The sequence below is a fragment of the Variovorax robiniae genome, from assembly GCF_037889955.1.
Classification (GTDB): Bacteria; Pseudomonadota; Gammaproteobacteria; order Burkholderiales; family Burkholderiaceae_C; genus Variovorax; species Variovorax robiniae.
In genome coordinates this window covers 450245-505094 of record NZ_JBBKZS010000004.1, presented here as the reverse complement: position 1 = coordinate 505094, position 54850 = coordinate 450245, and the positions used below count along the sequence as shown (strand labels likewise).

Sequence of the window (54850 nt, the reverse complement as noted above, 5' to 3'; positions counted from 1 at the left end):
CCCTGCTCTCGGCTGACACGATCAAGATCAACAGCCAGGGCAATGGCGACCTGACCAATTCCGGCACCATCGCCGGGCGTTCGCTGGTGGACATCAAGGCCGACACCATCAATAACCTGGGCGGGCGGATCTCTGGCGGCAGCGTGGCGCTGGACGCCAAGGCGGACTTGAACATCATCGGCGGCAGCATCGATGCGCGCCAGAAGATGACGCTCGACGCGGGTCGCGACATCAACATCGAGACCACCACGCGCAGCAACGCCGCCGGTGGCGGCTCCGCCACCACGGTGGACCAGGTGGTCGGCCTCTACGTGAGCAACCCTGGCGGTTCCCTCAAGGCCACCGCACAGCGCGACTTCAACCTCGTCGGCGCAGTCGTCAGCAACGCTGGCAACGGCGGCACCGACCTGATCGCGAAGAACGACCTCAACCTCAAGACCGTCACCGAGTCGCGCACCGTCTCCGGCGTGGGCGCTGGCCATGCCATGGTGGCGACGAGTTCGAACGAACTGGGCACCACCGTCACCAGCGGCGGCACCACGACGCTCAAGGCGGATCGCGACATCTACGTGCGCCAGGCCACGGTGGACGCGGGCCAAGCGATCCTGAGCGTAAACGCCGGTCGCGACATCACCATCGAGGCGGGCCAGCGCAAGGAGTCCGGCGCCTACTCGGCCAGTTGGACGGACAAGGGCCTCGCGAGCAAGACGTCCAACATCTTCAACGGTGTGTACGACAACAGCACCAGCGTGGGCAGCAGCTTCTCGGGCGGCAGCATCGCGATGACGGGTCGCGGCACAAGCAGCGCGTCCGTCGATTTCCAGCACCAGACCACCAACGCGAGCGGCCTGCGTGAGGTTTGCGCCTTGCCTTTGCGCGCGGAGTGATTACAGTGCGCCCTTGGCCCACGCATCCGCGGGCAACACGGAGGTTGGGTATGGCCGAGGATCCGTTTGCAGACCTGAAGAAGCGGCAACGCGAGATGTGGGCATCCTTTGCCCCGACGGCTACCTTCACCACCCCGGTGGCTGCCAAGCTCGTGAACTTCGCGCAGCTGAAGCCTGGTGACGAGGTGCTCGACGTGGCCACCGGCACGGGCGTCGTGGCCATCACCGCGGCACGCGCCGGCGCGAAAGTCTCTGCACTCGACCTGACACCCGAACTCATTGAAGCTGCCCGCGAGAACGGCCAGGTCGCCGGCCATGAGGAGATCACCTGGAGCGTGGGCGACGCCGAGCAACTGCCCTACCCCGACGCGACTTTCGATGTCGTCCTGAGCCAGTTCGGCCATATGTTTGCACCACGCCCCGACGTGACGATTGCCGAGATGCGACGCGTACTCAAGCCCGGCGGCCGTGTCGCCTTCGCCACCTGGCCGCCCGAGCATTTGGTCGGTCGCATGTTCGCACTCATCGGCCGCCACTCGCCACCGCCCCCGGGGGCCGCGCCTCCACCTCAATGGGGCAATCCGGCCATCGTCACGGAACGCCTTGCACCGCATTTCGAGGCGCCTTTCTTCGGACGCGCCGCCATGTACTTCCCGGCACTGAGCATTCCGCACTTCAGGCTGTTCATGGAGCGCTCGATCGGGCCCATGCAGAAACTCGTGGAGAGCTATGCAAGCGACCCCGCGAAGCTGGCCGGCCTGCGCGGCGAATTCGAGGCACTGGTCGCACCCTATTACGTCGACAACCTCATGCAGCAGCAATTCCTGCTGACCCGCGCGCAGGCACGTTGAGCCAGCGTCTGGCAGGAGCGCCCGAGCCCTACCGCTCCACCTTCAGGAACAAATCCCGATCCGGCGCAAAGTTGCCATACAGCGGCAGCAGCGCCCCGCCAATGGCCCGCGCATCCGCCCCGATCGCCCCCGCCAGGATCTGCGGCCGCGTCACGCCCTCCCAGCTGTAGTGATCGAAGGCCTCGCCGACCTGCGCCAGCAGCGCGGCCAGCATCTCGCGGCTGAAGGAGCCGTCGATGATCACGCCGTCGAGGTCGAGCAATGCCGCCGCGCTGTCGATGGCCAGCGCAATGGCCAATGCCGACTCGCGCATCCAGGCCTGCGTGACAGACAACCACGGCGCCTGCAACGCACGCTCGTCGGCAAGGGCGCCAGGATCGAGCTTCGCCTTCACGTACATGGCCTCCAGCGTGAACAGCGACGCGACACTCAGCAACTGGCGCGGCGGCGCACCGTCCGCACCGCCGAGGCCGAGCGGCATCGAACCGACCGCGCCGGCATTGCCGGTGACGCCGTGGCGCAGGTGGCTGTCGATGACCAGCCCGCCGCCGATGAAGGTGTCGATGTAGATGTAGAGGAAGCTGCGGATGCTGCGCCCGCGCCCGGCCACCAGTTCGGCGACGCAGGCGGCGGAGGTGTCCTTGACCATTTCCACCGGCAACGCGGTCATGGCGGCGACCTTGGCCTGGATGTCGATGCTGCTCCACTTGCCGGCCCGCTCGGGCGCGACACCGAGCAATGATTGCCAGCCCCCGAGTGACAGCGGCGCCGCGATACCGATGCCGTGCAACAGTTGCGCGCGCTTGGGGCCGAGCGATTTGCGCAGTGCGGCGAGGCGGCTGCGGATCTCGTCGAACAGCGTGTCGGGGTCGGGGAACTCGTAGTCGAGCGTCAGGCGCTCGCGCACCTGCGCAGTGAAGTCGACCAGCAGCACGTCCAGGCTGCGGCGGCCGATCTTGATGCCGATGGAGAAGGCGCCGTCGGGGTTCAGCGCCATCGGGATGGAGGGCTGGCCGATCTTGCCGCGCACCGGCGCATGCTTGAGCACCAGGCCGTCGGCTTCGAGCCGCGCGATGATGATCTGCACCGTTTGCGCCGTGAGGTGTGTGACGCGTGCGATCTCGGCCTTGGGCAGCGCGCCGTGCAAGCGGATGGCCTGCAGCACCACGCGCTCGTTGAACTGGCGCATGCCGACCTGGTTGGAGCCGCGCGGGCGTAGCCTGGGGGTCGCTGCTTCCGCGGTGCGCGCTTCGGCCGGCCGCGCCGCGCTCGTGCTCGTGACAACACTCATGGCACCAAGGCGTGCGCAATCACGCCCTTCTTGAAAACAAAATTCGAATACGCCTGCATCTCCCCAGTTTGCACGATCGCAAAGGCGCGCCCGACGCGCTCGTAGAACGCAAAGCGCTCCACCGCCTCGCACTGCCCCTCCCCCGCATCGCCTCGCGCACACATCTGCCCGATCACGTCGCGCTGCAAGGCGGAGCGATAGCCTGGCGGCGTGTCGCCCACCTGCATGAAAGTCACCGGCTGCGCCACCGCCGCATCCAGCGGCAGCACCGACAGCACCGCCGCGCAGGCCTCGCGCATCCCGACGCCGGGCAGCCGGATGATCGGCTTGCCGCGGGCCAGGGAATGCGCGGTGAAGTTGGCGTCGGCCAGCACGATCTCGTCACCGTGGCCCATCTCGCACAGCACCTTCAGCAGGTCCGGCGCGAGCAATGGGTCGATGTTCTTCAGCATGGTTCGCCCGTGTCTGCTGTCAGGCCAGTGCTTGCTGCGGCAGTTCGTCGGGGCGCATGGCACCGGTCATTACGGCCACCGTGTCGCTCATGCTGATGTTCTTCGGGTTCACGATACAGGCCCGCTTGCCCAGGCGGGCGATGTGGATGCGGTCGGCGATCTCGAAGACGTGCGGCATGTTGTGGCTGATGAGGATCACGGGGAGGCCCTTCTCCCTCACCCGCCGGATGAGTTCGAGCACCATGTTGCCCTCCTTCACGCCGAGCGCCGCGGTAGGCTCGTCCAGGATCACGACGTGCCTCGCGAAGGCCGCGCTGCGCGCCACCGCCACGCATTGCCGCTGGCCGCCGGAGAGCGTCTCCACCGCCTGCGTCATCGAGCGGATGCCCACCTTGAGGTCGTTCATGCGGGCGATGCTTTCGTCGAGCATCTTCTTCTTGTCGATGATGCGCAGCAGCCTGGAGAAGAAGCCTTCCTTGATGATCTCGCGGCCGAGGAACAGGTTCTCGGAGATGGTCATGGCGGGGGCCACGGCCAGGTCCTGGTAGACCGTCTCGATGCCCTCCTTGCGGGCGTCCATCGGCGACTTGAAGTGGATCACCTTGCCGTCGAGCTTGACCTCGCCCTCGTCGGGAATCGTGGCGCCGGAGAGCGCCTTGATCAGCGAGGACTTTCCGGCGCCGTTGTCGCCGATCACGGCCATGATCTCGCCGGCACGAAGTTCGAAGTCCGCGCCGTCCAGCGCCGTGACGTTGCCGTAGCGCTTGACCAGGCCCTTGGCCTCCATGACGAGCGGGCCGTGGGAATGAACTGGAGTGGTCATGATCAGCGGGCTCCCTTGCGAGACAGTTGGTCGGTGGCGACGGCCAGGATGACCAGCACGCCGGTGATGAGCACCTGGTAGACCGAGGCCACGCCCATCAGCGTCAGGCCGTTGCGGAACACACCCACGATCACCGCGCCGAGGAGCGTGCCGAGGATGATGCCGCGACCGCCGAAGAGGCTGGTGCCGCCGAGCACCACGGCCGTGATGGCGTCGAGGTTCTCGGTCTGGCCGGCGTTGGGGTCGCCCACACCGGTGCGGGCCACCGACAGCAGCGAGGCAATGCCGTAGAAGAGGCCGGCTGTCACATAGACCATCAGCAGCACCTTGTCGGTCGCGATACCGGTCAGGCGGGTCGCTTCAGGGTTGTTGCCCACCGCGTAGACGTGCCGCCCGGGCTGCGTGTCGCGCAGGCCCCACCACATGAAGATGTACAGCACGATCATGAAGATCGTCCCGTAGTTGAGCGCCGCGCCACCCAGCGAGATGGTGTTGCCGAAGAAGGTCATCGCAGGCGGCAGGTCGGTGATGGTCTGCGCACCCGAGTAGAGCTGCGTGATCGCGAAGGCGATGTTCATCGTGCCCAGCGTCACGATGAAGGGCGGCAGCTTGATGCGCGTGACCAGCAGGCCGTTGACCAGGCCGAAGGCCATGCACGCCAGGATCCCGCACAGGATGGCCAGGTACTCGTTCATCCCGCTGGCCACTGCCAGCTTGGTCATGACGATGCCGCCCAGCGACATCACCATGCCGCAGCTCAGGTCGATGCCGGCCGTCAGGATGATGAGCGTCTGGCCGATCGCGATCGTGCCCACCACCATCACCTGCTGCAGGATCAGCGAGAAGTTCTGAACCGACAGGAATCGGTCGCTCTGGGTCGAGAAGAACACGACTGCGATCAGCAGCGCGATCAGCGGTCCGAGGGTGGCGACCGGCGGGAGCTTCATCTTGCTCCCGGTGTCAGCTTTGGGGGTGGCGGCGGCGGTGCTCATGTCATGTCCCGGCGCTTACTTGTTGCCCCAGCAAAGGTCGGTGCCGACCTTCGTGTCCTTGCTGTCGACGCCGGCCATCGGCTTGTCGGTGATCAGCGTGACGCCGGTGTCGGTGTAGCCCTTGGCCTTGGTGCCGTTCTTGGCATAGGCCACGCCGGCCTCGACGCCCATCGAGGCCATCTTCAGCGGGTATTGCTGCGAGGTGGCGGCGATGACGCCGGCCTTCACGTTCTTGATGCCGGCGCAACCGCCGTCGACCGAGACGATCACCACGCCCTTCTCCTTGCCGGCGTTCTTCAGCGCCTGGTAGGCACCGGCGGCGGCGGGCTCGTTGATGGTGTAGACGAGGTTGATGTCGGGGTTCTTCTGCAGGCAGTTCTCCATCGCGGTCTGGCCCTTGGCCTGGTCGCCGAAGCTGTCGGCCATGCAGACCACGGCCGCGTCCTTCGCCAGTTCATTGCTCTTGGCGTCCAGCGACTTCAGGCCGAAGCCGTTCATGAAGCCGTTGTGGCGCTGCGCACCGACCGGGTGGCCGGGGAACAGGTCGAGCGTGGCGATCTTGGCGGGCTTGCCGGCCATGGCGACCTTGGCGTACTTGCCGATGAGCTCGCCGGCCGTGTAGTTGTTGGTGGCGAAGAGCGCGTCGGCGGCGTCGGCCGGGTCGGTCGGGCTGTCGAGCGCAATGAACATCACGCCTTGCGCCTGCGCCTTCTTGATGGCCGGCACGATGGCCTTGGAATCGTTGGGCGTGATGAGGATGGTCTTGGCGCCGCCCGCAATCATGTTCTCGATGGCCGTCACCTGGCCGGCGTTGTCGCCGTCCTGCTTGCCGGCGGCGCTCAGCAGCTTGGCACCCTGGGCGGTGGCCGCCGCCTGGGCGCCCTCCTTCATCTTCACGAAGAACGGATTGGTGTCCGTCTTGGTGATAAGCCCGACCACCGGTTGGTCCGCCGCGACGGCGAAGCCTGCGGCGCAGAGGCCGGCGGTGATGGTGAGGGCAATGCGGATCGGGGTCTTCGGCATGAGTGTCTCCATTGGCGTTTGCGGTCGATGGGCGGCCGCGTTGGGTGGTGAGGGCCTGCGTCGCCGGGTTTGCATGCCCGGTGGCGTGGAGGGATTGTGGGCGTGCCGACTAACTAAATCAATTAGATTTATTAAGTAGTTTCCCGGATATGACGCCCGACCCGCAGGCCCTGCGCGACGATGGTCAGGGCCGGATTGAGGGCGCCCGACGAGGGGAAATGGCTGGCGTCGACCACGAACAGGTTCGGGTGGTCGTGGCTGCGGCACCAGCGGTCGAGTACGGAGTGCGCCGGGTCGTCGCCCATGCGGACCGTGCCGCACTGGTGCGAGGGCGTGTCGATGCCGAAGGGGCGGCTCAGGATGGCGCTGAAGCCGATCCGCTTCAATAGCCCTTTGGTGCGGCTCACGAAGCGGTGATGCGTGGCCATGTTGGTGCGATGCCAGTTCAGTTCCACCCCGCCGCCGGCAAGCGGGCGCACGGTGCTCTGCGGATGTGGCAGGTCCTCGGACATGACCAGCCAGTCGACGCTGTGGCGCGAGAGCATGCGGCCGGCCCAGCGCGGCATGCGTGGCATGGCCGAGCGGACCATGGGCTCCTGGATGTTGCCGAGCATCTGCACGTTGCCGAGGGGCACGCGCTCGTCGGCGGCGCCGAGGTAGAAGTCGTTCAGCGCCAGGGTCTTGGTGAAGCGCGTGTCGTTCACGGTCAGCGGCAGCATGCCCATGAGGCAGGTCGTGTTGTGGTTCATGAAGTGGCGGCCTACGCAGCCGGAGGTATTGGCCAGCCCGTTCGGATGGCGCGGCGTGGCCGAGCGCAGCAGCAACAGGGCCGAATTGATGGCACCCGCGCTGAGGACGAACAGCGGCGCACGCACCGTCTGTCGCTCTCCCTTGTGGAGGACCTCGGCGGCGACGATCCTGTGGCCCCGTTCATCGGTGACGAGGCGCGTGACTTCGCTGCCGGTCTGCAGGGTGACGTTGGGGTGGCGCAGGGCCGGGTCGACCAGGCACTTCTCCGCATCGCCCTTGGCCTGCACCGCGCAGGGGAAGGCATCGCAGGTGCCGCAGCGCAGGCAGGGGCCGCCCTCGCGCAGGTCGATGGCGGATGGCATGTGGAAGGGGTTCAGGCCGAGCGCCTGCAGCTTGAGGGCCAACTCACCGATGAGGGGTTCGTGCAGCACGGGCGGGAACGCGTAGGCGCTGCTGCGCGGCGGCTCGCTCGGGTCGACGCCGGCGTGGCCGTGCACATGAAACAGTTGCTCGGCCTCGGCATAGAAGGGTTCCAGGTCGGCATAGCGGATGGGCCACGCGGGCGAGAGGCCGTCTTCATGCTCGACGGCCTCGAAGTCCTGCTCGCGAAGGCGGAACATCGCCGTGCCGTAGAACTTCGTGTGGCCGCCGACGAAGTGGTACTGGCCCGGCGTGAACGCCCTGCCCTCGCCGTCCTGCCAGCGTTCGTGGGCGCGGTAGCGGCGCTCGACGAACACCGCCTCGGGGTCGTTGTTCTGCGGCTCGCGCGGCAGGCGCTCGCCGCGCTCGAGGATCAGGATGCGCGCGCCGGTGCCGGCCAGGCTGAGCGCCATGGCGCCGCCGCCAGCGCCGGAACCGATGATGACGATGTCGTAGTCCACGCCGCTCCTTCAGGCGAGACGAACGGGCGTCCGCCGGCCCGTGCGCGAGGCCTCCACGACGGCCAGCGCCGCGGCCAGGGAGCGCATCCCGTCCTCACCGGAGGCCGCGGGCACACCCTCCCCGCGCACCGCTGCCGCGAACTGCGCGAGCGAATGGGCATAGAGGTCGTGCGGTACGAGCGCTATCTGGCGCTCGCCCTCAGCGGTGCGCAGCAACACCTCGCCGACGGGCCGCTGCGTCATCACGTCGCGCCCGATGATCGAGCCGGCCGTACCGTGGATCTCGATGCCGGTGCCCGCATGGGCCACGTTGAAGGCATCGTGCAGTTGCGCCAGCACACCGTTGTCGAAGCGCAGCACGGCCATCACGCCGTCTTCCACCGGGCCGTCCCCTTGGCTCATGGCCACGGCCTCGACCGGCTCCGCATCGAGCAGGAAGCGCAGCGTGTCGGCATCGTGGACGGTGATGTCGAGGATCACGCCGCCGCCCGCGTCGGGCTTGTGCACGCGCCAGCCTTGCAGGTGGGCGGGCAGCTTCACCGCATGGAAGACGCGCGCGAACAGCGGCTGGCCGATCGCGCCATCGCGTATGAGTTGGCGAATGGCGATGTGCGAGGCGGCGTTGCGCAAGTGGTGGTTGGTGCCCAGCACCACGCCTGCGCCCTCGCAGGCCGCGACGATGGCCTGCGCATCGGCCAGCGTCATGGCGAGCGGCTTCTCGCACAGCACATGCCTGCCAGCGCGGGCGGCGGCGATGGCTTGCGGGGCATGCAGTTCATTGGTGGTGCTGATGTAGACCGCGTCGACGGCCGGGTTGGCGAGCAGTTCGTCGAGCGACGTGGTCGATGCGGGGATGCCGTGCGCTGTCGCGTAGGCCGCGCCGCGCTGCGCATCGCCGCTCATCACGGCCGCAACGGCGTGGCCGGGTTGCGCGCGGATCGCATCGATCATCCATTCATGGGCGATGGTGCTGGCGCCGATCAGTCCCCAGCCGAGGGTGTCTTTCATTCGAAGTCTCCTTGCGTGCCAACAGCGACACGGTGAATGAAGCGTAGGTGTGACGCCCCATCGCGCATGGCAGGGATGCCGCAGCTTCTTGCACAATTGCCGCATGTCGTCGGCCGTCCGCCGATGCAAATCACTCCACTCGCAAGCGATGCCCCTGCGCCCCCGATTCGAGCAAGTCAGCGTCGGCCGAGGCGAGTCATGGACCTTGTTCGATCGCCGCCTGCCGGCTTTTCCGTTCAACTGGCACTACCACCCGGAATACGAACTGACGCTCACGCTCAACAGCGTCGGCGAACGCTTCGTGGGCGACCACGTGGCGCGCTATGGCGATGGCGACCTGGTGCTGGTGGGCCCGAACCTGCCGCATGCATGGCAGTCGCGCAGCGCGTTGCAACCTGGGCAGCCGCACCACGCGGTCGTGGCCTGGTTCACGCGCCAATGGGCCGAGGGATTGACCCTGCCCTACCCGGAGTTGGGTGGCATCGGGCAGTTGCTGGCGGAGTCCTCTCGCGGCCTGTTCTTCGGGCCGGGCACGGCGGCGCTGGTGCGTCCGCGTTTGCTCGGCCTGATCGATGCCGCACCGGCGGCACGCTGGCTCGGCCTTGTCGAGATCCTGCTGATGCTGGCCGCCGACGCCAGCCGCGAGCCGCTCGCCCTGCAGGGTTTTGCCGGCGAAGATGCGCCGCGCGAGCGCGCTCGCCTGGACCGCGTGCTCGCCCATCTGCATGCGCACTATGCCGAGCCGATCCGGCTTGCCACCCTGGCCGAGCTGGCGGCGATGAGCGAGAGCCAGTTGCAACGCTTCTTCAAGCGCTGCACGCGCACCACGGTGAGCGGCTATCTGGCGACCCTGCGCATCGGCCACGCCTGCGCGATGTTGCTGGAGGACAACCGCCCCATCGCGCACATTGCCGAGGCGGCAGGCTTTACGCAGGCGGCGTATTTCACACGGCAGTTCCGCGCGCTGAAGGGCATGACGCCGAAGGAGTTCAGGGCGCAGTATTCGGCCTGACGGCGGCCGTCGCCCATCAACGCGTCATCGCCTGCTGTTGCGCCAGGTCCGGTACGGGTAGCCGCCTTGGGTGCACAGCACTTCGCCATAGGGGTTGTAGCGGTCGCATGCGGCGCGGGCGCCTGACATGGCCACGGGTGTCAGGCGGCGGTCCTTGCGCGGCTTGGCGTTGCTGACCGGGACGGCCCGGGCAGGTCGCGCCTTCATGCCGGGGGCTGGCGTGGCGGCCTCCTCGATGATCGGCTGGGCTGTCGCCTTCTCTTCCCACGTCGACTCGGGCTTCGGCACCGGCAGATGCGCAGCGGTCAGGACCTCGCGCTCCTCCGCATGCAGGCGCGGCGGCGGGACCGCGGCCTGCGCCACGGGCACGCCCGCTGGCGCGCGCATGTGCGGCACGCGCGCCGACGTGGACGCCCAGACCACCAGAGCCAGCACGCCCACCAGCAGCAATACGCCAAAACACAGCCACACCGTCATGGCCTGCGCGCCCGTCAAGCGCAGGGACGCACCCCCGCGTCGACCAGCGCTTGCCGCGCCCATCGACTCCGCCCGCATGGATTCCAGCAGCGACGGCGCCGTGGGCGCAAAGGCCGGCAGCTTGGCAAGGCATCCGCGACAGAACATCGCGCTGTCGCGGTTATCGGTTCCGCAGGTGGGGCAAGTGGCTGGCATTCCCTCCTCTCAACCGACCAGGGTCGGGTTGCGCCGCGCTTCATCCAGCCGACGCTGGCGAATCGGCTGCGCACAGGAAGAAGCGCGGGCTGCGCCAGGCTGCGCGCAGGTGCGGTTCACGCACATCGCGCGGGCGAAGAAGTTCATCTCGTCGCAGCGGGCCAACTGGGCGGACGCGCTTTGCGAACTTGGCGCATGCTGTGGCGCCGCCGCCTGCCTTCGCACCGCTGCGGCCTTCCGCGAGGGTCGCTCCGCCGGGGACTCGGCGATGGACTCTTCTTCCTCTTCTTCGGTAGCGGAGAAGGCAGGCTCGGGTGCCGACTCGACCATCGCATGGGTCGTGGGCTCCGGCTGCACCGTCACGGGCACCGCGGCCTGCTCCGGCAATTCGACCGGGGCGAGCGGTTGCAGCATGGCGCGCTGCGCGGGCGAGGCGGACGGAGAAGACTCGCCCAGCGGAATGCCGGCGGCGGCTGCAATGATGATCAGGAACGCACCCATGCAGCTCGACGCCAGGGGGATGCGTCGCGCCTTGATCGGCACGGGACCTTGCGCGGATGCGGATGGCGGTTCGCTCGTCGCGTAGTACGCGGGCAGCTTGCCCGTGCAGCCCTTGCAATAGCGGCGCGATGCGAGGTTGATGGTCTGGCACGCCTCGCACACGCTGCGAGGCGCCCGGCTGCCCCATCGCGCGAGATCCAGCAGATCGCCAAACGCGATGCCCGGCGTGGAAGTCCTCGACGAGGGTGATATCGCGACGGCCATCATCGTCCACGCGGTGCGCGGCCTGCGACGCAGAACTTTTCGACACGGCGGCTGAACAACATGCTGGGGCTCCTGGCTCGTCGACGATGGCAGGAAACCTGCCGCATGCAAGGTGCAGCGGTGCGGCCTTGGCACGTGTAAGACATCGGCTGATCCCGCTGTCGATGGCGATGCGGGTGACGCTACAACTTTTCGGATGGCGCTACAAGTGGAAACGTCGCTGACGCCTCAATCTCGCCGCGACCTAGGTACGCCTTCCCGATCCGAGGTGCCCAAAGCCAGGTCAGTGGCCAACGAAAGATCGGCGATCCAGGCGGCATAGGCGTCGTCCTGCTGCGACGGGTCGCCGCGCAGCAGCGCAGAGGGATGCAAGGTGACCAGCACCCGTTCCCCGCGCGGGCCTTCGTGCCACTGGCCACGCTCTTTCATCACGGCAACGGGGCGGCCCAGCAGGGCGCGGGCCGCGGTCGCGCCGAGGGCGACCAGGGCCCGCGGCTTCACCTGGGCGATCTCGCTTTCGAGCCAGTGCAGGCAGGCCGCGGCCTCCTGCTGGCTCGGCGTCTTGTGGATGCGGCGCTTGCCGCGCAACTCGAACTTGAAATGCTTGACGGCATTGCTGACCCAGATCCGGTCGCGCGGCCAGCCGAGGTCGGCGCAGGCGCGGTCGAACAGCTTGCCGGCCGGGCCGACGAAGGGATGGCCGCGCAGGTCTTCCTGGTCGCCGGGCTGCTCGCCGACGACCATCAGCGCCGCGTTCACCGGGCCTTCGCCGAACACGGACTGGGTGGCGTGTTCGCCGATCGGGCATTCGCGGCAGCGCTCGGTGGCGGCCTTGAGTTGGGCCAGCGCCTTGTCGGGATCGGCGGAGAGCTTCAGGTGTGAGGTGGACATGCGCTGCTCCTCGTGATTCGCCAGGGGCACGATGCGGCGCGCGGGCGTGGTGGCCGGCGCCTCGATCATCCGCCCGCTGCGCGAGACGGCCTCGGCCGCGAGCGGGCTGATCAGTTCGGCCTCGGGCAGGTTGCGCCAGTACCGGCGCGGCATCTCCTTCTGCATCATCGCGAGCTTGAGCCGCGCGGGGTTGAAGATGTGCCGGTAGTAGGTGAGCCACAGGGCCTCGCCGGCATCGGCCGGCGGCGCGTCCTGCTTGCGGGCGCCGGGGCCGAAGCGCAGGGTCTCGCCGTCCCACTCGATCGAACGCTCCGGCGTCAGGATGGCCCATCGCATCTGGGTGAAACGGCGCACGAAGAATGGGGCGGTGGCCTCGACGATGTGGTGCTCCGGCTCGAACCAGGCGACGTGCAGCGGCGTCGCTTCATCGCCTTGCGGACCGATGGTGCGGAAGCGGACGAAGGCGGTCATCTTGTGCATGTCGCGGCGGACGGCCTTCGCCATCTGGTCGGCTTGGACGCGGTCGGGGTCGATGGGGTCGTGGCGCAGCGCGGGCTCGTGCGTGAGGCGCCACAGCAGGCGATAGAGCAGGCCGAAGCGGGCGGGGTCGCGGTGCAGGACGACGGTTTCGCAGAGGGTGATGAAGTCGGGCGGGACCGTGGCTGTCGCGGGCGACGACCGCTCGCCCGCGAGTTGCGAGGATTGCCTGGCGATGGTTGGAGACGGTCGCTCGGCCGCAGGTCGATCAACAGCGGATTGCGCCGCGAACAAGTCTTCCGCTGCACTCGCCCGCGTGTGCCAGGCGATGGCATCGGGAGGCACGCCCTGCGCGAGCAGTGCGCGGGCCTCGCGGCGGAAGCCGGGCCAGTCGGTGTCACCGTCGAGCGTGACGGTGTGGAGCGCGGCGGCGGCATGGGCAAACATGGGCGCAATCTGCTGCCGCGCGCCGGGCCACGCTGTAGGCGCTCAGGCGGAAAAGAGCGAAGCCTGCACCGGCGCGGACTTGAGCCGTGCTGCGAGGTCGCTGGCTTCCAGCGCCCGCCCCGGCCGATGGTCGGCCAGCAGCACGAAGGGCATCACCTTGCGCATCGGCACATGCAGCCGCTTCAGGTCTTCGCAGCGCAGGCGCCGCACGCGCCGCGCCACCAACAGGCGCTCCGCGGCCTTCACGCCAAGGCCCGGCACGCGCAGCAGCATCTCTCGGGGTGCGAGGTTGAGGTCGACCGGAAAGCGATCGCGATGCGCCAGCGCCCAGGCCAGCTTGGGGTCGACGTCGAGCGACAGCATGCCGCCCTTGTCGTCGGCAGATGCCGGCACGATCTCGTCATGCGTGAAGCCATAGAAGCGCATGAGCCAGTCGGCCTGGTAGAGCCGGTGTTCGCGCACCATCGGCGGCGCGGCCAGGGGCAGATTGCGCGACGCGTCGGGGATCGGGCTGAAGGCGGAGTAGTAGACGCGCTTGAGGCGATACGCGCCGTAGAGATTCGCGCTGGTCGAGAGGATGGTGCGGTCGTCGGTGGCGTCGGCGCCGACGATCATCTGGGTGCTCTGCCCGGCCGGCGCGAACTTCGGCGCCGCCGCCCTGCCCGGCTTGGCGCCCGGCATCGAGACGACTTGCATGGCCGCGTCGTCGTACGCCGCGCCCTTCGCATCGTCGATGTGCACGCGCAGGCGTGCCATCGAGCGGCGAATGGCGGCGCCGTCCTTCTCGGGCGCCAACGCCTCCAAGCCTTGCACTGTCGGCAACTCGATGTTGATGCTGAGTCGGTCGGCATAACGCCCGGCCTTCTGCAGCAGTTCGGGCGAGGCGTCCGGAATGGTCTTCAGATGGATGTAGCCGCGAAAGTCATGATCCTCACGCAGCGCGCGCGCCACCTCGACCACCTGTTCCATCGTGTAGTCGGGGCTCTGGATGATGCCGCTCGAGAGGAACAGGCCTTCGATGCAGTTGCGGCGGTAGAAGTCGAGCGTGAGTTGGACCACCTCGTCGACCGTGAAGCGGGCGCGCTGCACGTTGCTGCTGGCGCGGTTGACGCAGTAGAGGCAGTCGTACTGGCAGAAGTTGGTGAGCAGGATCTTCAGCAGCGAGATGCAGCGGCCGTCGGGCGCGTAGCTGTGGCAGATGCCGGAGCCTTCGGTCGAGCCGATACCCCGCCCGCCGACCGAGTCGCGCTTGCTGCTGCCGCTGGAGGCACAGGAGGCGTCGTATTTGGCGGCGTCGGCGAGGATGGCGAGCTTGCGCTGAACACTGGACATATATCCAGTACATCCTACTCTTCCCTGGTGACCGAGTACAGGCCGTCGATCACGTTGTCAGCCCGGCCGCACTTTCAGCGCGGTTGCGAATTGCCGGCCAGCAGTTGCGCGATCCGCGCTACACCACCGGTGCCACTCGCCGCGCGGCCGACCAGCACGGTACCCAAGGCGCCAGCCAGCATGCGCCCGATGACCGAACGGCCGCTGGCCGCCTTCCACAGCAGCAGGGCGCCCACGCCGAGCACGATCACATGCTCGCCCGGGAAGTCCGGTCTTTGCTGGTCGTATTGCCTGACTTGGTCGAAGACCGATTCGCGTTGTGGTTGCATGAGGGCTCCTTGATTCAGCGCCCCATTGATATGCCGTACGCCACCCTCGCGATGTAGGCATGCAGGCACGACGTTCGTCGGGCAGCCGGCTTGCGATCCGGGATGCGAACGGTCACGACGAATCGGGCCAGCGTCGAGGCACGCGCCCTTCCCCGACTCCTGTTCAAAGGCTCACCTTCGCGGCCCGCCAAACCCTTCCAGTCGCACCCCCACCGCCGTCACCGCGATGATCAGCGCCCCCCAGATCGCCAGCGTGAGGAAGGGGCTGAAGCCCAGCAGGTTGAACGCCGACGAAATCAGTTGAAGCAGGATGAGCGCCATCACCAAGCCACCCACCTTGCCGAAGCCGCCGAACGGATCGACGCCACCCAGCACCGCCGCCAGGATCGTCACCAGCAGGTAGCTCTCCCCGTACGAGGCATTGGCCGAGTTGAAGCGCGCCATCATCACCAGCGCCGCGACCACGGCCAACAGGCTCGACAGCACATACACGCCGAGCAGCACCCGCCGCGTGTCCACGCCCGAATAGCGCGTCGCCTTCTCGCTCGACCCGATCATGTAGACCTTGTGGCCGAACGGGCTCTTGTTGAGCAGCACCGCCATCGGCACGCAGAGCGCCAGGAAGATCATCAGCGCCACCGGCACGCCGGCCAGCGTGCCGTTGCCCAGGAACACGATCGGCTCCGAAAAGCCGGAGATCACGTTGCCGCGCGTGAGCCCGATCGACAGGCCCTTGCACAGCGTCATCGTGCCCAGCGTCGCGAGGATCGGCGACACGCCGAGGTAGGCGATGACGTAGCCATTGATGAGGCCGACCACCAGCGCCACGCCCATCCCGGCGAGGATGGCAATCACCTGCCAGCCGCCCCACATGAAGCCCTCCGCGCCCGGCACCTGCGTGGTCAGCACCCAGCCCATCGTCAGTGCGCAGAGATTGGCGGTCGCGATGATCGAGAGGTTGAGCCCGCCCGACAGCAGCGTGACCATCATCGCCAGCGACAGGATGCCCAGTTCCGGCAACTGGAAGGCCATGGACTGCAGCGAGCCGACGCTGAAGAAGCGCTGGCCGAGCAGCAACCCGAACACCGCCAGCAAGGCCACCAGCACCAGCGACAACATCGGCACCGTGCCGCCGCGCAGGAAGCGTGCGAGCGCCATCAGTTGATCGCCTTCGTTGCGCGACGACGGCGCTCCGACCAGGCCGTCATCGACACGGCGACGAGGATCGTCAGCCCGACGAACCACTGGTTCCAGTACGAGGACACGCCGATCAGCACCAGCCCGTTCTGCAGGATCGCCAAGAGCGCCACGCCAAGGATCGCACCCATCACCGTGCCCACGCCGCCGGTGAGGCTCGCACCGCCCAGCACCACCGCGGCGAGCACATCGAGTTCCTTGCCGACCAGCACCGTCGGCGTCACCGATTGCGCGAGCTGCGCCTGCACCAGCGAGGCCACGCCCGCGACAAAACCCAGGTAGCCGTAGACCAGCACGTTGAGCCGGAACACATGGAAGCCGAGGCGCTGCGCCGCATCCTTGTTGCCGCCCATCGCATAGATCTGCCGGCCGACGTTGGTGCGGTTCAGCAGCAGCCACGCCGCGAGGAACGCCAGCACCAGCACGATGATCTGCAGGTTCAGCGCATAGGGCACGCCGCTCGCGTCCTCCTGTTCGAACCACCAGATGCCGTCGCGGAAGAACTTCGGCAGCGAGGTGATGTACTTGCCGCCGGTCGAGAAGATGAGCAGGCCGTAGAAGATGTTGAGCGTCGCGATCGACACGATGATCGAGGAGATGCGCAGCTTGGTGATGAACACCGCATTGATCACACCGCACACGACGCCCACCGCCGCCGCGATGGCGAAGAGCGGTAGCCAGCCGAGGCCGTGCTGGATGCCGATGGTCAGCGCTATGTACTGCGCAATCGACGCCGTGGCCGTGAACGAGATGTCGATGCCGCCCGAGATCAGCACCACCAGCAGGCCCGAGGCCAGGATGCCGATGAAGGCATTCGAGGTCAGCAGGTCGTAGAGGTTCTGGATGGTGAGGAAGCTGTCGGTCGCCAGCGAGAGCGCCAGCGACAGCACCAGGATGACGGCGAGCAGCCAGAACTCGTGGCTGCGTCTGAAGCGCTGGAGCGCGGAGGTTCCGGATGACTTAGGCATCGACCATCGCCTGCAATTCCTCTTCGCTTGATTCGTGCGGCACGCGCTCGCCGACGAGCTTGCCACCGCGCATCACCAGGACTCGGTGCGAGTGATAGAAGACCTCCGGGATCTCGTCGGAGATCAGCAGGATCGCGACGCCCTTCGCCGCCAGCGCGCGCACCACTTCATAGATGCCGTCCTTGGCCGCGATGTCGACGCCGACGGTCGGGCTGTCGAGGATCAGCAGCTTGGGCGCGGTCGCCATCCACTTGGCAAGCACCACGCGCTGCTGGTTGCCGCCGGACAGCGTACGCACCGCGTTGTCCGCGTTCGGCGCCTTGATGGCCAACTCCTTGATCCAGTGCTGTGCCGTCGCCTGGCGCGTTTGCTCGGGCACCAGGCCGATGCCGTTGGTCAGCTTGTCCAGCACAGTCACCAGGATGTTCGAGGAGATCGGCTGCTCCAGCACGAGCCCCAGGTTGAGCCGGTCCTCCGAGACATAGGCGATGCCCTCCTCGATCGCCTGCGCATTGGTCTTGAGCGCGAGCGGCTTGCCGTTCAGCCGGATCTCGCCCGAAGTCGGCCGGTTCATGCCGAACAGCGACAGCGCGAACTCGGTGCGGCCGGAGCCGAGCAGTCCGGTCAGCCCGACGATCTCGCCCGCGCGGATGTCCAGGCTCACATCCTCGTACTGGCCCGTGCGCGTCAGGTGGCTCACCGACAGCACCACATCGGCGGTGGTCGAATCCGTCAGCGAGGTCTTGTAGGCGAAGGATTTGCCGGTCATCAGCGTCGCGAGCTTCTTGTCATCCATCTCACGCGCCGGGAATTCGCCGACCTTGGCGCCATCGCGCAGCACCGTCACGCGCTCGGCGATTTCCATGACTTCATCGAGCCGGTGCGAGACGAAAACGATGCAGATGCCGTGACGCTTCAAGTCGGCGACGAGCCGAATCAACGCATCGACCTCGTGCCGCGACAAGGAGGCTGTCGGCTCGTCCATGATGACCAGCTTGGCATCCGCCGCCATCGCGCGGCAGATCGCGACGAGTTGCCGATTGGCGATCGACAGGTCCTCGACCCGCTCGTCCGGGTCCAGCGACGCGCCGATGCGCGCCATCGCAGCCGCGGCCGTCGCGCGCAGCCGCTTCCAGTTCACCACCTGCGGCCGCCCCAGGTGGCTCGCAATGGAGATGTTCTCCGCCACCGTAAGGTTGGGGAACAGCGACAGGTCCTGGTAGATCACCTGGATGCCGCAGGCGGTGGAGTGCACCGGATCGAGGTGCGGATACTCCCGCCCCTCGATCACGATGCGCCCGCCCGGCTCCGGCGCCAGCACGCCGGAGATGATCTTGATCAGCGTCGACTTGCCCGAGCCGTTCTCACCGACCAGGCAATGCACCTCGCCGGCGGCCAGCGAGAGGTCGACGTCGCGCAATGCGACGACGCCGCCGAAGCGCTTGGAGATCCCTTGCAGTTCGAGGAAGTTGGCCAAGCAATCCTCAGAGACCGCCAGCGATCAAACCGCCGATCGTCTCGTTGTTGATCCGCATGATCTTGTCGACCTTGATCAGCTTGCCCGGCACGTCCACCGACGCCTTGCCCAGCCCCGGGATCTCGACGCCGTCCTTGATCGGCTTGCCATCGAGCACCAGCCGCGCGACCGCAACCATCGCGTAGCCGGCATCCGTCGGGTTCCACAGGAAGCCTTCGCGGATGATCCCGTCGGCGATCAGGTCCTTGGCCTGCGAAGGCAGCACCGTGCCGACCACCGCGATCTTCTTGCCCAGGCGCTTCTCGCGCACCGCGTTGCCCGCACCAATCGGCCCGTTGGAGCCGAAGCCCAGGATGCCCTTGAGGTTGGGATACGCCTTGATCACGTCCAGCGTGGTCTTGTACGAAGTGTCGATCTCGTCCGCGCCAGGGAAGCGGTCCGCGGCCAGCTTCATCTTCGGGTAGTTCTTCTTCTGGTAGGCAATGGCCGCATCGGCCCACTTGTTGTGCAGCGGCGTGGTCAACGTGCCGACGTACACCACGTATTCGCCCTCTTCGCCCATGTCCTTGGCGATGCGCTGCATCTGCACCTCGCCGAACTTGACCGAGTCGATCAGCTCCACGTTCCAGTCGCGCCCCTCCTGCTCCGGCCCTTCATGCGTGATGACCTTGATGCCCGCGGCCTGCGCCCGCTTGAGCACCGGCTCGCACACCTTTACGTCGAGCGGCACCAGGCCGATGACGGTCACCTTCTTGGCGATCTGGTCCTCCAGCAGCTTGACCTGCTGCGCCGGGTCGACATTGGCCGGGCCGACCATGGTGGCATCGATGCTGAAGTCCTTGGCGCCCTTCACGATGCCCTTCTCGACCGCGTTGAACCACGGGATGCCCGCGATCTTGACCACGGTCACCATCGACGGATTCGCCGCGAAGGCGAGTCGGCTGGCGAGCCCCGATGCGCCGGCCATGGCCGCGCTTCCCAATGTCTTGAGAGTCTTGCGTCTGTTCACTGGTTGTCTCCATGTTGTCCCGCGTTTTTGGCGAGCCTTGATTGCCCTCCCAGGGTGAGAACGCGAAGCTGCACAAATGCTAGTACCGGCGCTTGCAATTGACAACGGGGCTGCGGCGCGGCTTACCCTGATATCGACGAATGGGCTGTGCAATCGCGTCATGCGTTCTCGTGCGATTTGCAGTTCAATCCCGCGTTCCACTCACCCACGATGGAGACGACATGAAGCCGAAGACCACTGAAGAATATGTGCAGATCGACGAGGTGGAATGGCAGCCCTTCCCGGACGCCTTCTCCACTGGCGGCATTCGCTGGAAGCTGTTGAACGTGTCGCCCGGCTCGGGCGCCTGGACGGCGATCTTCGACTGCCCCGCGGGCTCGTCCTTCGCGCCGCACATCCATGCCGGCCCGGGCGAATACCTGCTGACCAAGGGCAGGATGGACGTGCGAGGCGGCAAGGCCGCGGGCGGGGCCACCGCCGTCGCGCCGGGCTACGGATTCGAGTCCTCGGGCGCGCGGCACGACAAGACGAACTTCCCGGAAGACAGCGAGTTCTACATGACCTTCCTTGGCCCGCTGACCTTCATCAAGCCGGACGGCAGTCCGATCGCGGTGATCGGCTGGGAAGAAGCCCAGGGTGCATGGGGTTGAAAACCTGACTTGGCAAGTCAGCTTGTCGGGGCGGCCGGGTCGAGCAAGCCAGCAGACTTCAGGTCGCTCCACAGCGCAGCCGGCACCGTGGCATCCGCATCGGCCGCGTTGGCTTCGATCTCCTCCGGCTTCACGCCACCAAGCACGACGGTGACCACGGCCGGATGCGCCATCGCGAACTGCAGTGCCGCGCGGCGGATCGAGGTGCCGTGCGCCGCGCAGATCTTCTCGATCTTGCGCACGCGCTCCATGATGTCTTCCGGCGCAGGCCCGTATTCGAAGTGCGCGCCCGGCACCGCGCCGGTGGCCAGGATGCCGGAGTTGAAGACGCCCGCCAGCATCACGCCCATGTTCTTCTGCTGCGCCAGCGGCAGGAACTCGGCCAGGCCGTTCTGGATGAGCAGCGAGTAGCGCCCCGCCAGCATCGCCACGTCGAAGTCGCCGGCCTTGGCGAACTTCACGCTCACGTCGGACTCGTTGATGCCGAAGCCGATGGCCGCCACCACCTTCTCGCTGCGCAGCTTGTCGAGCGCCTTGTAGGCACCGTCCATCGCCTCCTTGAAGTAGCGCTCGGCATCGACTCGGCCATGCGTCCACACGTCGCAGTCGTGGATCAGCAGCACGTCGATGCGGCTCAGCCCGGTGCGCAGCAGCGATTGCTCGACCGAGCGCATCGTGCCGTCGTAGCTGTAGTCGAAGCGCGGCGCATGCGGGTAGCCGCCGGCAAAGCCGGGCGAGTACACGTCGGGGTTCTTGGGCGGCGGCTTGGTGAAGGCATCCATCACGCGGCCGATCTTGGTCGAGACGATGACCTGGTCGCGCGGCACATGCCGCAGGCCGGCGCCGATGCGGGATTCGGCCAGCCCGTTGCCGTAGTGCGGCGAACTGTCGAACACCTTGACGCCGCTGGCATAGGCCCGCTCGATGGTGGCGATCGACGTCTTCTCGTCGAGCAGTTCGTAGAGGTCGCCCATGGGCGCGGTGCCCAGTCCGATGGCGGAGAACGCCAGGTTCGTGCCGTTGCGCGTCTGGAAGTTGCGTGACTTCATTGCGAATGTCTCCTCGTTGGATGCCGCGCGAGCTTAGCGCGGCTCGCCGTTTCTTGCGCGGCGCGTAGGTAGCGAGCTACCACCCGCATCGGGCCACCGCGCCGAATAATCGTCTCGCCCCACAACACGAAGAGACACGACCATGCATCCCACAAAGAAGCGACTCGCTCGGCGCGTTGCCGCCTTCGGCCTGCCGATCCTGCTCGGCGCCATCGCGCCGCCCTCCCTCGCCAACCAGGCCCTCGCCACCAAGTACAGCTGCCTCGCCTGCCACGCCGTGGCGACCAAACTCGTCGGCCCCGCCTACAAGGATGTCGCCGCCAAGTACAAGGACGACAAGGACGCCGTCGCCACGCTGGTCAAGAGCATCCGCAACGGCGGCAGCGGCCGCTGGGGCGACCTGGCGATGCCGCCGCAACCGCAGGTGCCGGAAGCCGATGCGAAGAAGCTGGCGGAATGGATCCTGGGCGGCGCAAAGTGACGCCCGGGGAGTACTTTCCCTTGTAGGTAGCCAGCTAAAACCCGGCGCCCGAAAGCGGGTGCAACACTGCGCAGCACAGGGCCGGATCGAGCCCGTCGAACGATGAAACAGGAGACATGACATGCGTGTGATCCCCATCGCACCGTCGGGCCTTGCCGGCGCCGATGCGTGCAGCGACGAAGACAACGGCCAGGTTCCCAAGCTCGACCTGCCCCTGGTGCGGCGCGAGTTCCTGAAGGGCTCCGGCATCCTCATGGGCACCATCGCCGCCGGCTCCGTGCTGGCCGCGCTGGCCCCCTCGCCCGTCTGGGCGCTGGAGCTGAAGCAGCTCAGCGAAAGCGAGGGCCAGACGCTGATGGCCATGGGCCGCGTGCTCTACCCGCACAAGAAGCTGCCCGACGCCGTCTACGCGCTGCTGGCCAAGGACCTCGACGGCAAGGCCGACGCGCTGCCGGTCGTGAAAGCCGGTATCGCGAGCCTCGACCAGGCCACCGGCGGCAGCTTCATGAAGGCCCCTGCCGCGAAGAAACTGGCCGCCGTCAAGGCCATCGAAGGCACACCCTTCTTCAACACCGTGCGCGGCCAATGCGTGACCTCGCTGTACGACAACGACATGGCCTTCGCGGCACTCGGCTACCCCGGCTCGGCCTGGGAAAAGGGCGGCTACATCACACGCGGCTTCCAGGACCTGAAGTGGCTCCCGGCGCCGCCGCAAGCCGCCAGCCCTCCGCCGTTCCTCGGCTGAAGCCCTCGCCAGCCACGTACGCGTACACAGCAAGCAGGAGACAGACAAATGGCGAAGTTCGACAACACGGACGACTCGGTGGTCGTCATCATCGGCTCGGGCGCCGGCGGCGGCACACTGGCCAACGAGCTGGCCCAGAAGGGCATCAAGGTCGTGGTGCTGGAGGCCGGCGCAACCCAGTCCAGCGCCAGCTTCATCAACGACGAATGGAAGTCCTTCGGCCAGCTCGCCTGGCTGGACAACCGCACCACCTCCGGCAACTGGCGCGTGGCCAAGGACTTTCCGAACCTGCCGGCCTGGACCTGCAAGACCGTTGGCGGCACCACCACCCACTGGGCCGGTGCGTCGCTGCGCCTGGAGGAACACGAGTTCAAGGCGCGCAGCACCTACGGCGAGATCAAGGGCGCCAACCTGATGGACTGGCCGGTCACTCTCAAGGAACTGGAGCCCTTCTATGCCCGCGCCGAAGACAAGATGGGCGTGACCCGCACCAACGGCATCCCCGGCCTGCCGGGCAACAACAACTTCAAGGTGATGTACGCCGGCGCCACCAAGCTCGGCTACAAGCAGGTGCACACCGGCAACATGGCGATCAACAGCCAGCCGCGCGACGGCCGCGGCCGCTGCATGCAACTGGGCTTCTGCTTCCAGGGCTGCAAGAGCGGCGCCAAGTGGAGCACGCTCTACACCGAGCTGCCCAAGGCCGAGAAGACCGGCAACATGGACCTGCGCCCGGAAAGCCACGTCACCCGCATCGAGCACAACGACGCCGGCAAGGTCACGGGCGTCGTCTACTTCGACAAGGACGGCAAGGAGCAGCGGCAGAAGGCGCGCGTGGTCTGCGTGGCGGCCAACACGATCGAGACGGCGCGGCTGTTGCTCCTGTCCGCGTCCAACACTTACAAGGACGGCCTGGCCAACAGCTCCGGCCAGGTCGGACGCAACTACATGCGGCACCTGACCGGATCGGTCTACGGCCTGTTCAAGCAGCCGGTGAACATGTACCGCGGCACGACCATGGCCGGCATCATCCGCGACGAAGCCCACAACAATCCGAAGCGCGGCTTTGTCGGCGGCTACGAGATGGAGACGCTGGCCCTGGGCGTGCCCTTCATGGCCGCCTTCCTGGACCCGGGCGGCTGGGGCAGCGGCTTCACCGAGTACATGGAGAACTACACCAACATCGCCGGCATGTGGATCGTCGGCGAGGACATGCCGCGCGAGAGCAACCGCATCACGCTGCATGCCACGCTCAAGGACAAGTGGGGCAGCCCCATACCCAACGTGCACTTCGACGACCACGAAAACGACCTCGCGATGCGCGAGCATGCCTTCCGCCAGGGCCAGCGCGTCTACGCGGCGGCTGGCGCGATCAAGTCGTTCCGTACACCGCCCTACCCGAGCACGCACAACCTCGGCAGCTGCCGCATGGGCGCCGACCCGAAGACCAGCGTCTGCAACGCGCATGGCCAGACGCACGACATCCCCAACCTGTTCATCAGCGACGGCAGCCAGTTCACCACCGGCGGCGCGGAGAACCCGACGCTGACCATCGTGACGCTGGCGATCCGGCAAGCGGAGTACATTGCCAGTGCGATGACTGCCCGCACCGTCTGAGCGTTGCGGCCCCACCCAAGGAGGCAAGCCATGTGTGAGTTCTTCGTCAAGGCCGACCCGATCCAGTACGAGCAACGATCCCGCACCGTGCGCATCCACGGCGTGCTGACCAGCCTGCGCCTGGAAAACATGATGTGGGACACCCTGGCCGAAATGGCCGAGGAGGAAGGCCGCACCACCAACGCCCTGATCGCCCTCTTCCACGACGAGATCATGGCGCACCGCGGGGAGGTGCCCAACTTCGCATCCTTCCTGCGCGTGACCTGCATGCGTTATCTTCGGCGGCGGCTGATGGCTGCAGAGCAGGCACCGCGTACCATCGCCACCCCTCCCAAGCTGACACCCATCCACCCTTTGGCAGTAGCGCACGCACGATGAGCTTCGACACTGAAAACCACCCGGGCGTGTGCGCCCAACCCTCCGCGGCTTCGCAAGGTTTCGTCTTCAACCACAGCATGCTGCGCGTGAAGGACCCGGCCGTCGCGCTGGACTTCTACACCCGCATCTTCGGCATGCGCGTGCTGCGCAAGCTCGACTTCCCGGAGATGAAGTTCTCGCTGTACTTCCTGCACCGCCCCGTCGCGAACAACCCGCCGCCGGAGGACATCGGCGAGCGCACCGCCTGGACCTTCAGCCAGACCGGTATCCTCGAGTTCACCCACAACTGGGGCACCGAAAGCGACCCGGACTTCAAGTACCACGACGGCAACGCACAGCCGCAGGGCTTCGGCCACATCTGCTTCTCGGTGCCGGACCTGGACGCCGCGATCCAATGGTTCGACGACAACCAGGTGCCCTACGTCAAGCGCCCCGAGCAGGGCAAGATGAAAGATGTGGCCTTCATCAAGGACCCGGACGGCTACTGGATCGAGATCGTCGACCCCTCGCGGCTGAAGAACCTGGGCCGCTGAACACGCGGCAGTTGTGCTGATCGCCGGGCCACGGTAGAAACGAAGCCTCCATGGCTTCGCTCCTGCTTGGCATCGACATCGGCACCTTCAGCAGCAAGGCCGCGCTGGTCACGCTCGCGGGCGAGGTGCTGAGGACGGCGGTGGTGCCGCATGGCATCGCTACACCCGCGCCGGGCCATGTGGAGCAGGATGCCGATGGCGTCTGGTGGCATGACCTCGTTGCGCTGTGCCGGCAATTGCTCGATGGCTCGCCCTATAGCGGCAAGGATGTCGCCGCCGTCGCGGTGAGCGCCATCGGGCCGTGTCTCCTTCCACTCGACGAAGCCGGCCGCCCGCTGCGACCCGGCATCCTCTACGGCGTGGACGTTCGCGCGGCCCAGCAGATCGATGAGCTGGACGCGCTGATCGGCCGCGACCGGATCCGCGACTTCTCGCTGATGAGCCTGACCAGCCAGGCCATCGGCCCGAAGATCCGATGGCTGCGTCAGCGCGAGCCGGAGGTGTGGCGCCAGACGCGACGACTTACCACGGCCAGCGCCTACCTCGTCTGGCGGCTGACCGGCGAGCACCGCATCGACCGCCACACCGCCAGCCATTTCATGCCGCTGTACGACCCGCGCACAGCTGGATGGAGCGACCGGTACGCGGAGCACGTCGCGCCCACCTCGATGCTGCCCGCGCCAGGATGGAGCGATGAAGTCGCGGGCGCCATCACGCAGGCCGCGGCCGAGGCGACCGGCCTCGCGCCCGGCACGCCCGTGGCCGTCGGCGCGGTCGATGCACTGAGCGAGGCGATCAGCGTCGGCGTGGTGCAGCCCGGCGACCTCATGGTGATGTACGGCAGCACCACCTTCTTCATCCTCGTGCAGGACGCGCCGACACCAGACGAGCGCGTCTGGACCGTCGCCGGCGCGTATCCCGCTCAATTCAATCTCGCAGCCGGTATGAGCACCACCGGCAGCCTCACACGCTGGTTCCAGGACCAGTTCGCACGCGACCTGCCCGAGGGCGATGCGTCGATGCTGTTCGAGGCGGCAGCGCGCGTGGCGCCAGGCGCGGGCGGCCTGGTCTTCCTGCCCTACTTCAGCGGCGAACGCACACCGATCAACGACCCGCAGGCGCGCGGCGTGATCGCCGGCCTGAGCCTGGCCCACACGCGCGAGCAACTCTTCCGGGCCATCCTCGAAGGCGTGGCCTGCGGCGTGCGTCACAACGTCGAGACACTGGCGCAACTCGGTGCGCAAGCGCGCCGCGTGGTCGCCGTCGGCGGCGGCGCACAGACCGACACGTGGCTGCAGATCGTCTCCGACGTCTCCGGCCTGCGGCAGGAGGTGCCGACCCTCACGCTCGGCGCCTGCTACGGCGACGCCTTCCTCGCGGGCTTTGCGGCCGGCCTGTTGCGGCGCGAGCAGATCACCGAATGGGTGAAGCCCGGGCGCATCATCGAGCCCGCCACCGCGCTGCGCCCGACCTATGACGCGCTGTACCGCGACTACCTCGACCTGTACCAGGACTCGCGCCGCGTGGTGCATCGGCTGGCGGCTCGGCAAGGGTCATGACGCAAACAAGAAGGAGCAACGAACATGAAGAACAAGCTCGGCGTCCATGCGCTGGTCTGGGTCGGCGGCTGGAGCCATGAGGAATGCGAGCGCGCGATGGCGCAGACCGCGGAGATCGGCTTCGACCTGATCGAGATCCCTGCGCTCGACCCCTCGTCCATCGACAGCGCTTTCACGCGCAAGATGCTCGACAAATACAAGCTCGGCACCACGATGTCGCTCGGCCTGGACGATTCCACCGACATCTCCAGCGGCGATCCGGAGAAGCAGAAGCGCGGCGAGGCAAGGCTGATGCAGGTGCTGGACGTGGCGCGCGACATCGGCGCCACGCATGTCTGCGGCATCCTCTACTCCGCCTTCCAGAAGTACTTCGACCCGCCGACACAGGCCGGCATCGCGGGCTCCATCGACGTGATGCGGCGCATCGGCGAGCACGCGGCGAAGGACGGCATCACCATCGGCCTGGAGGTCGTCAACCGCTACGAGAGCAACGTGCTCAACACCGCCGCGCAGGCGGTCGATTACGCGAAGCGCGTGGGCCTGCCCAACGTCCGCGTGCATCTCGACACGTACCACATGAACATCGAGGAAGCCGATCTCGAATCGGCGCTGATCGACACCGGCGCGATGATGGGCTACTTCCACATCGGCGAGTCGGGCCGCGGCTACCTGGGCGCCGGCAACATCGACTTCGACCGCGTGTTCCGCGGGCTGGCCAAGGCCGGCTACGAGGGGCCGATCACCTTCGAATCCTTCTCATCGGCCGTGGTCAACAAGCAGCTGCAAGGCATCCTGGGCATCTGGCGCAACCTGTGGGAAGACGGCGCGGACCTGGCGCGGCATGCGAAAGGCTTCATCGAGCATGGGATGAAGGCGGCGCACGAAGCGCATGCGCGGTCTGCGCTCACATGACGCAGTGCCTTTCCGCGTCCCCGGTGGCATAGTCGCAAGCACCCATGATGAGCTCCGAATTCGACCTCCCGCTCCTTCTGTTCGTGATCTCGGTTGCGATCCTGTGGCTCGCCGGATGGTTCGGGTCGACCGTGCTCCGGCGCAATCGAAGAGCCGATGGTGAATCGCAGGAAGACCTTGGTGTGATCCTCGGCGCCACGCTGGCCCTGGCCGGCCTGATCATCGGCTTCACTTTCTCGATGGCGGTCAGCCGGTACGACCAACGCAAGAACTTCGAGGAAGCGGAAGCCAACGCCATCGGCACCGAATACGTGCGCGCCGACTTTCTCCCCGCCGCCGAGGCCGCCCGCGTCCGCGCACTGCTGAACGCCTACCTGGACCAGCGCGTCCTGTTCTACACCACGCGCGACCGGAAGGAACTCCAGCAGGTCAACGACCGAACGGCCGCACTGCAGCAGGAGCTGTGGGACGCCGTCAAGACACCGGCGCTGGCCCAGCCCAATCCCATCCAGGCACTGGTGGTCAATGGCATGAACGACGTGCTCAACTCCCAGGGCTACACGCAGGCGGCCTGGTGGAACCGGATACCGCAAGCGGCCTGGTGGCTGATGTTGGGCATCGCGATCTGCTGCAACATGCTGATCGGCTACGGGATGCGCAGCTCCGCCCGCCGCCCCTTGCTGCTGCTGGTGATGCCCTTCGTCCTGTCGCTCGCCTTCCTGCTGATCGCGGACATCGACACGCCGCGGGCGGGATTCGTCCATGTGGTGCCGCAGAACCTGTTGGCCCTGAAGCCGTCGATGAAGGGGCCATAGGGAGATTCTGATCAAATCCCCCGCGGTCCTCGGGGGATTTGATCAGAGCCTCCTTGCGCGCTTCAGCGGTCGTTGATGCAGGCGAGAGCCACCGCATAGGCACCGAGCACGAGCTGGCCGGTATCCAGCGGCTTCACATCCGCCTCGAACGCCGCTGGCCGCGTCACAGCCTCCTCGAAGCTCGCCTCGTCGAGCACGATCCCGAACGGCGCCTTGCCCCGATGCGCCACGCTCACGGTCTGCACTTGCGCCGTCATGTTCGCCAGCCACAGCAGCGTCGCCCCCTCGGCGCGATAGGCCAGGCAGCGCACGCGCGCATCGTCCGAGGACTTTGCCTCCACCAGCGCCGCGCCGGCCCCACGCGTGAGCCCCGCGACCACGTGATAAGCCGGATACACCGCACCGCCTTGCCCCGGCGAATCGAAGCAAGGCACCTTCGATTCGCTTGCGCGATGAATGATGCCCAGCGGCCCCGTCGGCGCGCCGAAGCAGAGCGTCTCGATGCCGGTCGCGGCGAGGCTCGCCACGTAGCCCAGGGACCATGCCGCACCGAACAGGCCGCGCTGCCGCGGATCGGCATTGACGAGGCACAGCCGTTCGTTGCCGGGGTTGGGCGTGAAGGTCTTGCCATGCGGGTTGTCGCGGCAGCCGATGGCGCTGGGGCCGATGCGGTAGGCCGTGTCGCCGATGAAGCTGCGCGCGGTCTGCACCTGGAAGGGCAGCGCCTCCAGCGTTTCCATCACCGAGCGGTCGTCGGCCGCATGCACGATCGGGCAGGTGCCGTTGTGCGCAAAGTCGAGCAGCTTGGCGGGGGGCCGCTTGCGGTTGAGTTCGGTGAAGAAGGAGAACATGCCGCCGCCCAGGCGCACGTCCGGAAAGGCCGCGCGTGCGGCGCGGTACAAGTCCGCCAGCGGCGGCGCGGGCGGTCGCTTGCCACCGGGCAGCACCGACTTGAGATCGCCCACCGGGCAGACCGCCACGGCCGACAGCTTGAGCCCCGCCTCGCGCACCCATGAAGCGACGTTCGTCAGCTCGGCGTCGAAGGCATAGAGGCTTTCGACGACGATCTCCAGTTCGCATTCCGCACCGGTCTCCTCGCAGAGTCGCCGGTAGCCTTGGAGTTGCTTGTAGCCATGCCCTTCGCGCCGGTCGAAGTGGCAGATGAGCAAGCGCGGCGCGGCCCGCTTGAGCAGGTCGATGGAAGCCAGGGCGGCATCGATCTCCTGTGCCGGCATGCCGAGCCCGATGGCCGGCAGGCGGGCATCGGTGGCCTTTCCGAGCGTGATCTCGATCGACTTGCCTGTGTCGCCGCCGCCGGCCTTCGGCGCCTCGCCCACCAGCGTCAGGCTGACCGACTGCCGCACCGCCTCCCCCGCCTTCAGCTTGTAGGGCCAGGGCCGCGACAACGGCCGCACATAGGTCTTGAACGAGGCATCGGTCCAGTTGCGATGGTCCTCCATCTCGAAGGTGTCGCCTTCCATGCGCACCACCGCCTTCAGCCCCGGCAGCACCTGGTGCGTGAGTGACCGCAGGTTGAGGAAGGGCTGCACCGGATCGACCAGCGCGGGAAAGGTCGAGGACTCGACCTTCCCATCCGTGTGCTCGACCTCCAACGCCTCGCCGGCCACGCCCTTCAGCGGATGCAGCACGACGAAGCCGGTGCGCGCGGTGAGGAACTCGGTGGCCGGCGTGGCCGTGCCGCTGAAGATCAGGCTGCCGTCGCCATGCCCTTCGATACGCACCTCATAGCGCAGCGACTGCTTGCCGCGCTGGCAGTCGGCGCGGTAGGTCACGGTGAAGCTGTCGGCGCGCTGCTCGATGGCGAGGTCGGCCAGCGCCGGCACGTAGGTGCCCCAGTTCTCGTCACGCACCAGGAAGGCCAGCCCGCGCAGCACCTCGACACCGGCCACGTGCAGGTAGCGCAGGTTGCCGTTGTCCAGTTCAACCGTGAGCGGCCCGGCATGCAGCATGCGCCCCACGCCATCGGCTTGCTCGGTGCCGCAGAGCTTGATCGCCCGGGAAACCCGCGCCGCGCGCGAGGGACTGCCAGCCTTCATTGTTTCGCCTTTCAGTCAATCTGACGAAGGCGGAACATTGCCATTTATTGCGCGAGGAATCCACCATCCACGGGCAGGGTATGCCCGGTGATCAGGCGCGCCTTGTTCGACGCGAGGAACACGATCGCCTCCGCCACGTCGACCGGCTCGGCCAGGCATCGCATCGGCGTCATGTCGAGCACGCGGTTGAGCAGTTCGGCATTGCTGAACAGCCCGACCGTGAGCTCGGTGCGCACCCAAGTCGGCGCCACCGCGTTGACGCGAATGCCCTTGGCAGCCCATTCGACAGCGAGCGCTCGCGTCATGTTGACGATGGCACCCTTGGTCGCCTGGTAGGACACGTTGGGATAGAGCCCGCCGCCCGAGAGCCCCATGATCGACGACACGTTGACGATGGCGCCGCCACCCGCCGGCAGCATGCGCCGCGCCGCCGCACGGCTGCACAGGAACACGGCGGTGAGGTTCACGTCCAGCACCGCCTGCCAGTGCGCCACAGGCATCTCGACGGTCGGATGGCGCAGCGCGATGCCCGCGTTGTTGACGAGGACGTCGGTGCGCCCGAAGCGCGCCATCACCTTGTCGAAGGCGGCTTCCACGCCCGACTCGTGCGTGATGTCGACGTTCTCCGCCAAGTGCTCGATGCCGCGCGCGGTCAGTGCTTCATGCGCCGTGGCCAGCGCCTTCTCGTCGCGGTCGAAAACGACCGGCGTGGCGCCCTCCTCTACCAGCGCCTGCACGGTGGCCCATCCGATTCCCTTGGCACCGCCCGTGACGATGGCGATGCGTGACGTGGTGGCGGAAGCAGTCATGGTGTGTCGTCTCTAGCAAGAATCATTGAAGGACCTGGTCGGCACGAAGCAGCAACTCGGAGGGGACGGCCAGGTTCAGCGATTTCGCGGTCCGGGCGTTGATGACGAGTTCGAATTTCGTCGGCTGCTGCACCGGCAAGTCGCCCGGCTTCGCGCCCTTGAAGATCTTGTCGACATAGCCTGCGGCACGCCGGAAGAGGTCGAGGTAGTCGGTCCCGTACGACAACAGACCACCCGCGTCGACGAACAAGCGGACGTCGAAGACGCTCGGGAGCTGGCTGCCGACGATGAAGTCTGTGATCTGTTTCGCGTTGGCGAAGTTGACCGGGTTGCCGTTGACGGTGATGGCATCGGCACGCTGCGCTTTCACCGCCGCGAAGGCCGCGACATAGTCATCCCGCCCGCGCACCTCGACGGACACGAGTTCCATGCCGATCGCGGCCGCTGCCGCCTTGTTGTCCGGCATGGCCGTCACCTCGATCCTGCTCGACGGATCCCACAGCATGGCCAGGCGCGAGACCTTCGGCGCCAACTGCAGGAGCAACTCGAAGCGCTTGCCCGACAGTTGCGGCGCGACATTGGTGAAGCCCGTGACATTGCCACCGGGGCGCGCCAGGCTTTCGACGAGTCCCATCTTTTCGGGATAGGCGGACAAGGCCATCACGATCGGGATCGAAGTCGTGGCACTCCTGGCGGCCAGGCTGGCCTGCGTGCTCGACGTGACGATCACGTCCACCTTTGAATCGACCAGATCGGCGGCCAATGCGGAGAATCGGTCGGGCTGCCCTTGCGCGAACCGCTCCTCGATGAGCAGGTCGCGCCCTTCGACATAGCCCAACTCGCGCATCGACTGCCTGAACGCGTCCCATGCCGTGCCGCCGGTGCTGGCCAGCGTGCCGACGCGGAATACCTTCACACGTTGCTGCGCCCGGGCCATGAAAGCCAGCGCAAAGACGCCTGCCGCCACACCGCCGATGAACGCTCGCCGATCCGCCATGACACATGCACCTCGATCACCCAGGTGCGGGCCAGTTTACGCCCCTACCCATCGCATTGCCGCAGGCCCGGTGGCATCATCCGACGCATGAACTCCCAGCCCTGCGCCCGCGATGTCGTGGCCTTCTGGCGCGAGGCCGGCGCGCGGCGCTGGTTCGCCAAGGACGCGGCTTTCGATGCCGAGTTCAAGGCGCGCTTCGAGGCCACGCATCACGCCGCCGCCACCGGCGCGCTCGACCATTGGGCCGACGATGCCGAAGGCGCGCTGGCCCTGCTGATCCTGCTGGACCAGTTGCCGCGCAACGCCTGGCGAGGCAGCGGCCACATGTTCGCGACCGACGGAAAGGCCCAGGCGATCGCCCGTGCGGCGGTCGATGCCGGCCTTGACCAGCAGATCGACGACGAGGAGTTGCGAGCGTTCTTCTACATGCCGCTCATGCACTCGGAGTCGCTGGACGACCAGCACCGGTGCGTCGCGCTCTGCGCCGCGCTCAGCACGGACCAGGCGCGCTACGCCTTGCACCATCGCGAGATCATCGAGCGCTTCGGCCGCTTTCCACATCGCAACGCCGCGCTGGGGCGCAGCACCACGGCGGACGAGCAACAGTTTCTCGATGGCGGCGGGTTTTCAGGCTGAGGCCGATCAACCATGTCCTTCCTCTGGCCCCAATACCTCTGGCTGCTGCCGGCGCTGGCATTGATGCCGCTGGCCTACCTGTGGCTGCTGCGGCGGCGGAACAAGACGGCCCTGCGCTACAGCAGCCTGGGCATCGTGCGCCCGGCGGCGGCCGGCCGCAACTGGCGCCGACACCTGCCGCCTGCGCTGCTGCTGCTGGCCTTCGGAGGGATGCTGCTCGCTGCGGCACGGCCGGTCTCGCGGGTGCCGCTGCCCTGGGCGCGGTCCACCATCATCCTGGCCATCGACGTGTCGCTCAGCATGCGCGTCGCCGACGTCAAGCCGACCCGCATGGAGGCTGCGCAGGAAGCGGCCAAGCTGTTCCTGAAAGAACTGCCCAAGGACATCGAGGTCGCGCTCGTCACCTTCGCTGGCAGCAGCCAGGTTGCGCAGCGTGCCACATTGGACCGGGAGGCGCTGGTCGCGGGCATCGACGCCTTCCAGATGCAGATGGGAACGGCCGTTGGCAATGCCATCGTGCTGAGCCTGGCGGAGCTGTTTCCGGAGCACGGCATCGACCTGGCCGACCTGAGCTACGGCGGCGGCTACAGCAACGGCAAGCCGCAGGGCCGCAGCCTGGACGCGCAAGCGAAGAAGCCGCCACCCCAGTTCAAGCCGGTGGCGCCCGGCTCGTACAACTCGGCCGCGATCATCCTCCTGAGCGATGGCCGTCGGACCACCGGGGTCGATACGCTGGAGGCGGCGAAGATGGCGGCCGACCGCGGCGTGCGGGTCTATGCGGTCGGGCTGGGCACGGTGGATGGCGAGGCCGGCGCCCCCGAGGGCATGGCCATCTACCTCAAGCTGGACGAGGCGACGCTGCGCGAAGTGGCGCGCATGACGGGCGGCGAGTACTTCCATGCCGGGACGGCGGAGGCGCTGCGCAGCGTCTATGAAAACCTCGGGACGCGGGTGCAGGTGGTGACGCGTGAGACTGAACTGGCCGGGGTGCTCGCGCTGGCCTCGGCGGTGTTTGCGATTGCGGCGGGGCTGCTGTCGCTGCTGTGGTTCCGGCGGATCGCCTGAACTACGCCATCGCCAGCGCCCGCTCCGCCACGTAGTCCCCGATCGCCAGCGACGAAGTCAAGCCTGGCGACTCCATCCCGAACAGATTCACCAGCCCCTGGATGCCGTGCTGCGTCGCATCCTGGATGACAAAGTCCGTCGCGGTGTTGTGCAGCGAGGAGCCGGGGCCGGCCAGGCGGGGGCGAATGCCGGTGTAGCCGGGCTGCAGGTCGCCGTCCCGCAAGCCAGGGTAGTAGCGCCGGATCGAATCGTAGAAGGCCGACTCACGCGAGGCGTCGAAGCGGTAGTCCACGCCGTCGCGCCAGCTCAGGTCCGGGCCGAACTTGCATTGCCCGCCCAGGTCCAGGGTCACATGCGCGCGCAATGCGCCGTCGCGGCCGGTCGGGTACACGAGGTGGTTGAAAGGCGACTTGCGCGCGAGGCTGAAATAGTGGCCGATGGCGTAGTAGATCGGCGGCACCTGCGCGGCTGGCATGCCCTCGATGGCCTGGGCCACGCGCTGCGCGCCCAGGCCCGCGGCGTTGATGACGGTGCGGCAATGGATCTGCATCGCGTCCGGGCCGCCCACTTGCAGCACCACGCCGTCGTCATCCGCTGAGCCGCCTGTCACCGGACTTTGCAGCGCCAGCGTGGCACGATGGTTCTCCGCGTCCCCGAGGTAGCTGAGCATCAGCGCATGGCTGTCGACGATTCCGGTGGATGGCGAATGCAAGGCACCGACGCAGCACACCTCCGGCTCCATTGCGCGGGCCTCGTTGGCATCCAGCAGGCGCAGGTCGGTCACGCCATGCGCCGCGCCGAGCTCGATGTACTTGCGCAGGTCCGCCAGTTCGGATTCCTGCGTGGCGACGATCAGCTTCCCGATCCGCTTGTGCTCGATACCGCGCTCCGCGCAGTAGGCATAGAGCGCTTCCTTCCCCGCGACGCACAGGCGCCCCTTGAGCGCGCCGGGCGCATAGGAGATGCCGGCATGGATCACCTCGGAATTGCGCGCACTGGTCTGCGTGCCGATGGCATTCTCGCTCTCCAGGATCACCACTTCGCGGCCCGCCATCGCCAGGGCACGCGCGATGGCGAGCCCGACCACACCTGCGCCGATGACGGCGCAATCGATCTTTTCCATGGCCTCAATCCAGCTTGATGCTGGCCTCGCGGATCAGGCCGCCCCACTTGGCATGCTCGGCCTTGATCAGCGCGGCGAACTGCTCCGGCGTGCCGGTGGCGGGAATGCTTCCTTCGCTGGACAGCCGCTCCTGCACATCCTTGCGACCCACGATGGACACCACCTCCTTGTTGAGCAGCGTGACAGCGTCCGCAGGCATCTTTGCCGGGCCGACGAGGCCGAGCCAAGTCACGGCCTCGAAGCCCGCAAATCCCTGCTCCGCGACGGTCGGCACTTTCGGCAGCGCTGGCAGCCGCTGCGCCGAGGTCACGGCCAGCGCGCGCACCTTGCCCGCCTGCACCTGCGTCATCACCGAGACGCTGTTGCCGAAGTAGGCCGGGATCTGTCCGCCGAGCAGGTCGGTCATGGCCGGGCCGGCGCCCTTGTACGGCACCTGCAGGACCTGGATGCCGGCACGGCGCGCCAGCATCTCACCCGCGAGATGGCCCACAGTGCCGCTGCCGGCTTGCCCGATGCTCAGGGTCCCGGGCTTGTCCTTCGCGGCCTTGACCAGGTCGGCCAGCGTCTTGTACGGCGAGTCGTCGCGCACCACCAGCACCACGGGCTGCACGGCGATCTCGACGATGGGCGTGAAGTCCTTCAGCGGATCGAACGGCATCTTCGAATACAACGCCGGGTTGATGGCCAGGTTGGAGGCCTGGCCCATGCCGAGGGTGTAGCCGTCCGCCGGGGACTTGGCGACCGCATCCAGCCCGATGTTGCCGGCCGCACCCGGCTTGTTGTCGACCACCACGACCCACTTGTGCAGCGAGGTGAACTTCTCTGCAACCAAGCGAGAGGTGGTGTCGGTGCCCCCGCCCGGCGGGAAGGGGACGATGAGCTTGATCGGCTTGCTGGGGTACGCCCCTTCGGCGGCCCAGGCTGCGGCGGGCGCGATGGCGGCGGCTGCGAGCGCCAGCGAAGTCGACAGGAGGAGATTGCGTCTGTGCATGGGAATGCCTCGATGTTCTGGAAGGAGTGAAGGTTCAGATCGGCAGGCCCTTGGCCCTGAGGGTCGCGTCGAAGCGCTCGGGGTCGGACTTGCCGGCCGCGTTGTCGGCGCGGATCGTGGCTTCCTTGACCAGATGGGCGCGGGAACGCGAGAGCACGTCGGCGGCTTCCATGGCAGGAATGGCAATCACGCCATCCGCATCGCCCACGATGAGGTCACCGGGCAGCACGGCCAAGCCGGCGCAAGCGATCGGCACGTTGATCTCGCCTGGACCGTCCTTGCTCGGTCCACGGTGCGTGTGGCCGCGCGCGAAGATCGGCATGCCCTCCTCCGCCCATTCGCACAGGTCGCGCACGGCGCCGTCGATGACCAGGCCGCCGAGCTTCTTCGCCACGCAAGTCGTTCGGATCAGGCCGCCGACCAGCGCCTGCGACACGTCGCCGCCACCGTCGATGACGAGCACGTCGCCAGGCTGAACCATCATCAGCGCCTTGTGGATCATGAGGTTGTCGCCGGGGCGCACGCGCACCGTGACGGCCGGGCCGCACAGCACGGTGTCGAGGCGGGCGTGGTACTGGCGCAGGCCCACGGTGCCGATGTTGCGGCTCATCGCGTCACCGATGGCGGCGACGGGAATCGCGCGGAAGGCTTCGACGATGTCGGCCGCGGGGCCTTCGGCGCGGGGGTTGATGCGATAGCCGACGGGCCATTGCACAGGCGCAGAGGTTGTGGGGTTGGTGGTCATGCGGTGACTTCCGAAGTGATGGATGTGTTGGAACGAAGCACCTGCGGATTGACGCAGGCGGACGGGTCGGTCGGTTGGCCTTGCAGCCAGCCAAGGACGTTGCGTGCGGCGCCGCTTGCCATGCCGGCCAGCGCGGCGGGCGTGGAGCCGCCCACATGCGGCGTGAGCACCACGTTGGGCAACGCAGCGAGCGGGCTGCCTGCGGGCAAGGGCTCCTGCGCCATGGTGTCGAGCCCGGCGGCATGAAGCTGGCCGTTCTGCAGCGCGTCGATCAGCGCGGGCTCATCGACGACCTCGCCGCGCGCCGTGTTCACCAGGATGGCGCCGCGCGGCATCGCAGCGAACTGCGACGTGCCCAGCATGTTGCGCGTGTGCTTGTTCAACGGAACATGCAGGCTCAGCACATCCGACAGCGACAGCAACGCCTCCAGCGAAGGCAGCATGCGAACGCCGGCCACCGGGCTTGCGCCGGCCTTGAGCGCAGGGTCGAAGGCCACGACCTCCATGCCCAGCGCCAGGCAGACCGTGGCCACGCGCTGGCCGATCTGCCCGAAGCCCACCAGGCCCAGCGTCCTGCCCCGCAGTTCGACGCCATCCTGCGCGCGGGACCAGCGGCCTTCATGCAACTCGCGGTCCATCCAGCCGATGCGACGCGCCGCCGCGAACATCAGGCCGAGCGTCATCTCCGCCACCGACTGCGCATTGGCGCCCGGCGTCACGTACACCGGAATGCCGCGCTCGGTAGCCGCCTCCACATCGATGTTGCTCACGCCAACACCGTGCTTGGAGATCACCCTCAACGTCGGGCAGGCGGCAATCGCCTTGGCCGACAACTTCACCGTGCGCGAGATCACCGCATCGATCGGCTCGGTGGCCATCAGGTGCTCGACCTCTTCAACGCTGTCGGCATTCTTCAGGTAGATCACCCGCGCGCCGGCCTCGGCGAGCAGGTCCACGCCTGCCTTCGCCAGCTTGGGTGCGGTGACAAGCACGGTCGTTGTCGTTTGTTTGCGCATCAATCCGTCTCCGTTGTTGATGGACTGGATTCTGGAAAAGCACATTCATTCCGTCTATTCGATAATGTTCATTCTTTGATTCCTTGGATTTATCGATGGACATCAACCTCCGCGACCTGAAGTACTTCGAGACCGTGGCCGAGCTTGGCCACCTGGGCCAGGCCGCCGACAAGCTCGGCCGCACGCAGCCCGCGCTGACCAAGTGCGTGCAGCGCCTGGAGGAGGCCTTCGGCAGCGCCCTGTTCGAGCGCAAGGGGCGCGGCATCCAGCTCACGCCCGTAGGCGAGGTCCTGCTGGCGCGAGCCAGGCTGTTGCGCAGCGCGACGGAAGAGGCGTTGCGCGAGGTCGGCGATTTCGCCAGGGGCAACGCCGGCCACGTCCGCATCGGCAGCGGGCCGATCGCCGCCGATCACGTGCTGCCGGAGATCTGCAACCTGCTGCTGGCCGAGGCGCCGGGCACCACCATCGACATCACTATCGCGCCGAGCATGGCCCTGCGCGAGCGCCTGCGCGAAGGCACCATCGACCTGCTCATCGGCCTGATGCCGGAGCAGGACGATGCCTTTGTCACGCACTCGATCGTCGAGGACGTGGTGGTGGTCGCGACCAGCCCGAAGCACCCGGTGTTCGACCTGCCCAAGGTGACGATGAAGGCGTTGCTGCAATGGAACTGGGTGCTGCCGGTGGAGTCGATTCCGAGCCGGCAATGGCTGGACGCGGTGTTCCAGTCGCACGGCCTTTCAAAGCCGACCGTGCAGATCAACGCCAACTCGATTCCGCTGCTGCCGCGCCTGATCGCGCGCACTGATCTGCTGAGCTTTCTCTCACGCCATTCGCTGGGCAGCGGGAGCCGACGCAATGCCTTGCGCGAGGTGCCGCTGAAGGAGACCACGTTGCGGCGGAAGCTGGGCGTCACCTATCGCAAGGAGGGCTACCTGTCGCCGGCGGCGCAGCGACTGGTGACGCTGCTTCGCGCACGTGGCGAGCGGCTGTTCACGTCGGCGCTGGCTCAGTAGGTCGTATCCTTGCTCCGCGGCAACCACACCTCGATCGCGCCCGGCGTGCTCTTCAACGAAGGTGGCAGCTTGATCACCTTCCAGGTCTGCCCGTCTGGCAACGGCGCGGCCAGTTGCAGCACGTCGGTGCAAGCCCGCGCGCTGTCGTCCTGCACGATCATGGTCGGTACCGGATGACCTCGAGGCGGTGAACGCCCCTGCCTTTGCGAGGTGCTGATCAAGTCCTCGGTCGGCGGCACCGAGGCGCCCAGTTCACGCCAGCGTCGCCGCCAATCGCGCACCTGCTCGCGCATGGCCGGGCCGTAGATCTGCACGTAGACCACGGTGCCGGCGCAAGCGGCGCTGTTGATCGCGGGCGGCACGGGCGTTGTGGAAGGTATCTGCGGATCGGGTGTCTTCGCGGTGTCGCCGGGCGGCGGTGGCGGCAATGGCAGCGGCAACGGCTGCGGCGGATGCCCCGGCGCGCCGCGCTGCGTCGCGGGCCGCGTGGCAATGGCCACCCGAGGCGGCTCGCCGGTCAGCATGTCGTGCACCCACACCACCATCGGCCAGGGCGTCGGCAAGGTACCGCTGCAGTTCTGCGACGGTGGCGTCAAGCCGGTGTAATCGCGTGCCCAGTAGCGCGGCGCGCAGGCAGGCAGCTGTGCCGGCTGCAGGCAGTCGATGCCGTTGCCCGGATCCAGCAGCCGCACGCAGGCCGGCGTGCGCTCCTCCGCGGGCTCGCGCGTGCAGGCCGCCTTGGCATCGTCGACGATGCGCACCGAGAGGCGGAACTTGGCCATGAAGTTCTCGCCGCCTTCACGGCACAACAGGTCGCCGGTGCGCAGCAGTTCCGCCGCCAGCAATGCGGGCGCATCGCCGCTGGAGCCTGCGCCCTTGAGCCGCGCCCACAGTTGCGACAGGTCCTTGAAGGCCGCGTTCTCCGCTTTCTCCGCGTCGGCCGCCTGGGCGCGCCAGCTGTCGATGCCCTGCCATGCCGCCACGCCGATGGTCGCGGCCGTGCCCAGGCCCACGGTGGCGGTCACCGCACCGGCACGGATCACGCGCGCCTGCAACCGGCTCATCGTCGCCACCACCGTGTTGGCGGCCGCGGCGGGCGTCACGGCGCCGGTCTCGCCACGCGGGCCCGTCGCGGCCTGCGCCGCCTGGCCGTCGTCGGGCATGAACAGGCCCGGCGCACCGTCGGCCACCATGTCGAGCAATTCGCCATCCAGCCGCGTGCCGATCTGGGCGCCCAGGCGGAAGTAGCTCTCCCATTGCGCCTCGTCGAAGAACTGGTCGGTGGTCGGCTGCTGCGGGAACAGCGGGTTGGCCGCCTTGAAGTTGACCAGGTCCACCGGCAGCGCGGCCGACACGTTCGGCTTGACCAGGATGATCTGCCCCGTCGCGCCACTCGTGTAGCGAACCTGCGCCAGCGCCAGGCAGGCCTGGCTGGAGGGCGACGCGAGATCGTTGAGCGAGCCGAAGGCATCGAGCTGCGGCAAGGTGGCGCCGGGCCGCGGCTTCATGAAGGTGATCTCGGCATTGAGGTCGATGCGGGCGCGGCGGATAAGGATTTCGAGGTCGCAGAAGCGATAGTCAGGATCAGCGCCGCAGTCCGCGATCACGATCAGCGCGGCCTCCTGCCGCAGCAAGGCATAGGCGCCGGTGTTCTCGAAATGCCCGCCGTCGCTCAGGTACCAGTTGGCCGAGCTGCTGCCCGGAAAGGCGCCGAAGCATTCGAGCAGCAGGAAGCGCGTCTTGGTCAGCAGCCGGGTGCCGTGCACCGCCGCGCCACGTTGCAGGATGCCGGCGTCGGCGCTGTTCCACCAGTAGCCCAGGCGCAGTCCCGCGAACACGGTGAGCGCGGCAATGCCCCGCTTGGACAGGCGGCCCAGGCCGGGCGCAAAGGCGGCCCCCGAGATCGCCGTCCATGCGCCCAGCGTCATCGCGCCATCGCCATGCGCCTTGGCCCATTCGGAGCCGCCGGCCTGCATCCAGCCGAGCGGGCCGATGGTCATCGGCAGGCTCTTGCGGTCGCGGTTGAACAGCTTCTGCTTGGGGTCGTGCGTCTGGTTGATGCAGACGTTGGCCAGGTGCACCGGGCCACCATGCCGATGCGGCGCGTATTGGAGTTGCGAGATGTCGTCCAGCCCATCCACCTCGCCCACCGGCACCTGCGGCGGCATCAGGCCAGAGACGTGGTCGGTCGGGCTCGCGCCCAGTCGCCTTGCATTGGCCGCGCCGAGGTAGCCGCGCACGATGCGCGCCTTGTAGAACATGTGCAGCGACGAGATATTGAGGAACGCGAAGTTCGAGCCCGTCAACGATGCGTACGCGCCGAGCACGATGAACATCGCCAGAAGCCAGGCCCAGCCGCGCCAGAACTCCAAGCCCTCCGGCTGGAACACCTGCAGCAGCGTCGCCGCATACACCACGCCGATCCACCACGCCGCCAGGCAGAAGGCCAGCACCAGGCCGAGCACGCTGGCCAGCGCGGCCAGCACGTCCTTCTCCAGGCCGGGGGCCTCACGCTTCTGCGACAGCAGCACCGGCAGCACCGCACGCAGGATGGCGGCCACCACCAGCAGCGTCGCACCATAGGAGGCCCGCATCTGCTGGTTCTCCGCGGCCAGCCACCAGGCCGAGCGGTCGAGCAGTCCCAGCACGCCAATCAGCAAGGTGGTGTTGAGCACCGCGGCCAGTGCATCGGTCAACTCGTTGCGCTGTTGCGCGGCGGTGCGATGGCGGCTGCGGTACATCACCCAGGTCAGCGCGATGACCCAGCACAGCGCAAAGCCCACGAAGGCGGCCGACAGCCAGTTCGGCCCGCCGGCATAGGTCACCAGCATCGGGCCGAGCGTGGAGGCGCCGATGCTCAGCACGCACCACATGCCCACCTGAACGAGCAGGAACTTGACCGAAGGCTTGTCGCGCACCGACCAGTACGCACACGACAGCACGATCGACGCGATGAAAGGCCCCACCGCCGCGAACCACAAGGTGGGCAACTGCGTGGCCGCCTTCACCAGCATGCCGATGGCGGCCTGCGCCGTGGTGGGCTGCGTGTTGTTGAGATCGACCGCGCGGAACACCGCATCCCACATCAGGAGGTTGCTCGCGGCCAGCGCCATGCCGACCAGGCAGGCGGCAATCGCGATCTCGATGTGGGTGCCCAGCAGGTTGCGCAGGTACAGCGCCGCGGCGAAGAGCGTGTCGCGCATACCGCCCGGTATGAGATAGCGGCCATTGGCGCGCAGCCACCAGCCGAAGCGCGAGCGGTCCACGTCGGCGAAGGCGCGCTCGATGTCGCGCACCTCGTCGGGCGACTTGGCATCCGTGCAGAGGCGGCCCAGCGTCGCGCCGATGTAGCCGCCGCCAGAGACGGTCGACACCATGTCGAACTTCAGCAACTGCCGGTGTGCGGCCAGGGACTTGATCAGCCCCAGGCAAAAAGTAGCGCTGCGGATGCCACCACCCGACAGCGCCAAACCCCAGGCGCGATGACCATCGTCCGCGCCATTCAATGCTTCGCGCCGTGTCTTGACAAGCTCACGCAGCGTCTCGTCCATCCGGTTACCTCGGTGTGGAGCCTTGACTATTCCATCGCCGGACGGACGCGGCAATTTGGCGGACGGCCTATGACGCAACGTCAACGAAGCTTGCAGACATAGTGCTTAGGTGCTCTACGCCTGTGCCGGCGAGCGTTGCAATATCGGCCACGCGGCAGATTCACAAAAGGAGGCTCCCCGTGCTGACTGACACCCAACTCGCGCAGATCATGGTCCACGCTTCGCAGAAGAAGCGCGCCCTGTACCTGGCCCCGCTGAACGCGGCGATGACCGAGTTCGGGATCAACACGCTGCGACGATCGGCCGCTTTCATCGCGCAGTTGGCGCACGAGTCGGGCGAGTTCAACTTCATGGAGGAGATCTGGGGCCCGACGGCCGCCCAGAAGCGCTATGAGCCGCCCAGCAGCCTGGCCAAGACACTCGGCAACACCCAGCCCGGCGACGGCAAGCGCTTCAAGGGGCGTGGCCCGATCCAGTTGACCGGCCGCGCCAACTACCAGACCTTCGGCGGCCTGCTCGGCCTCGACTTGGTCGGCCACCCGGAGCTGGCCGCCGCGCCGGAAGTCGGCTTCAGGACGGCGGGACTGTTCTGGAAGCGCAAGGGCCTCAACGAACTCGCCGACGCGGATAACTTCACCGAGATCACGCGCCGCATCAACGGCGGCCAGAATGGCGCGGCCGAGCGCGTGCGCTTCTACGAGCGGGCCAGGCTGGTGCTGGCGCCCGACTTCCCGGCCGCAAGCGGCAAGCCCGCCCAAGCAGCCAAGGCCAGGGCCGCCGCCAAGTCCGCCGGCAAGAGTGCGGAGCCGAAGGACGCATTGCTGCGTGGCGCCGAGGCGATCCAGAAAGAGCCACCGCCTCCCGCCTTCGTGCCGCCTCCTGCCGATACGCTTGCGGTGCGGCCCGACACGCTCGACTTCCGCGACCTCATGTACACGCCCTCGCTCATCGAGGTGCCGACGCACATCCCGCTGGGCGACTACCTCGATCACGAGGTGCCGATCCTCGACCAGGGCACCGAGGGCGCATGCACCGGCTTCGGCCTGGCAACTGTTGCCAACTACCTGCTGATCCGCAGGCGCGTCATTCCCGACAAGGTGCCCGTGAGCCCGCGCATGCTCTACGACCTTGCGCGCCGCTATGACGAATGGCCCGGTGAGGACTACAGCGGATCGAGTGCGCGCGGCGCGATGAAAGGCTGGCACAAGCACGGCATCTGCGCCGAGACGTTGTACCCCTTCAAGGCCGGCAAGGTCGACCGCAAGGGCATGACCAAGGAGCGCGTGGCCGACAGTGTGCGGCGCCCGCTGGGCGCCTACTTCCGCGTCAACCACAAGGATCTGGTCGCCATGCACGCAGCCATCGCCGAGGTCGGCGTGCTGTATGCCACGTCCACCGTGCACCAGGGCTGGAACAACGTGGGCAGCGATGGCTTCATCGAGCAGTCGGAGCAGATCACCGGCGGCCATGCCTTCGCCATCGTCGCGTATGACGACCAGGGCTTCTGGTTGCAGAACTCATGGGGCACGGGATGGGGCCTGCGCGGCTTCGGGCGCGTGAGCTATGACGACTGGCTCGCCAACGGCACCGACGTGTGGGTGGCCCGCCTCGGCGCGCCAGTGACGCTGCGCGCCAAGCAGTCGGCCGCCACCGCGCACGCGGCCACCGCCGAGCAGAGCGTGGCCTACTCCTTCGCCGACCTGCGGCCGCACATCGTGAGCGTGGGCAACAACGGCGCATTGAAGGCGGGCGGCGACTACGGCTCCAACCCCGATGAACTCGCCCACGTGTTCGAGCAGGACATACCGGCGATGACCGCAAGCTGGAAGAAGTTGCGCGTGCTGCTCTACGCCCATGGCGGATTGGTGAACGAGCAATCGGCCGTGCAACGCCTTGCGGAGTACCGGCCCGAGCTGCTCAAGGCCGAGGTCTATCCGCTGGCCTTCATCTGGCGCACCGACTACTGGACCACCTTCTCCAACATCCTCAAGGACGCGGTCAGCCGCCGCCGACCCGAAGGCGCGCTGGACGCCACCAAGGACTTCATGCTGGACCGCCTCGACGACGCGCTGGAGCCGCTGGCCCGCGCCCTCAGCGGCAAGGCCGCATGGAGCGAGATGAAGCAGAACGCCTTGCTCGCGGCGAACGCGGGCTGCGCCTCGGTGCTGGTCGCCGACCACCTGAAGAAGCTGGCGAAGGCGGCGGAGAAGAACGGCCAGGCCTTGGAGATCCACCTGGTCGGCCACAGCGCCGGCTCGATCGTGCATGCACCTGTTGTCAAGCTGCTGACTGCACGCGGCCTGCCCATCGAAACCTGCACCCTCTGGGCGCCCGCCTGCACCGTCGACCTGTTCAAGCAGTACTACGTGCCGGCCATGCAATCGAAGATGCTGCGCAAGCTCGCCGTTTATGCGCTCAAGGACAAGACCGAGCGCGACGACGACTGCGCGAAGATCTACAACAAGTCCCTGCTCTACCTCGTCTCCAACGCCTGCGAGGACAAGGTGCGCATCCCGCTGTTCCGAGACGGCGTGCCGATCCTCGGCATGGAGAAGGCCTTCGACACGGAACTGCGGAAGATCTTCAACACCCACGGCGCCGAACTCGTGCTCACGCCCAACACGGAGCCCGATGGTTCATTGAATGCATCGGAGGCGATGCACCACGGCGACTTCGATGACGACCGCAAGACCGTCATGTCAACCTTCAGGCGCATTGCGGCGGGTGCGGGCAAGGCGCAAGCCAAGGCCGCGGAGAAGCTGCCCGCCACAGCAGCGCCGATCCACACCACCGCGGCCAAGCCGATGTTCCCGCACACGGAGTCATCGCTGCGGGATCGACGGCAGCAGATTGATGAGCGGACGCGGCAGCGGGGGTAGCGTCTGTACATGAGGACGACGAGCAGCGATCAGGTTGCGCGCTCCCTCAACTCCCGCCGCAGGATCTTCCCCGAAGGCGACTTCGGGATCGCATCTACAAACTCCACCGACCGCACCTTGGCATAGGGCTCCACATGCCCGGCCACATGCGCTATCAACGCTTCATCGCTGACATCGCCCCGCTTCACCACGAAGGCCTTGGGCGACTCGCCCGTTTCCTCGTCCGGAATGCCGATCACCGCCGCATCCGCCACCGCAGGATGCGTCAACAGCACCGACTCCAGTTGCGCCGGCGCCACTTGGTGCGCATTCACCTTGATCAGTTCCTTCAGCCGGTCGACGATGAATAGCTGGCCATCGCCATCGATGACCACCACGTCGCCCGTGTGCAGCCAACCGTCGGCATCGATGGTGGCATCGGTGGCCTGCACGTTGCCGAAATATCCGCGCATGACGGTCGGCCCACGCACCACCAGTTCACCGCGCTGGTTCGGGCCCAGCTCCGCGCCGGTGCTCGTGTCGAGCAGGCGCGCCTCCATGTTCGGCAGCAGGCGGCCGACCGCACCGGGCTTGCCGGGGTCGCCATCGCGTCGGCGCCCGCTCACGGCCAGCGTGCATTCCGACATGCCATAACCCTGCCGCACCTCGACGCCCATGCGTGCGCTGGCCTCGTTCTGCAGCGCCTCGCCGAGCGGCGCTGCGCCGCTGTTGATGAACTCCACCGACGACAGGTCATGCTTCGCCACCAGCGGATGCTTGGCCAGCGCGAGCACGATCGGCGGCACCACCATGAGCGAGGTCACGCGATGCCGCTCGATGAGTTGCAGGAACTGCTCCAGGTCGAAACGCGGCATCGTCACGCAGGTGCTGCCGCGCAGCACCGTCATGCAGACGAAGGCCAGCAGCCCGTAGCAATGGAAGAAGGGCAGCACCGCCAGCGACTTGTCGTCCGTGCGCTCGCCAAACAGGGTTTCCAGTTGCGCCATCATCGCGACCAAGTTCCGGTGCGTCAGCATCACGCCCTTGGCGCGGCCGGTGGTGCCGCTCGAATAGGGCAAGGCGACCAGGTCGCGGGCCGGGTCGATCTCGACCTTGAAGGTGCCCGCCTCCTCGGCCACCAGCGCAGCGAAGGGCGTCGCGCCCTCGGCCTCGCCGAACACGAACACCTCCTCCACGCCGGCCGCCTTGGCTGCTGCAAGCGCGACGCCGATGAAGGGCGGGATGGTCAGCAGGTAGCGCGCCTTGCTGTCGCCGAGTTGCTCGGCCAGCGTCTCGGCCGTGCACAGCGGGCTGGCCGTGGTCACCACGCCACCCGCCATCGCGACGCCATGAAAGGCCACGACGTACTCCGGCAGGTTCGGGCAGAAGATGCCGAAGACATCGCCCTTGCCCAGTCCCCTCCGCAACAAAGCGCCGGCCACGCGTCGCGCCATGCCGAACACCTGGCCGTGCGTCAGCGTGCGACCCGTGGGGCCATCGATGAAGGCGGTCTTGTCCGCATGGGCCGCGAGGTCCGCGAAGACATGGTCGCCGACAGAGTGGTCGGGAATCTCGATATCGGGCCAGGGGCTGCGAAAGATCATGTCGACCTCCTCGGCGCTGGGCGCGCCGGGGTGGGACTTTACTGCCGGCGCTCGTTCTGGATAGAACTTTCTTCTACCTCATTCAAGGGATGAGTCGGTTCCGTGCCATCCCGAACACCGTCACATCCGCGCGCCCATTCACCAATCCCTTGCCCTTGCAAACTGCCCATCAGTTCCATTGACACGCCATCAGGCTTGGGCTTTCATGCCACCACACCTGAAGGACAAGCGAATGAACTTCCGACCCGGTTCCGTGGCCCCAATTGCCTCTCTTGCGCTAGCCGCCCTGTTCACCGCGCCGACGGCCCAGGCCCAGGACGACGCCGAGGAACTGGCGAAGAAGCTGTCCAATCCGGTCGCCGCCATGATCAGCGTGCCGTTCCAGTACAACTACGACCACCGCTACGGCACGGACGATTCCGGACACAAGAACGTTCTGAACGTGCAGCCAGTGGTGCCGATCGAGCTCAACGCCGAGTGGAACGTGATCAGCCGCACCATCGTGCCGATCGTGAGCCAGACCAACATCCAGCCGGGTACCAGCCAGACGGGCCTGGGCGACATCACGCAGAGCCTGTTCTTCTCGCCCAAGGCGCCCGGCCCGGGCGGCCTGATCTGGGGCGTTGGCCCGGCCTTCTACCTGCCCACCGGCACCGACTCCGCCCTCAGCGCGCGCAAGTGGGGCGCCGGCCCGACCTTCGTGCTGCTGAAGCAAGACGGCCCCTGGACCTACGGCATGCTGGCCAACCACATCTGGGCCGGAGGAGTCGACGCCAACCGGCCCGCCATCAGCAACACCTTCCTCCAGCCCTTCCTGTCGTACACGACCAAGGACGCCTGGACCTACGGCATCAACACCGAGTCGACCTACGACTGGAAGAACAAGCAGTGGTCGGTGCCGCTCAACCTCACCGTGGGCAAGTTGATCAAGGTGGGCAAGCAGCCGATCAGCCTGACCGGCGGCCTGCGCTACTGGGCCGAGAGCCCCGACTCAGGGCCGAAGGACCTGGGCTTCCGCTTTGTCGTGACCTTCCTGTTTCCGAAATAGCCTGCTTCAGCGCCCCGCCATCTTGCGAGCGTCGACGATGCGGTCATACGTTTCGCCATCGATGAGCCCCAACGACAGCGCAGCTTCGCGTGGCGTGATGCCCTTCGCGACAGCCTCTGCGGTGATCGACGCGACCTTGTCATAGCCGAGGACCGGATTCAGCGCCGTGGCGAGCAGCAGGCTGTTTGCCACGTTGGCCGCCAGCCTCGCCTCTTCGACCTCGACGCCCTGGACCAGCCCCGTCGCAAATACGCGCGATGCATCCGCCAGCACGCGGATCGACTGCAGCAGGTTGGCGATCAGCACCGGCTTGGCCACGTTCAATTCGAAGTTGCCCGATGCATTGGCCATCGTGACGACGGCATGGTTGCCCACCACCTGCATGCAGGCCTGCGCCAGCACCTCGGCAATGGTCGGGTTGCGCTTGCCCGGCATGATCGAACTCGTCAGGCCATCGTCCGGGATCTTCAGTTCGCCCAGGCCGCAGCGCGGGCCGGAGCCGAGCCAGCGCACGTCGTTCGCGATCTTGATCAGCGAAGTCGCGATCACGTTCAGGGCGCCAGATGCTTCGACCAATGCGTCATGCGCCGCCATGCCTTCGAACTTCGACGGGTTCGGCGTGAAGGCATGGCCTGTCAGCGCGCGCAGTTCCTCGCAGAAGAGCGCATCGAATCCGGGTGGCGCGTTCAGCCCGGTGCCGGCCGCCGTGCCGCCCTGCGGCAGGGACAGGAGGCGTGGCATCGCGGCGTCGATCCTGTCGATGCCATGGGCGACTTGGCGGGCAAACGTGTCGAACACCCGGCCCATCGTCATCGGCACGGCGTCCATCAGGTGCGTGCGGGCGATCTTCAGCACGTCCTCGAACGCCTCGGCCTTCTCCTGCAAGCTGTCGCGCAGCAAGGCGAGAGAAGGCTTCAGGCGTTGCGCGAGCTCCAGCACCGTCACGATGTGCATCACCGTCGGGAAGCTGTCGTTGGACGATTGCGATGCGTTGACATGGTCGTTGGGATGCACCGGCGACTTGGTGCCGAGCGGCTGCCCCAGCAATTCGTTGGCGCGGTTCGCGATGACCTCGTTGGCATTCATGTTGGTCTGCGTGCCCGAACCGGTCTGCCAGATGGTGAGCGGGAAGTGCGCATCGAAGCCCCCGTCGCGCAGCTCACCGGCGGCTGAAATGATCGCATCCGCCAACGCCGCATCGAGCGCCCCGCAACGCATGTTGGCTCGCGCCGCCGCCATCTTCTGCAGCCCGAAGGCATGGATCAGACTAGCCGGAAAGCGCTCCTCGCCGATGTCGAACACGCCGAGCGCGCGTTGAGTCTGCGCGCCCCAGTAGCGGTCGGCGGGTATTTCCACCGGACCGAAGGCATCGCGCTCGATGCGGGTCGAACTCATGGTGTCAATCCAGCGTGATGTTGGCTTTTGCAGCCACCGTCTTCCAGCGCGCGACCTCGCTCTCGGTGTGTTTGCCCAACGCCACACCCGTGTATTGATCGGCCGGCAGCAACTGGATCGCCTGCTCCTGCATCTTGTCGGTGAAGGCCTTGTCGGTCATCACCTTCAGATAGGCGGCCTGCACCTTGTCGAGCACGGGCTGCGGCGTGCCCTTGGGCGCATAGATGCCGTACCAGGTCGCGGCCTCGAAGCCGGGCAACACCGTTTCAGCCAGCGTCGGCACATCCTTCAACTGCGGCAGGCGCACCTTCGAGGTCACCGCCAAGGGACGCACCTTGCCCTCCTTGATCTGCGGCAGCGCTGTGTTGGTCTGGTCGAACATGCCGTCGACCTGGCCGCCGATCACGTCGATGAGCGCCGGACCCGCGCCCTTGTACGGCACCTGCGAAACCTTGATGCCGGCCGACGCTGCGAACAGCGCCGCGATCAGGTGCGAGGTGGAACCGACGCCGGCGTTGCTGATGAAGAGCTTGTCCGGATGCGTCTTGCCGAAGTCGACCAGCGCCTTCACGTCCTTGGCCGGATGTTCCTTGCGCACCATCAGCACCAGCGGCGTGTCGGGGAAGCGGAACACCGGCGCGAAGTCCTTCACCGGGTCATAGTTGAGCTTCTTGTAGATGGCCGGGGCCGCGCCCATGTAGCCCATGTGCCCGACCAGCATGCTGTAGCCGTCCGGCGTGGCACGTGCCGCCTTGGCCGCACCCACCGTGCCGCCCGCGCCCGGCGCGTTGTCGATGATGATCGGCTGGCCGATCTCGCGCGACACACGCTCGGCGATGCTGCGCGCCATCGCATCGGTCGGGCCGCCGGCGGCGAAGGGAACGATCCAGGTGACCGGCTTTGCGGGCCAGGCCTGGGCCAGCGCATTGCCGGCTGCGAGTGTGAGGGCGAGTGCGGCCAGCTTCAGTTTCGAGATCATGGTGAATTCCTTGGAAAAGCGAATCAGGTTCAAGAGTGGATGGGGTGTTCAGCGAGCGGGCGCCGGCGAGCGCATGTCGATGCCGGTCGGATGCGGGTTGGTGTCGCGCATGTCTTCCGGCAGCAGGTTGCCGTCGTCGAGTTGCGCATCGGCGGCCGCGATCTCGGGATGGCGCTCGGGGTAGAGATGCCGCTCCGCGACCTTCGGGTCGAAGGTGCCCGACCACTTCGCAACCACCACCACGGCCACGCTGTTGCCGATCGTGTTGCAGGTCGAGATGGCCATCGACAGGAAGCGGTACACACCGAAGATCACCGCCAGGCCTTCCACCGGAAGGATGCCGGTCGAGGTCACAGTCGCGGCGAACACCACGAACGATCCACCCGACACCGTCGCCGCGCCCTTCGACGTCAACAGCATCAGCAGCAGGATGCCGATCTGGTGGTCGACCGTCAGCGGCACGCCGTAGGCATGCGAGATGAACATCACGCCCATCGCCATGAAGATCGAGGTGCCGTCGAGGTTGAAGGCATAGCCGGTGGGCAGCACCAAACCGACGGTCTGCTTGGCCACGCCAAGACGCTCCAGCTTGATCAGCAGGCGCGGCAAGGCGCTTTCCGACGAGGCCGTGCCGAGCACGATCAGGATCTCGTCCTTGATGTAGCGCAGGAAGCGCCAGAGGCTGAAGCCCGCGATCTTCGCGATGAGGCCGAGCACCACAAAGATGAACAGCGCGATGACCGCGTAGAAGCTCAGCACCAGTTGCGCCAGCGCCACCAGCACCGCGGAACCGTTGCTGCCCACCGAATACGCCACCGCGCCAAAGGTGCCGATGGGCGCCAGCTTCATCACCAGGTTGATGAACGAGAACAGGACTTCGGAGATGTAGTCGAGGCCGCCGTTGATCTTCTCGCGACGCTCTTCCGGAATGGCCAGGATGCCGATGCCGACCATCACCGCCAGCACCACCACTTGCAGCAATTCGCCCTTGGCAAACGCGCCGACGAAGTTGTCCGGCACGATGTGCATCATGAATTCAAGGAAGCCTTGTGGTGCCGCAGCCTTCACCACCGGCGCCGCCGCGCCGCCCGCCACCGTGGTCATGCCCTGGCCGATGCCCAGCAGGTTGCCGGCCAGCATGCCCACGCACAACGCAATCGTCGAGATCACCTCGAAGTAGACGATCGACCGCCAGCCCACGCGCCCTGCACTCTTCACGTCACCGGCCGACGCAATGCCGTGCACAATGGTCAGGAACACCAGCGGTGCGACGCCGGCCTTGATGAGCGACAGGAACATGTCGCCCAACAGCTTGAGTTGCGAGGCGAACTTCGGGAACACGAAGCCGACGACGATGCCGAGCACCAGCGACACCAGCACCTGCATGCCGAGCTTGCGGTACCAGGGGAGCTTCTTCGCCGGAGGCGGCGCGATGGGCGCGATCGGCGCAGTGGGTGCGAGAGTGGAAGTCATGTGGTCTCTCTCCTCGTTGCTTCAGGCGCCGACTTCCGCCGACAGCGCCAGCGCGCGGTCCACCATCTGCGGCGCGAGGCCGAGGTAGTTGGCCGGATCGGTGAGGCGATCGATGGTGGCGCGGTCGAAGTGCTTCGTGACCTCGGGCAAGGCAGCCAGCGCCTCGGCCAGCGTGCCGCCTTGGGTGTTGACCGTGCGGCAGGCGTCGTAGACCACGTCGTGCGCCTGCTGCCGGCCGATGTGAGGCGCCATGCCCATCATCACCGCCTCGGCCACGATCAGGCCCTTGGTGATGCCGAGGTTGTGCGCCATGCGCGCCTCGTCGACGATCAGTCCGCCGAGCGCGAACTTGGCCTGGTGCAGCGCGCCCGAGGTGAGGATGAAGCTCTCCGGGATCGCGATCCACTCCGCATGCCACGGGCCGGTCGCGCGCTCGAAGTCCTGCACCATCGCATCGACCATCAGCCCCGCATGCTGGCGCACCGCCTTCGATGCGGCCAGCATCAGCTCGCTGGAGATCGGGTTGCGCTTCTGCGGCATCGTGCTCGATGCGCCACGCCCTTTGACGAAGGGCTCGTAGACCTCGGCGAACTCGGTGGACGCCATGATCATGATGTCCAGCGCGATCTTGCCGAGCGAGCCGGTGACCAGCGCCAGCAGGTTCACCGCCTCCGCAAAGCCATCGCGCGCCACATGCCAGGTCGTGGCCGGTACGCCGAGCTTCAGCTCCTCGGCCATCGCCTTCTGCACCTCGAAGCCCCTGTCGCCCAGCGAGGCCAGCGTGCCGGCCGCGCCCGCGAACTCGACCACCGCCACCCGAGGGCGCAACTCAGCGATGCGTTGCTGATGCCGGTCGAACATCGCCAGCCAGATCGCGACCTTGTAGCCGAAGGTCACGGGCAAGGCCTGCTGCAAGTGCGTGCGACCGGCCATCGGCGTATCGCGGTGCTTTTTCGCGAGGGATGCCAGGATGCCGCGCAATTCGCGGATGTCCGAGCCGATGCTGTCCAACGCATCACGCACCTGCAGCGCGACGGCCGTGTCCATGATGTCCTGCGTGGTCGCGCCCCAGTGCACATAGCGGCCCGACTCGCCGCACATCGCCACCAACTGATGCACCAGCGGCAGGATCGGGTAGCCCACGATGTCCGTCTCTTCGCGCATGTGATCGAAGTCGATGCGCTCGATCTTCGACTCACGTGCGATGACTTCCGCCGCTTCCGCCGGGATCACGCCGCAGCGCGCCTCGGCACGGGCCAGCGCCACCTCGGCATCGATGTAGCGCTGGATCAGCGCGCCGTCGGAGAAAATCTGGCGCATCTTCTGCGTGCCGAAGGCATCGCGGAACAGGATCGAATCAACGACCGTACTGGCCATGGGAAACGAAGGATTCTTGGACATGGAGCCTCTTGAAGTTGGAATGGGATGGACGACAATATGTTCGGACATATGAGACTTTAATATGTTCGGACATATTCACAATTCAGGGTTTACCCTTGCGCAGCCATGACCACCGCACTTGACCCCGCACCGCAGAAGGCCACCTTCGCCAATATCGCCCGCCACCTGACGGAAGCGATCACCACCGGCCACTTCGCCGTGGGCGACCTGTTGCCCACCGAGCTGGAGCTGTGCAAGCACTACGGCACCAGCCGCCACACCGTGCGCGCCGCGCTGGCGGAGTTGCAACAAGTCGGGTTGGTCTCGCGCAGGAAGAACGTCGGCACGCGCGTGGAATCGGCCAAGCCACGGACCAGCTTCCGGCCCTCGCTGGCGTCGGTGGACGACCTGGTGCAGTTCGGCGCCGAGCACTTGCGGGTGGTGCAATCCGTCGGCCATGAGACGGCGAGTGGAGATCTGGCCACGGAACTGGGTTGCGCGGACGGCACGCGCTGGATGCGCATCTCCAGCCTGCGCCTGGTCGGCGACGAGTCGGCCGCGCCCGTCGGGTGGACGGACGTCTATATCGACCCGGCTCACGCCGACATCGCGGAACTCGCCAAGGCCTCGCCGGACGCCTTGATCAGTTCATTGATCGAGGAGCGCTACGGCCGCCACATCGCGGAGATCCATCAGGACGTGCGCGCCTTCACCCTGCAGGACCGCGCCATGGCCAAGGCCCTGCAACTGGAGCCCGGCGCCACCGCGCTGAAGATCGTGCGGCGCTACTTTGACGACGACGGCGAGGTATTCGAGGTGTCGGTCACGGTGCATCCGGCCGAGCGGTTTTCGGTGTCGATGCGGCTGCAGAGGTCGACGGGTTGAAGCCCCTCAACTCCACCCACTCACCGCCAACCGCACCTTCCCACTGATCCCCGGCGCCGAGAACGCCGACCCCGTCTTCGACAGCGGCACCACGAACTGCAACTTCCCATCGACCACGTCGTCGTAGTTCGTCGGCACGGTGGCACGGCCAGCGGTGTCAGTCTGCCAGCCGTACTTCACCTTCCACGTCTTGGTCGCGTCGGCGTCGGCTGGCGGCTCGATCTCGATGATCAGCGTGTCGCGGAACAACGAGCTGCCTTCGTAGTGCCCGTCGACCCAGAACTTCCTGTTCACCTGGTAGTCCGGCACGCGCACGCCCAGCGTCATCGCGTAGGCGAGCGTGGGCCGGTCCTGCTTCACGCGTGCCTTGTTGGACAGGAACACGGTCGACAGATAGATCGACCGCTTCTCCGGCGTCGCCGGGTTGGTCAGCTCCTTGTGCGTGCGGCAGGCCGGCGAATCCTCCTCGGCGACGCGCCGGCTCAGGTACCAGCGCTTGCCGCGCGGCGCGGCCAGCAACTCGACCTGGTACAGCGCATCGACATCCGCATCCTTCGGGATGTCCGGCGGCAAGGTCACGCTGTCCACGTCGAACCACAAGTCCACCCGCACATCGCCAAAGAGAAAGCGCACCAGGTTCTGGAAGGCCTCCTCGGAGTTCACGATGCCGAAGTAGCCCGAATGCGATCGGTAGGTGTAGGCGGTGGCCACCGGCCGCTCCTTGCCGTCCTTGTCGAAGGAGCACAGCGTCGCGTTTTCCACGCGCACCAGACCGTCGCTGCCGTGACCCGCGAACATGCGTGACGCGCCCATCGCCACCTCGTAGTCGCCGCGGTTCGAGCCGACCATGCAGAACACACGATCCGGCGCGATGGCCGAGGGCGGCAGGTAGTCCACGCGCCCGTTGATCTGCGGCGTGGCCAGGAAATTGGCGATCTTGTCGCGGTTG

The 54850-nt window shown here is 67.0% G+C and carries 49 protein-coding genes (1 of these 49 only partly in view); 18 read left to right on the top strand and 31 right to left on the bottom strand.

From position 1 onward, the window contains the following. Together WKW79_RS13365 and WKW79_RS13360 are read left to right on the top strand one after the other, a co-directional pair. Window positions 1–887: hemagglutinin repeat-containing protein (locus WKW79_RS13365; protein WP_340335632.1), on the top strand; the 887-nt coding region annotated here is incomplete at its 5' end. Between the two features lie 50 nt (window positions 888–937). Further along, window positions 938–1738: a class I SAM-dependent methyltransferase gene (locus tag WKW79_RS13360; protein ID WP_340335631.1), complete on the top strand. Its 801-nt coding sequence runs from the start codon at window positions 938–940 to the stop codon at window positions 1736–1738. 28 nt (window positions 1739–1766) lie between these two features. On the opposite strand, the gene WKW79_RS13355 is transcribed toward WKW79_RS13360, so the two are convergent. From WKW79_RS13355 to WKW79_RS13325, 7 genes are all read right to left on the bottom strand, one after another. Next, entirely contained in the window at window positions 1767–3029 is a 1263-nt protein-coding gene (locus tag WKW79_RS13355; RefSeq protein ID WP_422823885.1) for an ROK family transcriptional regulator, read from the bottom strand. Continuing rightward, window positions 3026–3481, bottom strand: a complete 456-nt coding sequence (locus WKW79_RS13350; RefSeq protein ID WP_340335630.1) for an RbsD/FucU family protein — start codon at window positions 3479–3481, stop codon at window positions 3026–3028. Before WKW79_RS13350 ends, WKW79_RS13355 begins: the two co-directional genes overlap by 4 nt. Window positions 3482–3500: 19 nt before the next feature. Further along, complete coding sequence (locus WKW79_RS13345; RefSeq protein WP_340335629.1) at window positions 3501–4304, bottom strand: ATP-binding cassette domain-containing protein; 804 nt, start codon at window positions 4302–4304, stop codon at window positions 3501–3503. A 2-nt stretch (window positions 4305–4306) separates the two neighbouring features. Beyond that, window positions 4307–5296: an ABC transporter permease gene (locus tag WKW79_RS13340; protein ID WP_340335628.1), complete on the bottom strand. Its 990-nt coding sequence runs from the start codon at window positions 5294–5296 to the stop codon at window positions 4307–4309. 15 nt (window positions 5297–5311) lie between these two features. Further along, complete coding sequence (locus WKW79_RS13335) at window positions 5312–6319, bottom strand: sugar ABC transporter substrate-binding protein (protein ID WP_340335627.1); 1008 nt, start codon at window positions 6317–6319, stop codon at window positions 5312–5314. A 131-nt stretch (window positions 6320–6450) separates the two neighbouring features. Further along, window positions 6451–7950 carry a GMC oxidoreductase gene (locus tag WKW79_RS13330; protein ID WP_340335626.1) on the bottom strand — a complete coding sequence of 500 codons (1500 nt, stop codon included), beginning with the start codon at window positions 7948–7950 and terminating at the stop codon, window positions 6451–6453. 9 nt (window positions 7951–7959) lie between these two features. Beyond that, window positions 7960–8958 carry a Gfo/Idh/MocA family protein gene (locus WKW79_RS13325; RefSeq protein WP_340335625.1) on the bottom strand — a complete coding sequence of 333 codons (999 nt, stop codon included), beginning with the start codon at window positions 8956–8958 and terminating at the stop codon, window positions 7960–7962. A 205-nt stretch (window positions 8959–9163) separates the two neighbouring features. Here WKW79_RS13325 and WKW79_RS13320 point away from each other — a divergent pair, with 205 nt between their 5' ends. Continuing rightward, entirely contained in the window at window positions 9164–9970 is an 807-nt protein-coding gene (locus WKW79_RS13320) for a helix-turn-helix domain-containing protein (protein ID WP_340335624.1), read from the top strand. Window positions 9971–9994: 24 nt separating this feature from the next. Here WKW79_RS13320 and WKW79_RS13315 read toward each other — a convergent pair whose 3' ends face one another. The 9 genes from WKW79_RS13315 to WKW79_RS13275 form a co-directional block, all read right to left on the bottom strand. After that, window positions 9995–10594, bottom strand: coding sequence for a hypothetical protein (locus WKW79_RS13315; RefSeq protein WP_479694194.1), 600 nt, complete (start codon window positions 10592–10594; stop codon window positions 9995–9997). A 57-nt stretch (window positions 10595–10651) separates the two neighbouring features. Further along, window positions 10652–11410 carry a hypothetical protein gene (locus WKW79_RS13310; protein WP_340335622.1) on the bottom strand — a complete coding sequence of 253 codons (759 nt, stop codon included), beginning with the start codon at window positions 11408–11410 and terminating at the stop codon, window positions 10652–10654. Window positions 11411–11635: 225 nt separating this feature from the next. Next, the gene (locus tag WKW79_RS13305) at window positions 11636–13222 is read right to left on the bottom strand and encodes a UdgX family uracil-DNA binding protein (RefSeq protein ID WP_340335621.1); all 1587 of its coding nucleotides are present in this window, start codon (window positions 13220–13222) and stop codon (window positions 11636–11638) included. A gap of 42 nt (window positions 13223–13264) precedes the next feature. Continuing rightward, complete coding sequence (locus tag WKW79_RS13300; RefSeq protein ID WP_340335620.1) at window positions 13265–14554, bottom strand: putative DNA modification/repair radical SAM protein; 1290 nt, start codon at window positions 14552–14554, stop codon at window positions 13265–13267. A gap of 74 nt (window positions 14555–14628) precedes the next feature. Next, window positions 14629–14883 (bottom strand): hypothetical protein, encoded by a 255-nt coding sequence (locus WKW79_RS13295; protein WP_340335619.1) that lies wholly within the window; start codon window positions 14881–14883, stop codon window positions 14629–14631. 171 nt (window positions 14884–15054) lie between these two features. Then, window positions 15055–16041 carry an ABC transporter permease gene (locus tag WKW79_RS13290; protein WP_340335618.1) on the bottom strand — a complete coding sequence of 329 codons (987 nt, stop codon included), beginning with the start codon at window positions 16039–16041 and terminating at the stop codon, window positions 15055–15057. Continuing rightward, window positions 16041–17048 carry an ABC transporter permease gene (locus tag WKW79_RS13285; RefSeq protein WP_340335617.1) on the bottom strand — a complete coding sequence of 336 codons (1008 nt, stop codon included), beginning with the start codon at window positions 17046–17048 and terminating at the stop codon, window positions 16041–16043. The genes WKW79_RS13290 and WKW79_RS13285 overlap by 1 nt, the downstream gene beginning before the upstream one ends. Continuing rightward, a complete protein-coding gene (locus WKW79_RS13280; protein ID WP_340335616.1) occupies window positions 17041–18525 on the bottom strand; it encodes a sugar ABC transporter ATP-binding protein in 1485 nt (494 codons plus the stop codon). Before WKW79_RS13280 ends, WKW79_RS13285 begins: the two co-directional genes overlap by 8 nt. Before the next feature lie 7 nt (window positions 18526–18532). Then, a complete protein-coding gene (locus WKW79_RS13275) occupies window positions 18533–19534 on the bottom strand; it encodes an autoinducer 2 ABC transporter substrate-binding protein (RefSeq protein WP_340335615.1) in 1002 nt (333 codons plus the stop codon). Window positions 19535–19755: 221 nt separating this feature from the next. On the opposite strand from WKW79_RS13275, the gene WKW79_RS13270 reads away from it, so the two are divergent. Next, window positions 19756–20184: a cupin domain-containing protein gene (locus WKW79_RS13270; protein WP_340335614.1), complete on the top strand. Its 429-nt coding sequence runs from the start codon at window positions 19756–19758 to the stop codon at window positions 20182–20184. Between the two features lie 17 nt (window positions 20185–20201). On the opposite strand, the gene WKW79_RS13265 is transcribed toward WKW79_RS13270, so the two are convergent. Next, on the bottom strand, window positions 20202–21233 hold the full coding sequence (locus WKW79_RS13265; protein WP_340335613.1) for an aldo/keto reductase: 1032 nt from the start codon (window positions 21231–21233) through the stop codon (window positions 20202–20204). A 142-nt stretch (window positions 21234–21375) separates the two neighbouring features. Here WKW79_RS13265 and WKW79_RS13260 point away from each other — a divergent pair, with 142 nt between their 5' ends. The 8 genes from WKW79_RS13260 (at window position 21376) to WKW79_RS13225 (ending at window position 28273) form a co-directional block, all read left to right on the top strand. Continuing rightward, a complete protein-coding gene (locus WKW79_RS13260; RefSeq protein WP_340335612.1) occupies window positions 21376–21714 on the top strand; it encodes a c-type cytochrome in 339 nt (112 codons plus the stop codon). 121 nt (window positions 21715–21835) lie between these two features. Next, complete coding sequence (locus WKW79_RS13255) at window positions 21836–22459, top strand: twin-arginine translocation signal domain-containing protein (RefSeq protein ID WP_340335611.1); 624 nt, start codon at window positions 21836–21838, stop codon at window positions 22457–22459. A gap of 48 nt (window positions 22460–22507) precedes the next feature. Next, window positions 22508–24076, top strand: a complete 1569-nt coding sequence (locus tag WKW79_RS13250; RefSeq protein ID WP_340335610.1) for a GMC family oxidoreductase — start codon at window positions 22508–22510, stop codon at window positions 24074–24076. 30 nt (window positions 24077–24106) lie between these two features. Beyond that, window positions 24107–24454, top strand: a complete 348-nt coding sequence (locus WKW79_RS13245; protein ID WP_340335609.1) for a ribbon-helix-helix domain-containing protein — start codon at window positions 24107–24109, stop codon at window positions 24452–24454. Then, window positions 24451–24987 carry a lactoylglutathione lyase gene (gloA, locus tag WKW79_RS13240; RefSeq protein WP_340335608.1) on the top strand — a complete coding sequence of 179 codons (537 nt, stop codon included), beginning with the start codon at window positions 24451–24453 and terminating at the stop codon, window positions 24985–24987. The genes WKW79_RS13245 and gloA overlap by 4 nt, the downstream gene beginning before the upstream one ends. A 50-nt stretch (window positions 24988–25037) precedes the next feature. Further along, on the top strand, window positions 25038–26546 hold the full coding sequence (locus tag WKW79_RS13235) for an FGGY-family carbohydrate kinase (RefSeq protein WP_340335607.1): 1509 nt from the start codon (window positions 25038–25040) through the stop codon (window positions 26544–26546). A 24-nt stretch (window positions 26547–26570) separates the two neighbouring features. Beyond that, on the top strand, window positions 26571–27458 hold the full coding sequence (locus WKW79_RS13230; RefSeq protein WP_340335606.1) for a sugar phosphate isomerase/epimerase family protein: 888 nt from the start codon (window positions 26571–26573) through the stop codon (window positions 27456–27458). A gap of 44 nt (window positions 27459–27502) precedes the next feature. Continuing rightward, window positions 27503–28273, top strand: a complete 771-nt coding sequence (locus tag WKW79_RS13225) for a bestrophin-like domain (RefSeq protein ID WP_340335605.1) — start codon at window positions 27503–27505, stop codon at window positions 28271–28273. A gap of 62 nt (window positions 28274–28335) precedes the next feature. Here the strand turns inward: WKW79_RS13225 and WKW79_RS13220 are convergent, their stop codons facing one another. The 3 genes from WKW79_RS13220 to WKW79_RS13210 are packed head-to-tail and all read right to left on the bottom strand — an operon-like array spanning window position 28336 to window position 32136. Beyond that, window positions 28336–30330 carry a D-apionate lactonase family protein gene (locus WKW79_RS13220; RefSeq protein WP_340335604.1) on the bottom strand — a complete coding sequence of 665 codons (1995 nt, stop codon included), beginning with the start codon at window positions 30328–30330 and terminating at the stop codon, window positions 28336–28338. A gap of 44 nt (window positions 30331–30374) precedes the next feature. Continuing rightward, complete coding sequence (locus WKW79_RS13215) at window positions 30375–31139, bottom strand: SDR family NAD(P)-dependent oxidoreductase (protein WP_340335603.1); 765 nt, start codon at window positions 31137–31139, stop codon at window positions 30375–30377. Between the two features lie 22 nt (window positions 31140–31161). Beyond that, a complete protein-coding gene (locus WKW79_RS13210; RefSeq protein WP_340335602.1) occupies window positions 31162–32136 on the bottom strand; it encodes an ABC transporter substrate-binding protein in 975 nt (324 codons plus the stop codon). A gap of 87 nt (window positions 32137–32223) precedes the next feature. On the opposite strand from WKW79_RS13210, the gene WKW79_RS13205 reads away from it, so the two are divergent. Continuing rightward, window positions 32224–32772, top strand: a complete 549-nt coding sequence (locus tag WKW79_RS13205) for a DUF924 family protein (RefSeq protein ID WP_340335601.1) — start codon at window positions 32224–32226, stop codon at window positions 32770–32772. 12 nt (window positions 32773–32784) lie between these two features. After that, window positions 32785–33837, top strand: coding sequence for a VWA domain-containing protein (locus tag WKW79_RS13200; RefSeq protein ID WP_340335600.1), 1053 nt, complete (start codon window positions 32785–32787; stop codon window positions 33835–33837). 1 nt (window position 33838) lies between these two features. Here the strand turns inward: WKW79_RS13200 and WKW79_RS13195 are convergent, their stop codons facing one another. From WKW79_RS13195 to WKW79_RS13180, 4 genes are read right to left on the bottom strand one after another with little or no spacing between them, the layout of a single operon-like run. Continuing rightward, window positions 33839–34960, bottom strand: coding sequence for an NAD(P)/FAD-dependent oxidoreductase (locus tag WKW79_RS13195; protein ID WP_340335599.1), 1122 nt, complete (start codon window positions 34958–34960; stop codon window positions 33839–33841). Window positions 34961–34964: 4 nt separating this feature from the next. Continuing rightward, the gene (locus tag WKW79_RS13190) at window positions 34965–35951 is read right to left on the bottom strand and encodes a Bug family tripartite tricarboxylate transporter substrate binding protein (protein ID WP_340335598.1); all 987 of its coding nucleotides are present in this window, start codon (window positions 35949–35951) and stop codon (window positions 34965–34967) included. A gap of 34 nt (window positions 35952–35985) precedes the next feature. Further along, entirely contained in the window at window positions 35986–36696 is a 711-nt protein-coding gene (locus WKW79_RS13185; RefSeq protein WP_340335597.1) for an RraA family protein, read from the bottom strand. Beyond that, entirely contained in the window at window positions 36693–37712 is a 1020-nt protein-coding gene (locus WKW79_RS13180; RefSeq protein ID WP_340335596.1) for a hydroxyacid dehydrogenase, read from the bottom strand. The genes WKW79_RS13185 and WKW79_RS13180 overlap by 4 nt, the downstream gene beginning before the upstream one ends. A gap of 95 nt (window positions 37713–37807) precedes the next feature. Between WKW79_RS13180 and WKW79_RS13175 the strand changes: the two genes are divergently transcribed. Next, entirely contained in the window at window positions 37808–38728 is a 921-nt protein-coding gene (locus WKW79_RS13175; protein WP_340335595.1) for a LysR family transcriptional regulator, read from the top strand. Here WKW79_RS13175 and WKW79_RS13170 read toward each other — a convergent pair. Then, entirely contained in the window at window positions 38722–42279 is a 3558-nt protein-coding gene (locus tag WKW79_RS13170) for a patatin-like phospholipase family protein (RefSeq protein WP_340335594.1), read from the bottom strand. The two genes, WKW79_RS13175 and WKW79_RS13170, sit on opposite strands and share 7 nt — an antisense overlap. 179 nt (window positions 42280–42458) lie before the next feature. Between WKW79_RS13170 and WKW79_RS13165 the strand changes: the two genes are divergently transcribed. Further along, entirely contained in the window at window positions 42459–45158 is a 2700-nt protein-coding gene (locus WKW79_RS13165; RefSeq protein ID WP_340335593.1) for a C1 family peptidase, read from the top strand. A 29-nt stretch (window positions 45159–45187) separates the two neighbouring features. On the opposite strand, the gene WKW79_RS13160 is transcribed toward WKW79_RS13165, so the two are convergent. Next, entirely contained in the window at window positions 45188–46741 is a 1554-nt protein-coding gene (locus tag WKW79_RS13160) for an AMP-binding protein (protein ID WP_340335592.1), read from the bottom strand. 232 nt (window positions 46742–46973) lie between these two features. Between WKW79_RS13160 and WKW79_RS13155 the strand changes: the two genes are divergently transcribed. After that, window positions 46974–47789, top strand: a complete 816-nt coding sequence (locus tag WKW79_RS13155) for a transporter (protein WP_340335591.1) — start codon at window positions 46974–46976, stop codon at window positions 47787–47789. Window positions 47790–47795: 6 nt separating this feature from the next. On the opposite strand, the gene WKW79_RS13150 is transcribed toward WKW79_RS13155, so the two are convergent. Genes WKW79_RS13150 through WKW79_RS13135 form a run of 4 tightly spaced genes read right to left on the bottom strand, consistent with a single transcriptional unit; the run spans window position 47796 to window position 53037 of the window. Beyond that, window positions 47796–49184, bottom strand: coding sequence for a class II fumarate hydratase (locus tag WKW79_RS13150; protein WP_340335590.1), 1389 nt, complete (start codon window positions 49182–49184; stop codon window positions 47796–47798). 4 nt (window positions 49185–49188) lie between these two features. After that, window positions 49189–50163: a tripartite tricarboxylate transporter substrate binding protein BugD gene (locus WKW79_RS13145; RefSeq protein WP_340335589.1), complete on the bottom strand. Its 975-nt coding sequence runs from the start codon at window positions 50161–50163 to the stop codon at window positions 49189–49191. A gap of 48 nt (window positions 50164–50211) precedes the next feature. Continuing rightward, on the bottom strand, window positions 50212–51636 hold the full coding sequence (locus tag WKW79_RS13140) for a cation:dicarboxylate symporter family transporter (protein ID WP_340335588.1): 1425 nt from the start codon (window positions 51634–51636) through the stop codon (window positions 50212–50214). A gap of 21 nt (window positions 51637–51657) precedes the next feature. Further along, window positions 51658–53037, bottom strand: coding sequence for a class-II fumarase/aspartase family protein (locus WKW79_RS13135; protein ID WP_340335587.1), 1380 nt, complete (start codon window positions 53035–53037; stop codon window positions 51658–51660). 105 nt (window positions 53038–53142) lie between these two features. On the opposite strand from WKW79_RS13135, the gene WKW79_RS13130 reads away from it, so the two are divergent. Then, complete coding sequence (locus tag WKW79_RS13130) at window positions 53143–53901, top strand: GntR family transcriptional regulator (RefSeq protein ID WP_340335586.1); 759 nt, start codon at window positions 53143–53145, stop codon at window positions 53899–53901. Between the two features lie 6 nt (window positions 53902–53907). On the opposite strand, the gene WKW79_RS13125 is transcribed toward WKW79_RS13130, so the two are convergent. Continuing rightward, window positions 53908–54850: the 3' portion of an esterase/lipase family protein gene (locus WKW79_RS13125; protein WP_340335585.1), read on the bottom strand. Its footprint extends 647 nt past the window's final position; the window shows 943 of its 1590 coding nt (coding positions 648–1590); its start codon lies beyond the right edge, outside the window; its stop codon occupies window positions 53908–53910.

Coding starts and splice junctions, on each gene's coding strand:
- WKW79_RS13270 (WP_340335614.1), top strand. CDS start 19,756: ATGAAGCCGAAGACCACTGAAGAATATGTGCAGATCGACGAGGTGGAA.
- WKW79_RS13135 (WP_340335587.1), bottom strand. CDS start 53,037: ATGTCCAAGAATCCTTCGTTTCCCATGGCCAGTACGGTCGTTGATTCG.
- WKW79_RS13210 (WP_340335602.1), bottom strand. CDS start 32,136: ATGGCGGATCGGCGAGCGTTCATCGGCGGTGTGGCGGCAGGCGTCTTT.
- WKW79_RS13300 (WP_340335620.1), bottom strand. CDS start 14,554: ATGTCCAGTGTTCAGCGCAAGCTCGCCATCCTCGCCGACGCCGCCAAA.
- WKW79_RS13255 (WP_340335611.1), top strand. CDS start 21,836: ATGCGTGTGATCCCCATCGCACCGTCGGGCCTTGCCGGCGCCGATGCG.
- WKW79_RS13220 (WP_340335604.1), bottom strand. CDS start 30,330: ATGAAGGCTGGCAGTCCCTCGCGCGCGGCGCGGGTTTCCCGGGCGATC.
- WKW79_RS13150 (WP_340335590.1), bottom strand. CDS start 49,184: ATGAGTTCGACCCGCATCGAGCGCGATGCCTTCGGTCCGGTGGAAATA.
- WKW79_RS13305 (WP_340335621.1), bottom strand. CDS start 13,222: ATGTTTGCCCATGCCGCCGCCGCGCTCCACACCGTCACGCTCGACGGT.
- WKW79_RS13195 (WP_340335599.1), bottom strand. CDS start 34,960: ATGGAAAAGATCGATTGCGCCGTCATCGGCGCAGGTGTGGTCGGGCTC.
- WKW79_RS13160 (WP_340335592.1), bottom strand. CDS start 46,741: ATGATCTTTCGCAGCCCCTGGCCCGATATCGAGATTCCCGACCACTCT.
- WKW79_RS13350 (WP_340335630.1), bottom strand. CDS start 3,481: ATGCTGAAGAACATCGACCCATTGCTCGCGCCGGACCTGCTGAAGGTG.
- WKW79_RS13155 (WP_340335591.1), top strand. CDS start 46,974: ATGAACTTCCGACCCGGTTCCGTGGCCCCAATTGCCTCTCTTGCGCTA.
- WKW79_RS13175 (WP_340335595.1), top strand. CDS start 37,808: ATGGACATCAACCTCCGCGACCTGAAGTACTTCGAGACCGTGGCCGAG.
- WKW79_RS13310 (WP_340335622.1), bottom strand. CDS start 11,410: ATGATGGCCGTCGCGATATCACCCTCGTCGAGGACTTCCACGCCGGGC.
- WKW79_RS13180 (WP_340335596.1), bottom strand. CDS start 37,712: ATGCGCAAACAAACGACAACGACCGTGCTTGTCACCGCACCCAAGCTG.
- WKW79_RS13260 (WP_340335612.1), top strand. CDS start 21,376: ATGCATCCCACAAAGAAGCGACTCGCTCGGCGCGTTGCCGCCTTCGGC.
- WKW79_RS13360 (WP_340335631.1), top strand. CDS start 938: ATGGCCGAGGATCCGTTTGCAGACCTGAAGAAGCGGCAACGCGAGATG.
- WKW79_RS13335 (WP_340335627.1), bottom strand. CDS start 6,319: ATGCCGAAGACCCCGATCCGCATTGCCCTCACCATCACCGCCGGCCTC.
- WKW79_RS13130 (WP_340335586.1), top strand. CDS start 53,143: ATGACCACCGCACTTGACCCCGCACCGCAGAAGGCCACCTTCGCCAAT.
- WKW79_RS13230 (WP_340335606.1), top strand. CDS start 26,571: ATGAAGAACAAGCTCGGCGTCCATGCGCTGGTCTGGGTCGGCGGCTGG.
- WKW79_RS13315 (WP_479694194.1), bottom strand. CDS start 10,594: ATGTTCTGTCGCGGATGCCTTGCCAAGCTGCCGGCCTTTGCGCCCACG.
- WKW79_RS13200 (WP_340335600.1), top strand. CDS start 32,785: ATGTCCTTCCTCTGGCCCCAATACCTCTGGCTGCTGCCGGCGCTGGCA.
- WKW79_RS13205 (WP_340335601.1), top strand. CDS start 32,224: ATGAACTCCCAGCCCTGCGCCCGCGATGTCGTGGCCTTCTGGCGCGAG.
- gloA (WP_340335608.1), top strand. CDS start 24,451: ATGAGCTTCGACACTGAAAACCACCCGGGCGTGTGCGCCCAACCCTCC.
- WKW79_RS13190 (WP_340335598.1), bottom strand. CDS start 35,951: ATGCACAGACGCAATCTCCTCCTGTCGACTTCGCTGGCGCTCGCAGCC.
- WKW79_RS13140 (WP_340335588.1), bottom strand. CDS start 51,636: ATGACTTCCACTCTCGCACCCACTGCGCCGATCGCGCCCATCGCGCCG.
- WKW79_RS13185 (WP_340335597.1), bottom strand. CDS start 36,696: ATGACCACCAACCCCACAACCTCTGCGCCTGTGCAATGGCCCGTCGGC.
- WKW79_RS13265 (WP_340335613.1), bottom strand. CDS start 21,233: ATGAAGTCACGCAACTTCCAGACGCGCAACGGCACGAACCTGGCGTTC.
- WKW79_RS13345 (WP_340335629.1), bottom strand. CDS start 4,304: ATGACCACTCCAGTTCATTCCCACGGCCCGCTCGTCATGGAGGCCAAG.
- WKW79_RS13325 (WP_340335625.1), bottom strand. CDS start 8,958: ATGAAAGACACCCTCGGCTGGGGACTGATCGGCGCCAGCACCATCGCC.
- WKW79_RS13285 (WP_340335617.1), bottom strand. CDS start 17,048: ATGCCTAAGTCATCCGGAACCTCCGCGCTCCAGCGCTTCAGACGCAGC.
- WKW79_RS13235 (WP_340335607.1), top strand. CDS start 25,038: ATGGCTTCGCTCCTGCTTGGCATCGACATCGGCACCTTCAGCAGCAAG.
- WKW79_RS13290 (WP_340335618.1), bottom strand. CDS start 16,041: ATGGCGCTCGCACGCTTCCTGCGCGGCGGCACGGTGCCGATGTTGTCG.
- WKW79_RS13340 (WP_340335628.1), bottom strand. CDS start 5,296: ATGAGCACCGCCGCCGCCACCCCCAAAGCTGACACCGGGAGCAAGATG.
- WKW79_RS13170 (WP_340335594.1), bottom strand. CDS start 42,279: ATGGACGAGACGCTGCGTGAGCTTGTCAAGACACGGCGCGAAGCATTG.
- WKW79_RS13250 (WP_340335610.1), top strand. CDS start 22,508: ATGGCGAAGTTCGACAACACGGACGACTCGGTGGTCGTCATCATCGGC.
- WKW79_RS13225 (WP_340335605.1), top strand. CDS start 27,503: ATGATGAGCTCCGAATTCGACCTCCCGCTCCTTCTGTTCGTGATCTCG.
- WKW79_RS13145 (WP_340335589.1), bottom strand. CDS start 50,163: ATGATCTCGAAACTGAAGCTGGCCGCACTCGCCCTCACACTCGCAGCC.
- WKW79_RS13215 (WP_340335603.1), bottom strand. CDS start 31,139: ATGACTGCTTCCGCCACCACGTCACGCATCGCCATCGTCACGGGCGGT.
- WKW79_RS13245 (WP_340335609.1), top strand. CDS start 24,107: ATGTGTGAGTTCTTCGTCAAGGCCGACCCGATCCAGTACGAGCAACGA.
- WKW79_RS13355 (WP_422823885.1), bottom strand. CDS start 3,029: ATGAGTGTTGTCACGAGCACGAGCGCGGCGCGGCCGGCCGAAGCGCGC.
- WKW79_RS13295 (WP_340335619.1), bottom strand. CDS start 14,883: ATGCAACCACAACGCGAATCGGTCTTCGACCAAGTCAGGCAATACGAC.